Here is a 57,671-nt window from a genome sequence, read left to right on the forward strand (position 1 = left end):
AATAATGGCAATGGCGCCCAGCTTCGTGCTTCCCACCCGGCGACCAAGACACTATCCCCGGGCGGTAAAGAAAAAGCCGAAACGCTATGCGTTCCGGCATGTCTGAGGCTTAACTGACGAGCATTACGCCATTTATGGTGACCGATTTATCCCGTCCTTTACCAGAAATGCTACCAAGAGCGCATCGCGTTCGCCACTGATTGCCGGCAGCGGCGCCGCATCACTGACAGAATCGCCCTGTTGCAGCCGCTCATTCTCGATACGCACAATGCCATCCAACACGCTTATCCACGTCGAAAATCCGGCGCGCTGCGGCGTTACCACCTTCACACCACGCTGAAGTTTAAGATCATAGACATACACCGCCTGGCGCAGCCTTAACGGCGCATCACTTTCTGCTGGCCCTGCCAGTAGCGTCCAGCTATTTACCGCACTTTCCGCATCGCGCGTAAAGCTATTAACCTGCGGTTCGCCGCCTAGCTCAGTAGGTTGAATGTAAGCTTGCAGCATTTCAGTGGCGACAAAAGGCGCAGACTCCGCATAGCGTAATCCTTCACCCGCGCTGATGCTCATCACGCGCCGCGCATTGAGTGCCTGCTGCTCACCATTTTCGCGAGTATGCAGCAACGATCCTCGCCAAACGTAGTTGAAAATTTCACAATTTTGCCGCGTCTGCTGTGGAATGCTGGCATCCACTTGTAATGACATTTGGTCGATAATAGCCAGTGGACCAAACGCTTCACCCGGACGCTGACGACGAATGCTAAAGGGGCCATATTCAAACACCTGGTCACGATCGGCACGCAGAATGTTCATCATGAAAGTCCTCAATAATGTTTCGATAGCAACCATCATAAAGGCGTAAAAGTGTGTGAACAGAGTGGTAATCTGTTCGCTTAAATCAGTTTTTTTGAATGATGATTAAATAACGTAATAATCAGTACGCGTTAGGGGAATTTTTGCGTAAAATATCCTCTTTGTCCTGTGAGCTAAATAATATGAATCGAAGTGAACAAATACTTGCCGCCGCCGAACAATGCATGCGACTAAAAGGTTTCCATCAGACTTCGGTTCAAAACATCGCTCAGCAGGCCGATGTCAGCATTGGTTTGATTTATAAATATTACAAAAATAAAGAAGCGATCATTGAAGCGTTGGTGACCAATGTGGTTCAACGCATGATTACGCTGTTAAATGCTGACTTTGAGCGCATTGCGCATATGGACGTTCACTACCATCAAGCCGAAGACATTGTGCCCGTCGAAGTAGAAAGCAGCATTATTCTGCTTATGGAAGTGTCATCGGAAGCCACGCGTAACCAACGTATTCAGCAAATCATGAAGGATGCGTGGCAAGAATTAAAAAATAACTTTATTACGCAAGAACAACAACGTCATCCTGAACAAGATGCCAACGCGATTCACACCCGTTTATATGTGATGTCGCTGATTATCGATGGCATCATTATTCGTCGCTGCATGAAACAAGCAGATATTTCACCCGACTTTATGCCTTTTTTTAATGCGATGGTTAATGATGTTTACCCACATGCACCAGCATAAAATTATCCAAAAAGATGCTGACTAAGAATACGGTTTACGCGCTGTAATTCCTGCTGTTCAAGATCGTTATCAGCAAAAGCACGACAGGCTACGCCATCGACTAATAGCAATAAAAATTGGATGCGATTGCTGCGTTGCGTAGCGCTGCTGGCTGGCGATTTTATGGCAAATGCCTGATCCAGCTCTTCACGCAGTAATTGTTCTTGCTGTGCCAGAATTTCACGCACTTGTTGATCGCGTGCAGCCTCCGAATAGGTTTCCAGTAATAGCCGTCGATCCTGAATCGGCCAATGCTGCCAAAAAACCGAATCCGCATCGATAATATCTTGGGTTGATATTTGCAACGGTAAATGTTCTAACAAAAATAGACGCCAATTCTGCGCAATACTTTTAATGGTTTCAGTGACGATTTGCTCTTTACTGCTGAAATAACGGTATATCTGCCCTGCTCCCAAGGCTGATTCCCGGCTAATGTCGGCCATGCTGGCACCATGAAAACCAGAGCGGCTAAAACACATTTTTGCTGCCGATATGATTAACTGCTGGCGCTGATGAATAAATTCATCCTGCTCGGTCTGGCTCACATTAGCTCCGAAATAAACAATGATGTCCCACTATTTTTATATCAACATCATACGTGATGAGCTACGCGCATAACACTCTGACTGTGTTTCGAATATTTACCACCATCATCGGCCGCTGTAAGGTCGCCATTAATGGCGACCCATGATGATTACTCTGCTTTAATATCCGACTCCTGCAACGCGGTACCGCCGCCCATCACCTTATAGAACGTGATCAAATTCAGGTAATAGGCTTGCTGCGTACTCACCAAACTGGTTCTGGCGCTATACAACGTACGCTGGGCAGTTAGGGCATTGAGATAAGTATCGACGCCGTTGCGATAGCGCAGATCCGCCAGACGATAATAGGTTTGCGATGCCGCGACATTACTGCGTTGGCTGCTGAGTTGGTCATTGATGGTGCCACGTCGTGCCAACGCATCCGCCACTTCCCGGAAGGCAGTTTGTACCGCCTTCTCATACGCCGCCACGTAATACTCTTTCTGCGCTTTGGTGTATTTCAGGTAGGCAACGTTATAGCCACCTTTGAAAATCGGCAGCGAAATGCTCGGCGCAAATGACCAAATTCCAGCACCATTCTTGAATAGCGTCGATAAATCGGCGCTGCCCACGCCGCCGCTGGCAGTGAGCGAAATGCTGGGGAAGAAATTGGCGCGCGCCGCACCAATACTGGCGTTAGCAGATTTAAGATTGTGCTCGGCTCGCAACACATCAGGACGATTCAGCAACGCATCCGACGATACACCGGCAGGCACCTCGTGCAGCGCGTTGCCAATCGATTCGATGCGGGTCGGCAGCAGATTATCCGGCACGCTGCGCCCCACCACTAAATCCAGCGCGTTTTTATCTTGCGCCACCAGCGTGGTGTAGCTAGCAACGTCGGCCTGCGCAGATTGATAGGTGGTTTCCGCCGACGAGACATCCACCATCGAAGCGATGCCATTTTCCATCTGCTTGCGCGTCACTTGCCACGAATCTTGCGCGCTGGCAGCGGTCTCCTGGGCAATGGCTAAATTGCTGCGATCGGCGGCCAGTTGCAGCCAGTAATTCACCGTGTTGTACAGCACCGTAAGGCGCGTGCTGCGTGCGCCCTCCAGGGTGCCGAGATAGGTTTCATACTGTTCGCGCGTCAGGCTCTGATTTTTGCCAAACAGATCAAGTTCAAACGAGCTGACGCTGCCCTCCGCCGAGTAGCTGTTGATGATGGCCGTTTGGTTGCCTGTGCCGGTTAACGCGCGTGAACGGCTACCGCTGACGCCCGCGCTAACAGTTGGCAACAGATTGGCTCGCTCCTCGCCGTATTGCGCATGGGCAGATTTCACACTCGCTACCGCTTCCCGCAAATCGCGGCTGCTATCCAGCGCCATCGCCACTACCTGACGCAGTTGCGCGTCCAGCACATAATTCTGCCAGCTCAGGTCGCGATAGTTCGCCGCTTGGGAATTTTGTAGTGGTTTTAAGGCTTCCACGCTCACCGCACCTTGCGGGCGCTCATAATGCGGATCGAGTGAAACACAGCCCGCCAGCAGCGCGGGGATAAAGATCATTAAAAGTTTGGCAGACATGTTATTCCCCCGCCTGAACGTCAGAACGCGCTTCGTCATGCGGTATCGCCGGGAACATGCGGCGCACCAGAATAAAGAACAGCGGTACAAAGAAGATGGCCAGCAAAGTGGCAGTTAGCGTGCCGCCGATGATGCCGGTACCAATCGCGATACGGCTATTGGCACCCGCGCCGGTGGAGATCGCTAGCGGCAGTACACCGGCGGTAAACGCCAGCGAGGTCATAATGATCGGACGCAAACGCATCGACGCTGCGTGTGTCGCCGCCTTGACCAGATTTTCCCCTTTGCGGTAATTCTCTTCAGCGAACTCGACGATCAGAATGGCGTTCTTCGCCGCCAAACCAATAATCGTCAGCAAAGCCACCTGGAAGTAAACGTCGTTTTCCAGCCCGCGCAGGCTGATCGCCAGCAACGAACCAATCACGCCCAGCGGCACCACCATCATCACCGAGAACGGGACTGACCAGCTTTCATACAGCGCGGCGAGGCACAGGAACACCACAATCAGCGAGATGCCATACAGCGACATCGCCTGGTTGCCGGAGAGTTTTTCCTGATACGACAAGCCGCTCCACGCGAACGTGGTGCCGGCTGGCAGTTTGGCGGCGAGCTTTTCCATCGCACTTATCGCGTCGCCCGAGCTCTTACCTGCGGCAGCCGAACCTTGAATTTCGTAGGAAGCCAGGCCGTTATAGCGCGACAACACATCCGGGCCGTACGCCCATTCAGACGAAGCAAACGAGGAGAACGGCACCATGGTGGTGTTGCTGCTGCTATCGGTGCCGCGCACAAACCATTGATCAATATCATCCGGTTTGCTGCGGAACTGTTGATCGCCCTGCATATAGACCTTTTTCACGCGACCACGATCGGTGAAGTCATTGATGTAGCTGCCGCCGATAGCGGCACTCAAGGTGTCGTTAATGTCGCTGATGGTCAGGCCGAGTGATTGGGCTTTTTCATCGTCGATATTGACCTGCAACTGCGGCAGATCCGGCAAGGTGTTGGCACGTACCGCGATTAAAACCGGATCCTGGTTGGCTGCAGCAATCAGCTGATTACGCATTTGCAGCAGCTGATCGCGGCTGGTGGCGCCGCGCCCTTGCAACTCAAAGGTAAAGCCATTCGATTGCCCCAAGCCAGAAACTGACGGCGGCGACAACACGAAAATCTGCGCATCACGAATGCTGGCGAGATTGGCCATTGCACGCCCGGCAATCGCATCGGCACTGTTTTCGCTGCCTTTACGCTCGCTCCAGTTCTTCAGCGAGATGAAGCCAATCCCGGCGTTTTGGCCACTACCGGCAAAGCTGAAGCCGTTAACCAGCATGCTGACATTAACGTTGGCTTTCTCTTTGGTGGCGAAATATTCCTGCACCTGGCGACGCACTTCGCTGGTGCGGTTTTCCGTGGCGCCCGGTGCCAGCTGATATTGCACCATGATGTAACCCTGATCTTCAGTCGGCAGAAAGCCGGTGGGCAAACGCAGATACATCACCGCGCAGCCCGCTAGCAACACCGCATACAGCAGCAGATAACGCACCGAACTGTGCACCACATGACCGACACCGTTGTGATAACGCGCCTGCACGCGCTGATAACTGCGGTTGAACCAGCCGAAGAAACCTTGGTTGCCGCTGTCGGCGTTATGCGGTTTAAGCAACGTGGCACACAGCGCGGGCGTGAGCGTTAATGCCACGATCACTGACAACACCATCGATGAAACAATGGTTATAGAGAATTGACGGTAGATAACGCCGGTCGAGCCGCTAAAGAAGGTCATCGGCAGGAACACCGCCGACAGCACCAACGCGATGCCAATCAGCGCGCCAGTGATCTCTTTCATCGATTTCTCGGTGGCTGCGCGCGGCGGCAAATGCTCTTCGCGCATCACACGCTCTACGTTCTCCACCACCACAATCGCATCATCCACCAGCAAACCGATGGCGAGTACCATGCCGAACATGGTCAAGGTATTGATCGAGTAACCAAACAGCGACAGCACGCCAAAGGTACCCAACAGTACCACCGGCACGGCAATCGCCGGGATCAGCGTGGTTCGGATGTTTTGCAAGAACACAAACATCACGATCACCACCAAAATCACCGCTTCGATCAGCGTTTTCACCACCTCTTCAATCGATATTTTGACGAAATCGGTGCTATCGAGTGGATAGGCAATTTCATAGCCCGCGGGCATGCTGCTGCGGAACTCATCAATAGTCGATTTGATCTGTTCTGCGGTAGAGAGCGCATTGGCACCAGACGCCAACTGCACCGCGATACCGGAAGCCGGATGTCCGTTCGCTAGCACGTTGGCGCTGTAATCCTCATCGCCCATCTCGACGCGCGCCACATCGCTAAGATGCACCACCGAACCGTCGGTTTGGCTTTTCAGTACGATATTGCGGAACTGTTCTGGCGTTTGCAGGCGCGAGCGTGAGCGTACCGTCGCCACTAATTGCTGCTCTTTGCTGGCCGGTTGCGCGCCTAATTGCCCGGACGAGACCTGGGTGTTTTGACTCTCTAGCGCGGTGGTGACATCAGATGGCATCAATGAATAGGAGGCCAATTTGGTCGGATCGAGCCAAATGCGCATCGCGTATTCCGCACCAAACACCTGCACGCTACCCACGCCCGGCACGCGCGCCAGCGTATCTTCCATGTTGCTGACCATGTAATCGGCGACATCGGCAGACGTGCTTTTGTTGGTTTTGTCGTACAGCGCGAGGATCAGCAGGAAGTCACTTTGCGCCTTCTCAACCGTGACACCTTGCGAGGTCACCGAAGTCGGCAAGCGGCTCTCCGCCTGTTGCACTTTGTTCTGCACCTGCACCTGGGCAATGTCGGGATCGGTGCCTTGCTGGAAGGTGACGTTAATCTTCACCTGGCCGGTTGAGGCGGTGCTGGTGGAGTCGAAATAAAGTAAACCGTCTAAGCCGGTGAGTTGCTGCTCAATCACCTGCGTGACGCTGCTCTCCAGCGTTTCGGCAGATGCACCGGTGTAAGTCGCCTGAATGCTGATTTGCGGCGGCGCGACATCGGGATATTGCGCGATTGGCAGGCTATTAATGCTGAGGATGCCAAACATCATAATGCAGATGGCGATTACCCAAGCAAACACCGGACGGCGTATAAAGAACTGAGCCAACATGGTTATTCGCCTCCGCTGTTTGCGGTGACTTCAACGGCTTTCACTGCCATGCCCGCCTGCACTTTGGCTGTCCCTTCGACAATCAGTTTGTCGCCGCTGCTCAAGCCGTTGGTGATCAGCCAACTGCTGCCGATGACCCGATCGGCAGTAACCGTGCGACTGGCAACTTTGCCGTCTTTATCCACCACCAAGGCGTTGGCATTGCCTTTGACATCACGCGTAATGCCTTGCTGAGGTGCCAGAATCGCATCAGCCTTCACACCGTTGGTGACGCTGGCGCGCACGTACATGCCCGGCAGCAATTGGTGTTGCGGATTGGGGAAGATAGCCCGCAAGGTCACGGTGCCGGTGGCTTCATCAACCGCCACTTCAGTCAGCTCCAGTTTGCCGGGCTGATCGTAAGTGCTGCCGTCCCCCAGTTTCACCGTCACGGGCACTTCGCTGTTTTGCTGCAACGAGGCTTGCTGTCGCTTGAGTTTCAGCAACTGCACGCTGGATTGAGTGAGATCGACGTAAATCGGATCGAGCGCGCGAATGGTGGCTAACGCGGTGGTTTGCGCCGAAGTGACTAGAGCGCCCGGCGTCACCGAGGAGATGCCAATGCGACCCGCAATCGGCGCTTTGATTTTGGTGTAATTGAGATTGATGCGCGCGCTTTCGACCGCGGCGCGATATTGGTCCACCGAGGCGACGTTCTGTTGATAAGTCGCCAGTGCATCATCGGCATCCTGGCGTGATACGCCGTTTTCTTTCACCAGCGCACTGTAACGCTGCGATTTCAGTTGGCTGCTTTTGACCAAGGCCTGCGCGTTTTTCAGCTGCGCCAGCGCTTGATCGTAACTGGCTTGGTAGCTCGCCGGATCGATTTGATACAGCACTTGTCCGGCGCTGACTTCATCACCTTCAGTGAACAAGCGCTTTTGGATGATGCCGTCAACTTGCGGACGCACTTCAGACACCATACTGCCCACCACGCGGCCAGAAAGCTGGCTATCAAGCGTGACGGATTGCGTGTGCAGCGTTTTCACGCCGACTTCGTTAGGCATAGTGCTGGCTGGCTGAGTGCTGTTTTGGTCGCAGGCGGCAATCAACATCACCACGCTGGCGATAACGCTGCGTTGAAAATTCTTCATGAATAACCTTGTAGTGAACGTTCATTCTCAGCGCAAAAGTCTATCAAACCGTCGATGGGCACGTATGTCAGGAAAATGAAAAGATGGATCGGCGAGGTTTATTCGTTTGCCCATCAACACACAGCACGATTTTGTAGGGTCGCCATTCATGGTGACCTGCAGTTTCAGATGCACGTTCATTGGTCACCATAAATGGCAACCCTACGAATGATTGGCCAGCCTGTTGATGATTGCGCGTTGCTGTAAGGTCGCCATTTAGGGTGCCCCTTGTGACTCCTGCACAGAAAAAATTGGCGCTGACTGCCCTTTTGTACTGCAATTGGAAACATGAAATTTATTAATGCAGAGAATGAAAGATCATCAGGTTACATTTTTACCGCAGATATCGTTGCCTTAGCTTGAAATTACAACATTAATAAAAGCTAATTTGCGTTATGCAGCCATTTAACCCTACAATTAATTCTGAAAACTTTGGGAAAGATGATTTTCAATAAATAACCTACAGGAAAGATTACCCAAGGTATTTTACCTACCATTGATCATTACCAGTGGCTATATTCCTGCGCGACACCTTCTTCCAGCCATAACTATTCCCTATATTAAAAATTTATTATTCCCGTAAAGAGAAAGAAATATATTCAACTCCACTTTACGCCAGGCCAATTAATCCGCGGCATCTGCATAAATCATCTCAAACCATTCCCCTTTCACAAAAATGTCATAATATCGTTAAGGAATCGTTTAGGATGTTTCTTATCTTCACAGGGTCCAGTAAATATTATAAAAATGCTCACGTTATAAAAATTTATCCCACATCAGGTTCGCCAATATCCGCTGATATTCGCGCGCCACGGCTTTTTATTGCCGAATGAATATAGGCAGCAAAAATTAAAAAAAATTGCTGCCCGTGCGGTAGCTATGCCGAAATAAAAACAAAGGGCAATTATGGATCGTGTCGTCGTTGCGCATTCACCTCTGACTGAAACGCTATTTTTCAAGAGCATGACCGGTCATGAGGCGTTGTCATGTTGCTATCAATACAACATAGAATTAACCAGCAAAGACAACAGCATAGCGTTACCTGACTTACTGGGAAAACCCTTAACATTGGTGCTGCAACCGCGTCCCGGCGTCATTCGCTACCTGAGCGGCATCATCACCCGCATGGCGTTTCTCGGCCATGAGAAACACCGTGAAGAATATTATACTTATCGTGCGGAGGTCAGACCTGAATTATGGTATCTGACGCAAAACCACGGTTTTCGTATTTGGCAAAATAAAACTGTTACTCAGATCATAGAAATGGTCCTGAATGAGAATGGCATTCTTTTCGAAAACAAACTCACCGGCACATATCGTAATTGGGAATATTGCGTCCAATATCAGGAGAGCAGTTACGATTTCATTCAGCGCATGATGGAACATGAAGGTATCTATTTTTATTTCACTCATGAAATGGATAAACAGACGCTGATTTTAGCTGACGCCCCTTCTGCCCATCAGCCCTTCCCCGGTTATGATTGCATTGAATATCACCAGGCGGCCGCAGGCGGATATGTCAATGACGAGAGCATTAATATCTGGCAATCGACAGCCGCCATTTCCCCCAGTCTTTATCAACATGACGATTACAATTATCTGGAAAGCAACGCTGATCTTTCCGCAAATGGTCAAGTTGCCGAATCCCACGCCGAAAAAACCGCCACGCAACGCGAATGGCCGGGACAATATCAACAACAAGGCGACGGCCAAAGCTACGTCACGGTACGCCAGCAAGAATTAGCCGCCCGCCAGTTAGCGTCTGACGGCGTGGGTGATGCGTTTGGATTAGCGCCAGGCTACCAATTCACGCTGAATAAAGCGCCACGCGACGCCGATGAAGGCCAGTCATTTCTGGTTACCGCGGTCGATTATCAGTTGGTGGAAAACAGCTACGTCAGTAACGACGAAGATTTCACCCGCCACCGCTTCTGCTTCCAGGTTATCCCCGCCACCGTCAACTGGCGTCCACCGCGCGCTACCCGTTGGCCACGCACCAGCGGACCGCAAACCGCCGTGGTGATTAACGCACCCGACGCCAGCAAAGGCGACAAAAGCGTGGTGGCGACCGACGATCATGGCCGCGTGCGCGTTAAATTCCTGTGGTTCAAGCCCGATAATGAACAGGATCTCTACTCTTGCTGGTTGCGCGTCGCCAGCGGTTGGGCCGGCAGCCAGCAAGGTTATTATCAAATCCCGCGCGTTGGCGAAGAAGTGGTGGTCGATTTCATCAACGGCGATCCGCACATGCCGGTGATCACCGGCCGGGTATTTAACAACCTGCAAACCCAGCCGGTTGGCGAGAGTTTGCTGACCATTGGCAGCGAAAGCGATGTGGCCGACAGCGACACCATCACCGCTGAAGTGGCCGAAGCATGGTCGTGGTCGAAAAGTGGTTTCTGGTCACGTTCCGTCGGCAACAGCGATGCCAGCAACGGCAACTTCATCTCGTTTGAAGATTTGGCTGACGAGGAGTCGCTGGATATTCACGCGCAGAAAGATCTCAATATTTCCGCCAATAACGCCATCAAAATTTATGCCGGTAAAGATGGCGATGGCGCACTAAAAATCTGGGCGCCGGGCAAAGTGACGTTGCACAGCAACGACACCGTTTCCACCAGCGCGCCCACCACCTATCACACCTCGCGCGGCAGCTATTACACCGTGACGGGCGCCAACTTCACCACCACTGGCATCGGTTTAACCATCAACGGCGTCAACGGCACGGTCAATGCGGTCAGTAACGTCGCCGCCAGCAGCACCGACTTTGCCGTTAAAGGCATCAGCATGGATTACACCTACCTCAAACGCAGTAAAACGCAGGTGGAGTACAAAGCCGATTTGCAACGCTTCGAGCAGGTGCCGTTTTACAACCTGCGCATCGGTTTGATGTCGATTCAGAGTGGCGCGACCGGCGTGACTGGCGATAACAGCGGCATCAAACAGAAGATTCAGGATCTCAAAGATGAGATGAACACCCGCAAGGAAATCAAAGACGAAGCCGACGCCAAGAAGAAAACCGAGTGGGAAGAGAAACAAGGCGAGAAAAACACCGCCAAACGCGACGCGCGCAATAACGAAAACAATCAGCAAGATCAAAACCCGGCCAATAACCAGAACCAACAGCAAGATGCACCGAATCAAAACCAGAACGACAATCCGCTGGATGACAGCGAACTCACGCATAACCCGTGGGCGGATTCATAATGCAGATCATCAAACCGACCCGGCTCAGCCTGCTGTCGCGACCTTACCGCTGGCAGCAGCAAAACCAATTGGGCGTAGCGGCGATGACGCTGCTGGATATGTCCGACACGCCCGTGCTGCATGATGAGCAGTTGCTGTGGCAGCGCGTACGCGAAGAGGTGCAATCACCGGACGGCATCTTTGACCTGGCGTTGCCGAAAGCCTGCGCCGAGTTTCTCGCCAGCGGTTTCGGCTACCGAAAATATCTAACCGATGAACACGGCTGCGCACTGTCGATTCAGGTTGGCGAGTTACGCAAACAACAGCGTCTGGAAATTGCGCCGCACAACAACGCACAACCCGCCGCGTTCCATGCGCTGGATTTTAATCATGCCGATCGCCAGGCGTTGATGGGTAAAAATTACGACGACAACTGGCTGAAAAACGATTATCCCGGCTTCGCGCGCGACACCGACTGGCGCGTGTTCAACCAGGCTCCCGCCGATCAATGGTGGCCGCAACGCGATGCGATGCCTGCGGGCGCGATGTGGCGCATTGAGCATATGCATCCCGAGCATGCGCTGCTGCAAGGCAAGTTACCCAAGTGGCAAGTACGTGCCTTTATCACTCGCCAGCGCCACCATGAGACGTTATTTGAAGAGATAGCGATGCGCGCCACCACCGTGCACTTTTTGCCGCATTGCCAGCAGATGCTACTGATTTGGCACGGCAATATCGCCATCAATGAAGATGACGCTAGCGATGTGTTGTCGCTGCTGGCAGCGCTGGAAGTGGCGGGTCAGCCGCAGACGCTGGCACATTATCAGCATATCCAGCAATTGCGCACGGAAGGACCCGACGCGAGTTTGCGTGCGTTGCGCGACGACGATTTGATTGCCGCAGCAATCCTTGCGCATGCACCGAACAATAATCCGCCCGCCGCTCGCCAGCCGCTGGTGGAAAATCTCGCGCGCTGGGAGCAGCAGCAACGCCAGCAGTTCGATCGCCCGGCGTTGCAAAAAGGTGCCCCGCTGCCCGCGGCTAACGGCCTCGATGATTTCCAGATTGAACACGATGTAGCCGCGCAGTTTGCGCGTCACGAAGTGGCAGCAGAAAAGAATTATCAGCAGATGATGGCGCGTTATCGTCAGGAGCAACAGCGCAATGCCACAGACGAGCTGGATCGCACTGACGGCGCGACGCATTACCAGCAGCAGCGCGCCGAGTTACAGGCCAATCCGCATCTGCATGCCACGAACGATGCCAGCCTGGCGCGCAGTGAGCAGGCGCTATTAGATGGCTATCGCCAGACGGCGCAGCACCTACACGCGCCGCGCCGCCTCAGTCTCGAGGAATCCGCGCGCCAGCGTCAGCAGCTGTTGGCCTGCATGGCTGGCGACAAAGATGCGCGCGGATTGGACTTCACCGCCGCTGATTTGTCGGGCCTCGATTTGCGCGGCATCGACTTGGAAAATGCCCTGCTCGACAGCACCGATTTCAGCCATTGCCAGTTGGATGGTGCCGATCTGCGCGGCGCGGTGCTGGTCCGTGCTGAATTCCACCACAGCAGCCTCACGCATTGCCTGTTCGATGGCGCGAATTTAGCACTGGCGCAAGGCTGGCACAGCGATTTCAGCGACAGCAGCTTCGATGAAGTGGAATGCGAAAACATCCAGCTGGAGCATTGTCGCTTTCAGCGCGCGCTGCTGAGCAATCTGTTTATCCAGCAGGCGAGCATTCAGCATTGCGACTTCAGCCACGCACAGCTTGAACGCTGTGACTGGATGGATCTCGCGCTCTCGGCACTGGAGTTCACCCAGGCGCACATCGCCAACTGCAACCTGATTCGCTGCCAACTCAAACAGGTCAATTTCAGCCAGATTCGCGCTCAAGGGTTGTCGTTGGTGACCTGCGAAGCGGCAGCAATCAATTTTGACGATGCCCAGCTCAAGCAGTGCATGTTCGTTTCCGACACACAGCTGGCGCACGCCCGCTTCCGCCGCGCCGCGCTGACCGAATGCAATTTGCGTGATGCGCAGCTGCAACACGCCTGCTTCGACCAGGCGCAGCTGGAAAACAGCGATTTCAGCGCGGCCGATTGCCGCCACGCCAGCCTGCAAGGCATGCGCACCCGCGATAGCCGCTTTGTGCGCACTCGCTTTGACGGCGCGCAACTCAACGGCAGCTTGCTGCTGGGTGCCGACCTGCAAAAGAGCCAGCTGATTGGTTGCGATCTCAGCGACTGCAATCTATTCCGCGCCGATATGTCGCAAACCCTGCACGATAGCAGCACTTGCTTTGATGGCGCGCTCACCGACGGCATGAAAACTTTGCCGCAGCGTCAGGAGCCGCGCGTATGACGCCGCAACAAATGCAACACGCCATCAAACATGGCGAGATTTTGCAGGGATTCGTCGCGGAAGATCGCGACTTCAGCGGCCTGGATCTGTCCGGCGGCAGTTTTATCGCCATGGATTTGGTCGGCGCGGATTTTCGCGGCTGCAACCTGCATGAAACCCAATTCAACGAATGCCTGCTGGTCGGTGCGCAGTTTGCCGACGCGCAGTTGCAGGAAACGCTGTTCAACCAATCAAACATGACCGGCGTGCAGTTCCATGGCTGCACCCTCACCGATTGCCTGTTTAACGCCTGCCAACTGGCGGAAAGTGATTTCAGCGAAACGGTGCAGATTAACAGCCAATTCAATCAGGGCGATCTCAGTGACAGCGCGTTTCTGCTGGCCTCGCTCCACCAATGCGGTTTTCTCGCGGTGATGCTCGATCAGGCGTTGCTGCGCCATATCAGCGCCGAACAATGCACATGGATGAATGTTGATCTGCGCCGTTGCGATCTGCACAGCAGCCGCTTCTCGCTCAGTACGTTTTACCAGTGCGATCTGCGCGGTGGCGATTATCGCGAGCAGTGTTTTGAGCGCTGCCAGTTCACTGAAAGTCAGCTGGAGCAAGCCAGCTTCCAGCGCGCCAATCTGCAACAGAGCAACTTTAGCCAGCTCAGTCTGCGCGGCGTGGATTTTCGTGGCGCGCGGCTCACTCAGGCGCTATTTAGCGGCAGCGATCTCAGCGATTGTCGTTGCCAGCAGGCGCAATTTAATCAGGCGATGTTCCCTCATGCCACGCTGGATCAGGTGGATTTCACTCAGTGCCAATTGCAGCGCAGCGTGCTGCATCACGCCAGCGCGCGTGGCGCGATTTTCCAGCAGGCGGCGTTGCATTACGCCGATTTTTCCTGGGCCATGCTGGATGAGGCCGATTTACGCGACGCACAGTTTTGCGCCACCCGCCTGCATCGCGCCAGTCAGCACCATACGCAGTTCAGCCAGCGCGATGGCCTCATCGAACAGGATGATGCGCTGTTTGCCGCCGAAGCCTGGCAGCCGCAACCCCGCTCAACACCGCAAGAGGATCACCATGAATCACGCTGAAAAAACCGTGGCGCTGCCGCTGGAATTGCCGCTTCAAGCCGAAGGTCAGGTGGTTGGGCTGGAGCCAGATGGCTCGGTGCAGGTGGTCAGCCACGGTCGCCGCTGGCACTGCCCGCGCGCCGCTAGCTGTTTACTGACGCCGCAGCTACACGACCAGGTTTTGCTGTGTCGCGCCACCGATCAAATGTGGCTGCTGGCGATATTGGTGCGCGCCGAACCGCAGCAGGCGGCGCAATTGCATTGCGAGGGCGATCTCACCATCAGCGCCAGCCGCAACCTTAATCTGCACAGTCCGACTTTGCAGCTCAACGCCGAACGCGGTGACTGCGACATCAAACAGCTGAACTATCGCGGTGAATCCGCCTCGGTATGGATCTCGCTGAGCCGCCTGTTTGGCAAACGCTGCGAAAGCGTATGGGAGAGCGTCAGCCAAATCAGCCAACGCCTGTTGCGCCGTACGCACGATATCGAGCAGGTGCGCGCCGGGCAGTTAGATATCAAAACCAGCCAGCTTACCCGTTTGCATGCGCCGACCACTTTTATCAGCAGCAAAACGCTGACGCGCATCGACGGCAAACAGATTCACATGGGTTAAGGAGCAGCAGCATGTTTGCAAATTGTCAGTGTGGCGGCAGCGATCAGGCGATTGCCGATGTGTGCAAAACCCCGGCTCCGGTGACATTCGTCAATCTGGCGCTCGGCAATACCGCGCTGCCCACCGCCAGCACCATTCTGTTTGCTGGCATGCCGGCGCACAACCTCGCCACCATCACGCCGATCACTCAGGGCGATGAAGCGGGCGTGCTGGGCGGCGTGGTTTCCAACACCTTTATGGGCATGTCGCGTCATCTCACCGGCTGCAACTCGCTGCTATTGCAAGGTATGCCCGCCACGCGCATGACCAGCGTGACGCAACAAAATGTGGCGAATGCGCCGGGCGTGCGCATTACGCCAAGTCAAACCCTGATTTCGCTGCTGGCAATCTAACTTTCTGGAATGATTGAGAAAAAATGAAAAACACTAACAAACTGATCTCTCTCGCCATGTTATTTGCATTGGGGATCACCGCCGGTTGCCATCAGGCACCGATTATCACCGCCGACACGCTGGAAACCAGTGAAGTCAACGGTGTGAAGCTGGTGCATATGCACATCATTCAGCCGCCGCAAAGTTTCACCGCCGTCAACCAATCCTATCGCGCGCTCTACCCGGTTTCTCTGATTAACCGTCCTGATTACGGTGGCATGCGTATGGGCACCTTAACCGCCGGTCAACCGTTGCAGGTGCTGGGCGCAGTCGAAAATAACTGGCTGGCGGTGGCGACCGAAGATGACGGCAAACTTAGCGGTTATATCCCGTTGAGTTCCGCCGTGCCGGAAGATCGTTACGACGCGACGTTGAAAGCGCAAGCCGCGCAACCGCGCCGCGCCCAGCAGCAATGTATTGGTCTCGGCGCAGGCGACAAAGCCTGCCGCAAAGGCCGTTCCTCAACCTGGATTATTCAGTGATGCGCCGCCAGCTGCTGTGCGCCGGGTTGGCGTTGATGCTCGCGGGCTGCGCATCCTCGCCGCCGCAACCGGCCAGTTGGCAATTGGCGTTGAACAGCACGCCAGACGCCAACAACGGCGCGCCGCTCAAGGTGCGGGTGTTTGTGCTGCGCTCGGATGCCAATTTCATGTCGTCAGATTTCTACTCGCTGCAAAACAACGCTTCAGCGGTATTGGGCAGCGATGTGATCGACAGCCAGCAACGCTTTCTCACGCCGCAGCAGCCGCAGCAAATGCTGAATGGTTCGCCGAATCCTGAAGCCCGTTACCTCGGCGTGGTGGCGGAATATGCCGCCATCAATGGCAAAAGCTGGCGCGTTTCGGTGCCACTCCCTGCGCCGAGCGCAACGCATTTCTATCAGTTCTGGCGATCGGGGCCCGATGCGCTTAACGGGCGCATCAGCGTCACGGCCACCGGGCTGCATCCCGCAGCGAATAACGATTAAACAGTTGAGGAAGGCGCTATGCACACCGCAGACAAAGTGATTTGGAGCGAAGGGATGTTTTTGCGTCCGCACCATTTCCAACAATCGGAACGTTGGCTGGAAGCTTACAGCCGCAGCTGGGGCAAGTTGCAATGTGCGTGGCACTGGGGATTTATGACGCTGGCGTTTGATCAGGGCTTATTGCGTCAGGGCAAACTGGCGATTGCCAGCGCCAGCGGTATGTTCCCCGACGGCACGCCGTTCACCATCAGCGGTGCCAGCAATGCCCCGCCGCCGCTGGAATTACACGATGTACAGGAGCCGATCACCGTGGTGCTGGCATTGCCGGAACAGCGTCAGGGGCAAACCGAAGTGATTTTTAGCGACAGCAACGATTCGCTGGCGCGCTACCTCAGTGAAGATCGCGAAGTGGACGATCTCAACGCCTCTTCAGTGGGCCGTGCGCCGATGCAGTTTGGTCGCCTGCGTTTATGCCTGATGCCGCAGTCAGAATTGAATGCCGAATGGACCGCAATCGGCGTGGCGCGCATCAAAGGCAGCGGCAACGATCGCGCGCTGCAACTCGACAGCGATTACATTCCGCCGCTGCTAAACGGTCACGTTTCACCGGTCATCAGCGCCTTTCTCAACGATATGCACGGTTTGCTGCAACAGCGCAGCGAGCAGATGGGCGCGCGCTTGCAACAGGCCGGTCGCGGCGGCAATAGCGAGATGATCGATTTCATGCTGCTGACGTTGATTAACCGCCACATCGGCCAGGTGGCGCACAGCCGCCGTTTGCCGCAGCTGCATCCCGAGCGCTTATTTAGCGAATGGTTACAGTTCGCCACCGAACTGGCGAGCTGGTCGCCGTCGCGCCGCCCCAACGATCAACTGCCGGTGTATGACCACGACAATCTCTATCTCAGTTTCAGCCGTTTGATGATTCAACTGCGCCAAAGCCTGTCGCTGGTGATGGAGGAGAACGCGCTGCAACTGACCTTAACCGAACGTTCGCACGGGCTGTATGTCGCCACGGTGTCAGATGTCAGTTTAATCCGCGATTACGGCTTTGTGCTGGCGGTGCGCGCCGATCTGCCGAGCGAAGTGTTGCTAACTCACTTCCCGGCGCAGATGAAAATCGCGCCGGTGACGCGCATCCGCGATTTGGTGCAACTGCAACTGCCCGGCATCGGTTTACGTGTGATGCCCGCCGCGCCGCGCCAGATTCCGTGGCACGCCAACTATGTCTATTTCGAGCTGGAGCGCAGTGGCGAGCTATGGCAGCAGATGGCGAAAGCCGAAGCCTTTGCGCTGCATCTGGCCGGGGAATTTCCGGGGCTCGACCTGCAACTTTGGGCACTGCGCCACGCGCGCAGCTAATCACGGAGAGCGTCCAACATGATGCAGCCGCAATCGCTACCTGCCGAACTGATCGCCACCACCGAATATGAAAATCCATTGGTGGCACGCGCCAATCCGCTGATCAACGCCATCGCGCAACTGCGCCATTCGGTAGCGCATGACAATCCCGAAGGGCTGCGTCAGCAGTTGATCGATCTGGTGCGCCATTTTGAAGTGGCTTGCCAGCAAGCGCAGTTGCCGTATGAAACCATCGTCGGCGCACGCTATTGCCTGTGCACCTCGCTGGATGAAGCGGCGGCCTTAACGCCGTGGGGCAACCGCCATGTTTGGCCGCGCAGCGGCTTGCTGGTGACCTTTCATAACGAAACCTGGGGCGGCGAGAAGTTTTTTCAGCTGCTGGCGCGACTGTCGCAGCATCCGCAGCAAAACATCCTGTTGCTGGAGTTGATGAACGCCTGCCTGCTGCTGGGGTTTGAAGGCCGCTATCGCATCATGGAAAACGGGCGTAGCCAATTGGAGACGCTGAAGTTGCGCCTGTTGCAGATGATCCGTTCGGTGCGCGGTGCCTATCCTGCCCCGCTGTCGCCGCAACCGCTGGATGAGCCAGTGCAACAAACATTGTGGCGACCGCTGATTCCGCTGTGGAGTTTTGCCGCATTGCTGGCACTGCTGGGCTGCGCGGTGTTTATCGCGCTCAATTGGCGACTGAATCATTTCACCGCGCCGGTGCTCTCCGCCATCTATCAAACCGAGGTGCCGAAAGTTGATATCGCACGCCCGGCGGCACCCGCCGCACCGGCGCTCGATCTGCGTCACTTCCTCGCACCTGAAATCGCCGAAGGGTTGGTGACGGTGCGCGATGAAGCCACCCGCAGCGTGGTGTTGCTGCGCGGCGACGGTTTATTTGATTCCGCCGCCACCACCATTCACGAACGTTATCGCCCGGTAATTCGTCGCATTGCGCAGGCGATGGACAACGTTAACGGCCAGATTCGCGTTAGCGGCTACACCGACAACCTGCCAATCCGCAGCGCGCGCTTTAGCTCCAACTACGCCTTGTCGCTGGCGCGTGCGCAATCGGTGCAGACGATGCTGGCGCAGGATCTGCAACAGCCGCAACGCATTTTGGTGGAAGGTCGCGGCGAGAGTAATCCGCTGGCCCCGAACGATTCAGATGCCAATCGTGCGCGCAATCGTCGGGTGGAGATCACCCTGTTGGTGGCGCCGAAACAGACGCAAGCCGAACTCAACAGCGTGCATTGAGCCGTAAGCAAAAGGAACCGCCATGATTCGCACCGTTTTCTCGTTCGCGACCAGCCGCCTGATGTGGAGCGGCCTCGGCATCACCGCGTTGTGTTTGTTGATTTGGACCGTTGGCCCGTTAGTGGCGATTGGAGATTATCGCCCGCTGGAGTCGGCGCTATATCGCTACATCGCCATCGGCGTGCTGTATGCGCTATGGATCAGTTATCGCCTGGTGCCGCGCCTGTGGCGGCGCTGGCAGAACCGGCGCATGGTGCAGAAACTGGCACCGCAGCCAGAACCTGACCAAGAGATGCCGCAGGAACATCCGCTGGCGGAACGCTTCAACGAAGCGGTTCACCTGCTGCGCCAGGCGCGTTTCAACCGCCCGGAAAGCCGCCGCTGGCCGCGCTGGATGCAGCGCTTCAGCCGCCAATATCTCTATCAACTGCCGTGGTACATGCTGATTGGCGCGCCGGGTGCTGGCAAAACCACCGCGCTGGCGAATTCCGGTCTGCACTTCCCGCTGGCAGCGCAGTTTGGTCAAACCGCGCTGCGCGGCATTGGCGGCACGCGTCACTGCGATTGGTGGTTTACCGATGAGGCGATTCTGCTGGATACCGCCGGGCGCTATACCACGCAAGAGAGCGATCGTCAGCAGGACGCGCAAGAGTGGCGCAGCTTTATGGCGCTGCTGAAAAAGTTTCGCCCGCGTCAGCCGGTGAATGGCGCAATCATCACCATCAGCATTGGCGATTTGCTCAGCGAATCGGAACAAGCGCGCCACCAGCAAGCCAGCGCGCTGCGTAAACGTTTATTAGAGTTGCGCGATCAACTGGCGATCCCGTTCCCGGTCTACGTGTTAGTCACCAAAGCCGATCTGCTTAAAGGCTTCACCACCAGCTTTGGCGCGATGAGTAAGGCGGAGCGCGATCAAATCTGGGGCTTCACCTGGCCGTGGAGCGATCAGCAATTGGCGGTCAACAGCGAGTTTGATCGCCAGTTTGATCGCCTGCATCAGCGCCTCGATGCCGGTTTGGCTGATTTGATGATCAACGAGCACGACAGCGTCAAGCGCGCGGAAATGTATCTGTTTCCGCAAGAGTTCCAGGCCATCAAGCCGCTGCTGCAACACTATCTGGATGTGCTGTTTGCCACCTCGGGCTATGAAGAGAAGTTGATTCCGCGCGGCGTCTACTTCACCAGCGGCACCCAGGAAGGTTTACCGTTTGATCGCGTGATGGGCCAGATGAGCCGTGCTTTGGGTTTACCCGCGCTCAGCGCCAACCAGGACGCCGCCGGTAAAGGACAGAGTTTCTTCTTGCAGCAAATGCTCACCGAGGTGGTGTTTAAAGAAGCGGGCTTAGCGGGCATCAATCGCTGGTGGGCCTATCGCAACCGTCTGGTGCATCTGGTTGCCTATGGCGTGCTGGCCTTGCTGCTGCTGGTGGCGCTGATCGCCGCGTTCACCAGCTATTACCACAATCGCGACTATCTGGCTGAAGTGCAGCAGCGCGTGCCCGCGGTGGAAAAACAGAGCAAAGCGTTGTCGCCGCTTAATGGCGAAAACCTGTTTGCCCAGTTGCCGTTCCTCAACAATTTGGCTGGTTTACCCAATAGCGACGCGTTGCCGGATTTACAACACCCGCCGCTGAGCTGGCGCGCGGGCATGTATCGCGGTGAAGAGGTTTCTACCGCCTCAGATTCCCTTTATCAGCGGGCGTTAGAGCAAATGTTGTTGCCGGTGATTGCGCGCAACATTACTGATTGGCTGCGCAGCGACAACGGCAGCGACGTCGATTACAGCTATGAAGCGCTGAAAGCCTATCAAATGCTCTACCTGCCGCAGCACTACGACGGCAAATTCCTGCATGCCTGGGTGATGCTGAATGTGCAGCGGACCCAAGGTGCCAACTCGCCACAGGCACAGTTGAAAGCGCTGGATTATCACCTCGGCCAGTTGCTGGATAACAAAATCAATGCATCGCCATTCGAACGTGATGAACCCTTGGTGGTACGCCAGATTGAGATGGTCAACCGCTCGCCGCTGTCAACGCGCGTGTACGGTCGTCTGAAACGTCTGCTGATCCCGCGCGTTAATCCCGGCGTCAGTTTGATCTCGCTCAGTGGCCCGCAAACCGAGTTGGTGTTTAGCCGCAAAAGTGGCGTACCGCTCACCACCGCCATTCCCGGCTTCTTTACCCCCGCCGGATATTGGGGGCCGTTCAATCACAACATCAAAAATGTCGCCGACAGCTTGTTGCAGGAAGACCGCTGGGTGCTGACGCGCCGCGAAAGTGCCGACGAACAAAATACGCTGGTCGATACCGTGCGCCGCCTGTATCTCGACGACTACATTCGTCAATGGAATGGCTTGTTGCAGGACATTCAACTGGTGCCGATTGGCAGTCTGGATGCGCGCATCAGCACCGCGCGCCTGCTGTCGGGCCGTACTTCACCGCTGCGCCAGTTGATGATCAATATCGGCCGCAATCTGACGCTGACGCCGCCGGAAGAGGAGAAGAAAAAGGATCAACCTTCCCTGCTCGAGCGCAGCACCCATTACGTCAACAACAATGCTACTGCCACCTTGCAGGCGCTGTTCCGTGCGCGCAAAGCGGCGGAAAGCGGCAACATTGAAGCGCCAGAGCAGCGCGTGATGGCCGAATTCGCCAACATCATCGAGCAGTCGCAAACTGCCGACAAGAACGACAACGGCATTCCGTTCGATGCGCAGTTGAAAGATATCGACGATCTCTACAGCTATTTGACTGCGGTACAAGATGCCAGCAACAGCGGCATGCAGCCGCCGGATGCCAGCATCATTTCACGCATGCAGGCCGATGCCGGACGCCAGCCGGAGCCGTTCCGTACCCTGTTGCAGGAGCTGGCGGTCGGTGCCAGCAGCGACACGCAAAAGCGCGATATGAGCAACATGCAAAAACGCGCCAGCGTCGAAGTCGGCAGCTTTTGTCGCAGCGCGATTGCCGGGCGTTATCCGCTGAATCGCGCCTCTGGCACCGACATCACGCCCGACGATCTGGCGCGCATGTATGCGCCGGGCAGCGGCCTGATGGACAGCTTCTTCCGCGACAATCTCGCCAGCAAAGTCGATACCACCCACAGCAGTTGGCGCTATGCGCCGGGCGTCGATGGCAAAACCTTGCCCGGTGGCACACAACTGCTGCGCCCGTTCCAGCAGGCGCAAAGCATCCGTGAAGCGCTATTTGCTAACGGATCGTCAACCCCCGCTTACCGCCTGACGCTGACGCCAGTCAGCATGGATAACAGCATTCTGACGCTGACGCTGGATGTCGATGGGCAGCTGCTGCGTTACAGCCACGGCCCGCAAACTCCGCAGGTGGTGAACTGGCCGGGCAGCGGCAATACCCAGCAAGTGCGCATGCAAATTGGTTTGACCGACGGCACCAGCAACACGCTGAACACCAGCGGCCCGTGGGCGCTGAATCGTCTGTTCGACAAAGCCCGTTTGAGTCCAGGTAGCGGCCAAAGCCAGCGCGCCACCTTCTCGCTCGGCGGTCATCAGGTGGTGCTGGCGTACACACCGAACAGCGTGCGCAACCCGTTACAACTGCCGAATGTGAGTTGCCCATGAATAATCACGCGCCATTGGGCTGGTACGGAAAATTGCCCGGCAGCGGCGATTTCATGCGGCGTCGTTTACCGACGCTGGTGGTGGATAACTGGGCGCGCTGGTTTCACCACAGCTTGCCACGCCTGGCGCAACAAACGCCTGCCGGACGCGCGCCGGTGTGGAATTTCATCATTCCCGCCACGCTCGGCGTGCCGCAGATTCAGATGGGCTGCTTGTTGCCAACACGCGATCGCGTCGGTCGTCAATATCCATTGTGCGCCATGCAACTGTTTGCCCCGGCGCAATGGCACGCCATGCAGCTGCACACCGCGGGCGATTGGTATTACCAACTGGGTAAAACGCTGACGCTGGCGGTGCAAAACCGTTACAGCGGCGATCAGTTTGATCACGCGCTTAACGCCTTGCCGGCGCAAGCAGCGCGCCCGCCACAGTCGGATGTGTTTGATGTGATTGGCTATCAGGACACGCCGTGCAATCTCAACTGGCCGCAGGTGGTGAACTACTTCGACCCCGCGCAATACAGCAGTTTCTGGTGGAGCAACCAGAGCGACGGCAGCGCCTTCTACAGCCATTCGCACAGCGGCAACTTCACCACGCAGTTGTTCCTGCGTTTGTTTAATCCGCCCCACGCCAGCCGCGGCGAACCGCCGTTGTTTGGTCAGCCTTGATGGTGAATCGATGAATCTTGAGAGCTTACTCGAACCGCTGCGCGAGGATGCGCCGTGCGGCGACGATCTGGAGTATGACGCGGCATTTATGGCGCTGGAACAGGCGCGCGGCGGCAAAGCCGAGCAGCAGTTTGGCAACACCATCATTCCCGCCGAGCCGCCAGATTGGCAGCAGGTGGCGCAGCAGGCGCAGCAATTGCTGAGCCGTACGCGTGACATCCGTTTGCTGGTGATTCTCAGTGAAGCCTGGACACACACCCAGGGATTAACCGGCTGCGCCGCCGGTTTGACCTTGCTGAGCGAATCACTCACCCGCTACTGGTCAACGCTGCATCCGGCGCTGGAGTTTGATGGCGAACCGGATCTGTTGATGCGCGTCAGCGCGCTGGCGGCGCTTGGTCCGCAATCCGGCTTGATGCGTGCCCTACGCCAAAGCTGGTTGCTGAAAAGTGCGCTGGGTGAAATCAACCTGCGCGATGCGCTGGCGCTGCTGGATGGCAGCAAAAGCGAAGTGGCGGATTTTCCCGGCGGCGTGGCGCGCTTGCGTGAAGTGTTGCAGCAGCCCGATCTCCCTGCCGCGCAGGCACTGCGCTCGCTGGCTGAACAGTTAACCGCGCTGCGCCTGTGTCTGACGCAGCATCTCGATAGTGCGGACATGCCGGATCTCGCCGCCAGCGAGAAACCGCTGCTGATGCTGGTGGCGCTGCTGCCGCAACAGCGGGAATCAGCGCCCGCCAGCGTGGCCGACGAACTTCCCGCGGTCGAAACCCGCGTGAGCCCCGCCTCGCCCGCGGTGCCGGACTGGCAGCGCGTGTCGTTGCAGTCCCGCGCCGACGCCGAACTGATGCTGGAGAAAGTGCGGCTCTATTTTCAGCAGCATGAACCGAGCCATCCGGCCCCGATCATGCTGGAGCGGGTGCAGCGCCTGATTCAACTCGATTTCCTCGACATTATTCGTGATCTGGCGCCCGACGCCGTCACGCAGCTGCAGGGCCTGTTTGGCCGTGCGGGCGAATAAAACGCCTGAACTCAGGCCCATAACTGACGGAGAACACTATGGCTAATTATCCCACCATCAAACGCGCCCGTAGCGGACAGAAGTTCATTTCGCGCAACCGTGCGCCGCGCGTGCAGATTGAATATGACGTTGAAGTCTACGGTGCCGATCGCAAAGTGCAGTTGCCCTTCGTAATGGGCGTGATGGCCGATTTGGTCGGTCAGCCAGTGGAAGATCAGCCGGAAATCGCCGAGCGCAAATTCCTTGAAGTGGATATCGATAACTTCGATGAGCGCATGAAAGCGCTGAAGCCGCACCTCGCCTATCACGTCGATAACACCTTAACCGGCGAAGGCAAAGTCGGCGTCGATCTGACCTTTAACAGTATGGATGACTTCCTGCCAGACGCGATTGTGCGTCGCGTTGAGCCACTGAATGAGCTGCTGGAAGCGCGCACCCAGCTTTCCAACCTGCTCTCTTACATGGACGGTAAAAACGGCGCTGAAGCGTTGATCGCCGAAATTCTGAAAAACCCAACCCTGCTGCAATCGCTGGCCGCTACTGCCAAACCTGCCAACGCTGACCGCGACACGGAGAATCACGATGAGTAATGCTGCTTCCCAGACTGAACGCTTAGTGGCGGAATCCGTCACGCACAGCGACTTTAGCGCGCTGCTGAACAAAGAGTTTCGCCCGAACAACGATCAGGCGCGTGACGCGATTTCTCAAGCGGTGCAAACCCTCGCCGCGCAGGCGCTGGAGAACACCTTGCCGGTGTCTGACGACGCCTATCGCACCATTCAGGCACTGATCGCAGAAATCGACAGCAAGCTGTCGCAGCAGGTCAACGCCATCATGCACCACGACAGTTTTCAGCAGCTAGAAGGTGCGTGGCGCGGCCTGCATTATCTGGTGAACAACACCGAAACCGACGAGATGCTGAAGATCCGCGTGATCAATATCAGCAAAAAAGAGCTGAGCCGCACGCTGAAACGCTACAAAGGCGTGGGCTGGGATCAAAGCCCGCTGTTCAAGAAGATCTACGAAGAAGAGTACGGCCAGTTTGGTGGCGAACCGTACGGTTGCCTGGTTGGCGATTACTATTTCGATCACAGCCCGCCGGATGTCGAGCTGCTGGGTGAGCTGGCGAAAATCGGTGCCGCCGCGCACTGTCCGGTGATCACCGGTGCAGCGCCGAGCGCGTTGCAAATGGAATCGTGGCAGGAACTGGCTAATCCGCGCGATATCACCAAAATCTTCACCAACACCGAATACGCCGCCTGGCGCACGCTGCGTGAAAGCGAAGATACCCGCTATCTCGGTTTGGTGATGCCGCGTTTCCTCGCCCGCTTGCCGTATGGCGTGCGCACTAATCCCGTCGATAGCTTTGATTTCACCGAAGACACCGAAGGCGCCACCCACAAGAATTACACCTGGGCCAACGCCGCCTACGCGATGGCCGCCAACATCAACCGCTCCTTTAAGCAGTTTGGCTGGAGCACCTCGATTCGCGGCGTGGAATCTGGCGGCTCAGTGGAAAATCTGCCGTGCCATGTGTTCCCGACCGATGACGGCGGCGTTGATATGAAATGCCCGACCGAAATCGCCATCAGCGATCGCCGTGAAGCCGAGCTGGCAAAAAACGGCTTTATCCCGCTGGTGCACCGCAAGAACTCCGACTTTGCCGCCTTTATCGGCGCGCAATCGCTGCAAAAACCTGAAGATTATTACGATGCCGATGCGGCTGCCAACGCACAGCTGGCGGCGCGTCTGCCTTATCTGTTCGCCTGCTGCCGCTTCGCCCATTACCTGAAGTGCATCGTGCGCGACAAAATCGGCTCCTTCCAGGAACGCGCCGACATGGAGCGCTGGCTCAACTCGTGGATCATCCGCTACGTCGATGGCGATCCGGTTAACTCCACACAAGAGACCAAAGCGCGCAAACCGCTGGCCGATGCGCGCGTCACGGTGGAAGAACAGGAAGACAATCCGGGCTATTACGCAGCCAAATTCTTCCTGCGTCCGCACTACCAGCTTGAAGGCCTGACGGTGTCACTGCGTCTGGTCTCTAAATTGCCTTCGCTGAAACAGCAGCAAGGGTAAGTCACCTCTGGGCGTTGATTGGCGCCCATTTTTTAAATGATGAAAGGAGCGTTACCCGCATGACTATTGCAATGTATTTGAAGCCTGAAGGTGTTGAAGGTGAATCCAAAGATTCGGCGCATACCGGCTGGATCGACATTCTCTCCTTTAACTGGGGCGCTAATCAGCCGAACAACATGAGCGTGGGCGGCGGCGGCGGCGCTGGTAAAGTCAATTATCAGGACTTGCACGTCCATGCCCGCATCGACAAAGCCACCCCAACGCTGATGTTGTTCTGCTCCAACGGTAAACACATTCCGACGCTGGAATTCCACGTCTGCAAAGCCGGTGGATCGCAGATTATCTATAACAAAATCAATCTGACCGAAGTGCTGGTGACCAGCGTGCAGTTCACTGGTTCACGCGATGATGACACCGTGGGCATCGAGTATTCGTTCCAGGCGGCGCAGGTGGAAGAGATCTACACCCAGCAGTCCGACGACGGTGCTGCCGGTGCCGACAGCACCTTTGGCTGGAACATCAAAACCAACACGGCTTCCTGATCCCACAGCGAAGACAAGCCAGTTTCCTTGGGGCGGCCGCCTGGCCGCCTCTGTTTCCGCAGCAACGCGCAATCCTGGCAGGTAAAGCTTATGCGATTCACTCTGGTTGAAAGTAAAAACGGCGTGCAGCCGCCGCTGACGCGCGTCGATTTCTATCCGCCCGGCGGCACGATTGGCCGTAGCGAAGACAACAACTTCATTTTGCCCGACGACAGCCGCACCATTTCGCGTCTGCAACTGCTGGTGCACACCTCGGCAGAAGGCGACTGCCGCATTACCAATCGCGGTAACGTGATCAACGTCGAATTCAATGGCATTCCATTGGAACACGGTCGCCAGGTGGAGTTGCAAGATGGCGATCTGCTTGGCATCGGCGATTACACGCTGGTGGTCAGCGAGATTGATGGACAACAGCCACCTGAAACGCCGCGCCAGCCGGTAGTGCAGAGCCAGGCCGCGCCAAAACCGGCGGGCTCAGCGATTCCCGGCGAAATCTGGGAAAGCCTGTCGCGTGATTTCGTCGCGCCGCAAGTGGCTCCCGCTCAGCCCGATGCGCAACATCCGCTGACGCTGCCCGATGAGAAACCGTTGAATCCGATTGATCCGCTGGCGCTGGAACAGCACGCGCCGCTGGAGCAGTTAAGCCAACGCGAGAGCGATCCTACGCGCTTGTTTGACGACAACGATCTGTTCCAACAGCCGACCATTTTGCAGGACACCACGCCAACCACGCTGCGTGAACAGCCGCACGCGGTGCAGGCGGCACCGGCCACTGAGCTCGATCCGCTGGCGCTGTTTGCCACCAATGGCACGCCGCAGGAGCAACAAGACGATCCGTTTGGCCTGCTCTCCTCCAGCGCCCAACCGCTGACGCCGCCGGATGTGTTCCAGCCCGAAGCCGCAGTGCCACCGCCCGCGCCGCAAGTCACTCCACCACCGCCGCCAGAAACGCCGCTGCCAACGCCGCGCGTGCAGCCGAGCCGTCCGGAACCGGCCAATCAGCATCGCGCCAGCGGGCGCATGAGCATCGACCCGGTGAGCTATAAATCAGCCGCGCAGCGCCGTGCCGCCAACACGCCAGGTGTGGATGCCGAGTTGCTGCAAGCATTTCTCGATGGTGCCGATCTGGCGGATATCGATGTGAAACCGCATCTCGATCAGTCGCAAATGCACTTGCTCGGCCAATTACTCAGCATGTTCTCGCAAGGCACGGTGGCGCTGTTGTCGTCGCGCACCATGCTGAAACGCGGAGTGAATGCGGAAATGACCATGATTCTCGAGCAGGCCAACAATCCGTTCAAACTGTTGCCATCGGGCAAAAGCGTGCTGGTGCAGATGCTGGGTAGCCAGATGCCGGGCTTTATGGAGCCGGAAAAAGCAGTGCGTGATGCCTTGGTGGATTTACAGGCGCATCAGCTCGGCATGATCGCCGGGATCCGCGCCATCATTACCGCCATGTTGCAGTCGTTTAATCCCGACACCTTGCATGCCCAGGCGCAGCAGGAAGGCGACAGCGGCCGCCATCTGTTCTCCGCCACGCGCAAAGCGGCGCGCTGGGACTATTTCGTGAAGCGTTATCAGGCGATTGCCAGTGAAATTGACGACGATTTTCACACGCTGTTTGGTGAGGCGTTCCTGCACGCCTACGACGTGGAAGTGAACCATTACAAAGACCTGCAAACGCAAAAAACGGAATCATGATGAATATTACGTTCGCATCCATTAGCCATCAGGGCAAACGCAGCAGTAATCAGGACCGCCTCGCCAATGCGCTGGGCGCGCGCGCCGCCTGTTTCGTGATGTGTGACGGCATTGCCGGCGAGCAAGGCGGCGACACCGCAGCCCGTCTGGCGTGCGACACCATCGTCACCCATTTCGATGGCGCACATCATCTGGATGCACAGCGTATTCGCGGCTACATCGCCGCCGCCAATCAGGCGATAAAACAGCAGCAGCACCAGGACCAAGCGCTGAAAAACATGGGCACCACATTGGTGAGTTTATTTATCGATCGCGATTATCAACTGGCCTATTGGGCGCACGCCGGCGACAGTCGTCTGTACCACTTTCGTCGCGGCTATTTGCTGGAGATGACGCGCGATCACAGCCTGGCGCAGCGCATGCAGGACGCTGGACATCAAACCGATGCCATCAATCATAACTTGCTCTATTTCGCGCTGGGGATGAAAGAGGATCGCGAAGCCAGCTACAGCGATGTGCTGGCGCTGGAAGACGGCGATGTGTTTTTACTCTGCACCGACGGTTTCTGGCATGAGATGGACGTCAACAATCTGGAGCAAACCCTGCGCATGGTCAGCAATCCGCAAGAGTGGCTGGCGCTGCTGCAACGCATGATGCCCGAGGATAACGGCGATAACTTTAGCGCCATGGCGGTGTGGATGGGCGATCCGCAAGAGTCCACCTTGCTGAGTTCGCTCAGCGACACGCAGCGAATTTTGCTGTCGCAGAGGTAATCGCCATGAGAACCCCACTGGCATTGTTACTGTCGCTGCTGCTGTTGCCGATCTACAGCGAAGCGAAAAGCGTGCGTATCGTTTGGTCGCCCACGCTGCGCCTCAGCGCCTGGCTGGATAACGTGGTGGATGGACGCGTAAAAAGCTGGTGCGACGACAGCGTGGCGCTGCATATCGAACCGCAGGGCGAACTGAAAGACGACGCGCTGGAGAGCTTCTTGCCACAGGTTGGCGCGCTGTTAAAACGCCAGTGTCGCCCGCTGACGACGTTGCACTGGACGCTGATCGATCACAGCGGTAAAGCGTTGCGCGAAGGTAGCGCACAGGCCGCTGACAACTGGCGCATTCCCGCGCCGCCGGTGAAGCCCAAAATTGAACTGGCAGACACCACGCCGTGGCAACGTTTCAACATCACGCCCGACTGCGCGCTGCGCACCTACTGGCCAACCGGCTCGGATAATGATGCACGTTTTGCCCTCGCCTCGTCGTCGCCAGACTGCGACAGCGCAGGCTGGGTAACAGGCGACGCGACGCTGCATCAAGCCAACAACGCGCCCACCGCGCTGTGGTTTGTCCACGGTTATCCGCTGATCAACTTACCGGTTGGCGCACGCGATGCGCAGGTGATTGCCGCCAATAATCAACGGCTGATTCTGGCAAGCGACAGTGATGCACGCAGCTGGCTGTTATTGCCGTGGGATAAACAACATCTGGCATGGCGTTTTGACGGCGATGTGTTGCTAAAAGCCGACAGCGACAAAAATGACGACAACACGCGTGCAGTACAGATGGCGGATGCGTTGCATACGTGGCAAATCGGCGACAGTGCCAGTCAGTTGCATTGGCATGCGATCGCCGAGTTGAATCCGCAGCAGCGTGATCCGACGGAGAATCCTCAGTGAAAAACCATCCCGCTAGCTTCAACGGTTGGCAGGCGCGCAACCATCAACGCGTAATGCCGCAGGATGAGATGCGCCCCAGCCTGCTCGATCGCTTAACCGACGATCAGCCCGATCAACAAAAAATCGAAACCGGCCGTCAGGCGCTCAGCCATCAACAACTGCGTACTCAGGTGCTGCGTGATTTGCAGTGGCTGTTCAACTGCATCAACAACGAAAGCCAGCACAACCTCAAACCGTGTCCTGACGCGCGCTTATCGGTGATCAATTTTGGCCTCACACCGCTAGCCGGTAAGCGCATGTCGGAGATTGAGTGGGACGATGTGCGTGGCTCGTTACAGCGTGCCATGTTGCAGTTTGAACCGCGCATTATCCCGCAGGATTTGCAGATTCGCTGCCTGAGCGATGTTAACGCGCACAACCATCACAACACCCTTTCCATCGAAATCAGCGGCAATTTGTGGTGCATCCCGTGGCCGCTGGCTTTTGTGTTTCGTACCGAACTCGATCTTGAGCACAGCCGTTTTGATCTGAAGGAGTCGAACTAATATGAATCCGCAACTGCTCGACTACTACAATCGTGAACTGAACTATTTGCGTGAAATGGGCGCGGAATTTGCCGATCGCTATCCGAAAGTGGCCGGCCGTTTGGGTATGCAAGGTATCGAAGTCGCCGATCCTTATACCGAACGCTTAATGGAGGGATTTGCCTTCCTCACCTCGCGCGTGCAGCTGAAGATGGATGCCGAATTCCCGCGCTTCACCGAACAGCTGCTGGAGATGATCTACCCCAATTACCTCGCGCCAACGCCGTCGATGGCGATTGTCGAGTTTCAGCCCGATCATATGAAAGGCAAGATCAGCAGCGGTTTTACCGTGCCGCGTGGATCGCTGATTGAGAATCAGGCGCTGAAAAGTAAAGGCATTAGCTGCAAATACCGTACCGCGCATGATGTCAATTTATTGCCGCTGCAACTGAGTGAAGTAACGCTCGGCGGCTTGCCCGCCAACCTGCCGCTTTCCGCTGCCAATCTGGCCCAGCGCGGTGCAATGCGCGCGCTGCGCATTCGGCTGAAAACCACCGGCAATATTCCGCTGCATCAGTTGGCGATGGACGATCTGCGTTTCCACCTGAGCGCGGGCGATCTACCGGCCAGTCGTCTGATGGAACTGCTGATGGCGCACTGTGTTGGTGTGTTGTATCGCAGCACGGATAACCAGCACCATCAATTACTGGAAGCCGAAGCTTTGCAAGCGCAAGGCTTTGCCGCCGATGAAGCGCTGCTGCCGGATGACCTGCGCGGTTTTAGCGGTTATCGGCTATTGCAGGAGTATTTCGCCTTTCCGGCCCGCTTTCTGTTTATGCGCACCTCGGGCCTGCAACCGCTGGTTAAACAGCTGCGCGGCGCGACTGAGATGGAGATTGTGCTGCTGCTGGATAAAGCCGATGACGATCTGGAAAATCGGGTGGATGTGTCGCATTTGGCGCTGCACTGCACGCCCGCCATCAACCTGTTTCCGCGCGTGGCGGAACGCATCCAGCTAACCGAAGCGCGCAACGATTATCATCTGGTAGTGGATAATACTCATCCGCTGGATTACGAAGTGTTCAGCATTAACCGCCTGTATGGCAGCGGGCAAACGCTGAGCGAAGAGCAAATTTTCCGCCCATTCTGGCACAGCTTTGGCCGCGACAATGGCAACTACGGTGCCTATTTTTCCCAGCGTCGCGAGCCGCGCGCGCTGTCCGATCAAGCCAAGGTGTACGGCACGCGCACCGGTTATGCCGGTTCCGAGTTATTCGTCACGCTGGTCGATGAACAGCAATCACCGTGGTCCGATGCAGTGCAGTATGTGATGGCCGATGTGCTGTGCACTAACCGCGATTTGCCGCTGATGTTGATGCAGCACGGTATGGAATCCTTCACTTTACCCACTTCCGCGCCGGTGCTGGGTATTCATCTGCGCAAAGGGCCAACCGCACCGCGTCCCGCGCTGGCGGCGGGTGCGATGGCGTGGCGCTTAATGAGCCAATTGCAACTTAACTACCTCAGCCTGATGGAGAGCGAGGGCGATCAGGGTGCGGCCTCATTGCGACAACTGTTGGCGCTGTATGCCAATACCGCCGAAGCCGCCACCGCGCGTCAAATTGAAGGCGTGCGTCACTGCGAAATGCGGCCGGTATTTCGCCGCGTGCCAGAGCCCGGGCCGATTGTCTTCGCGCGCGGCATTGCCATCACCTTAACGCTGGATGAGCAGGCGTTTGGCGGTGCCAGCCCGTGGCTGCTGGGCAGCGTGTTAGCGATTTTGTTCAGCCGCATGGTGGCGATCAATACCTTTACCGAACTAACGATTAACAGCGATCAGCGCGGCGAGATTGGTTATTGGCCACCGCAAATGGGCAAGAGGCCACTGCTGTGACGGCGCTGAATCGCCGCTGGCGCATTCACTGTCGCTTGCCAGCGGACTTTTGGCCGCAGCGGCGTGCCGCACCGTTCAAACACGACCTGTTTCAACTGCTGCGCCGTCTCGATGCGCAAGCCGGGCACGCCTGGCAACTGGGCCGTGCGCCGCTGCCGCGCGAGGAACCGTTGCGGCTGGGACAATCGCCGTCGCTGGCGTTTGCGCCCGCCACCGTGGCCGGGATTCGCCAGCGCGCCAACGATCAACTCAATGAAGTGGATATCTGGAGTTTTGGCCTGTTCGGCCCCAACGGTCCGCTGCCGCTGCATTTGACCGAGTACGCGCACGAGCGCGTTACGCATCACGGCGATCGCAGCATGGTGGCGTTTTGTAACCTGTTTCATCATCGGCTGATTTTGCTGTTTTACCGCGCGTGGGCCGATGCACAACCGGCGATTTCGCTGGATCGCCCCGATCGCCAACGCTTCAACCATTACCTTTCCTGCCTAACTGGCATCGGCCAACCGGCGTTGGAGCAGCAGCGCGGCAGCCTCAACGAACATGCGCGCTATGCGCTGGCCGGACACTTCACCCGCCAAACTCACGATGCGGAAGGACTGACGCGCAGCCTGAGTTGGTATTTGCAGGTGCCGGTGGAACTGATCAGCAATATCCCGCAATGGATGCGCATCGGCCCGCGCGAACAGGCGCAGTTACGTGCCGGAAAACACGCGCCGCGCCTCGGTGAAACCGCCTTTTTGGGGGGTACGATTCGCGATATTCAGCACAAATTCCGGCTGCGCCTCGGCCCGCTTCGCCTCAACGATTATCAACCGCTGCTGCCCCGGCGCAACCACGCACAGCAAGTGGTGGATTGGGTGCGTCATTACCTCGGCATTGAGTATCAATGGGAAGTGCAACTGGTGCTGGACCAGCGCGATGTGCACGGCGTGGCATTGGGCAGCGATCAGCCGCTGGGCTTGAGCAGTTGGTTGGGCCAGCAGCCACAGCCGCAACATCGTGATGATTTGATTTATCAGCCTTAATCAAAAGGGAAAACCATGTCAGATATCCGTCGCAACGTGTTGTTTAGCAAATTGAATCGATCACTGTTTACCACGCTGGAAAGCGCCACCACTTTCTGTAAATTGCGCGGCAATCCCTACGTCGAATTAGTGCATTGGCTGCACCAGCTGTGGCAGCAACCGAATGGCGATCTGCAACTGATCGTGCGCCGCTGTGAGCTGGATGAAGCGCAACTCAATCAGGATTTGCTGGCAGCGTTAGATCGCCTGCCGCGCGGTGCCAGCGCCGTCGCCGATCTGGCCGAACATATTGATAACGCGGTAGAACGCGCATGGATTTACTGCTCGCTCAGCGTCGGTGAAAACCAGATTCGCGGCGCACATCTGCTGCTGGCGCTGCTAAAAACCGTGGCGTTGCGTCATGTGTTGCTGGCGATCTCCAGCGAATTTGGCCGCATCAGCGCTGACCGCCTGCTGGATGAATTGCCAAACTTTATTCAGGGTAGCGATGAACAGGCGACGGCAACTCATGAAACCGCCCCGGCACCGGCTTCCAGCGAAGAGTCGGTGTTGGCGAAATATGGCCGCGATCTCACCGCCGAAGCGCGTGCTGGTAAAAGCGATCCGGTGGTCGGACGCGATGATGAAATCCGTCAAATGGTCGATATCCTGCTGCGTCGTCGGCAAAACAATCCGCTGCTGACCGGTGAAGCGGGCGTCGGCAAAACCGCGCTAGCAGAAGGCCTGGCGCAATGCATTGCCAGCGGCAACGTGCCACCGCCGTTACAAGGCGTGCAGCTGTGGCTGCTGGATATTGGGCTATTGCAAGCCGGTGCGGCGATGAAAGGTGAATTTGAAGCGCGCCTGCAAGCGGTAATCAATCAAGTGCAATCCAGCGCCCAGCCGATCATTTTGTTTATTGATGAAATCCATACGCTGGTTGGCGCGGGCGGCCAGCAAGGCACCGGCGATGCCGCCAACCTGTTGAAACCGGCGCTGGCGCGTGGGCAGTTGCGCACGGTTGGCGCCACTACCTGGACGGAATACAAGAAATACATCGAGAAAGATCCGGCGCTGACTCGCCGTTTCCAACCCGTGCAAGTGGCGGAACCCGATGAAGCCACGGCGATTTTGATGCTGCGCCATTTATCGCAGCCGCTGTCGCGCCATCACAATGTATTACTACTGGATGAGGCGTTAACCAGCGCGGTACGTTTGTCGCAACGCTATATTCCGGCGCGTCAGTTGCCGGACAAAGCCATTGCGCTGCTGGATACCGCCTGTGCGCGCGTGGCGGTGAGTCTGCACCATCAGCCGCCGGAGCTGGCCTATTGCCGTCAGCAGCTGGCGGCGTTGCAGCTGGAAATCGATATCGCCGAGCGCGAATTGCATTTGGGTATGGCCAACGCGCCAACACGTATTGCCAGCGCCAAACTGGCGTTGGCCGAGCGCCAGCAGGAAGAACATCAACTCAACGCGCGCTGGCAGCAAGTGCTGATTTTGACCCAGCAACTGACCACCTTGCGCGCCACCTTGCTGGTCGATCACAGTGCGCAACACACCGAACGCTATCTGGCGCTGCAACAGCAACTGGACGAACTGCAAGGCGACAAACCGCTGACGTTCCCGGCAGTCGATAGCAACGTGATCGCCAGCGTGGTCGCCGACTGGACCGGCATTCCGCTCGGTCGCATGTTACAAAGCGAGCGCGATGCGGTGCTCAATCTGGCCCGCACGCTGGCGCAGCGCGTCATCGGCCAGCAACCGGCTCTGGATGCCATCGCCCAGCGCATCCAAACCTCACGCGCCGGACTCGACGATCCCAGCAAACCGGTTGGCGTGTTTATGCTGTGCGGCCCGTCCGGCACCGGTAAAACCGAAACCGCGCTGGCGCTGGCCGAGACGCTGTACGGCGGCGAGCAAAATCTGATCACCATTAACATGAGCGAATTCCAGGAAGCGCACAGCGTTTCGACGCTGAAAGGTGCGCCGCCGGGCTATGTTGGCTACGGCGAAGGTGGCGTGCTGACCGAAGCGGTGCGCCGTCGTCCGTATAGCGTAGTGCTGCTGGATGAGATTGAAAAAGCCCATCCTGACGTGCATGAAATCTTCTTCCAGGTGTTCGACAAAGGCTGGATGGAGGATGGTGAAGGCCGCCGCATCGACTTCCGCAACACGGTGATCATTCTCACCTCGAATATCGGCAGCGATGAGATTGCGCAGGTTTGCGGCACGGCAGCGGATCGTCCTGATCACCAGGCGCTGAGCGCCCTGCTGCGCCAGCCGCTACGTGAGGTATTCCCCGCCGCGCTGCTGGGCCGTTTGGCGGTGATTCCGTATGTGTCGCTGAGCGATGCGATGCTGATTCGCATCATCGATCTGCGCCTGGATAAAATCCGCCAGCGCTTGCTGGAACGTCATGCCATTCACGCCGAATTTGCACCCGCAGTGGCCGAGCAAATTATGCGCCGCTGCACCGAAGGCGAATCCGGTGGTCGTATGGTCGATGCGGTGCTGTCGCAGACGCTGCTGCCGCAACTCAGTTGCCAGTTGCTGAGTGAAACTTTGCATGACGCGCCGCGTCAATTGCGGGTCGATTATCAGCAAAGCTTCCAGCTGCATTTCAGCCCGTTGGTGGAGGCCACTCATGAGTGAGGTCACGCAGAAAACCACCTCGCAGGCGCTGCCGATTGGCTACTGCTTTAACGAGTATGAAATCCAGCAGGTGATAGGCGAAGGCGGCTTTGGCATTGTTTATCGCGCCTGGGATAACGAGCTGGAACGCACCGTGGCGATTAAAGAGTTTATGCCCGCCTCAATTGCGCTGCGTGATGAACAACACCATCTGCTGCTGCGCAGCGAGCGCTTTATGCGTTTGTATCAAGCTGGATTAAATAGCTTTATTCAGGAAGCGAAAACGCTGGCGCGCTTTAATCATCCCCATCTGCTGCACGTGCTGCGCTTTTGGCAGGCCAATGATACGGCGTATATGGTGACGCAGTTTTATCATGGCGAGACGCTGAAAAATCGCTATCTGCGTGATTTCACGCCGTGCAGCGAAAGCGCGCTGCGTGCCATGTTGCCGCCGCTGCTCAGCGCATTAAAAACGCTGCACGATCATCAGTATTTGCATCGTGATATCGCCCCCGACAACATTTTGCTGCAACAGGATGATGCGCCAGTGTTGTTGGATTTTGGTTCGGCCTGCAAAACCATTGGTCATCTCACCGATAAAACCGAAATCATGCTCAAACCCGGCTACGCGCCAATTGAGCAATACAGCGAAGGCCGCGATGGCGATCAAGGGCCGTGGACCGACATCTACGCACTTGGCGCGGTGCTGCACACCTTGATCTGCGGTGAACCGCCGCCGGTCAGCGTGGTGCGTTCGCTGCATGACCATTATCAGCCACTGGCGCAACGCGATCTGCCCGGCTATTCGGCGGGTTTGTTACGTACCATCGATAGCATGCTGGCGTGTGAACCTGACCAGCGGCCCGCCTCGGTTACCGCGCTGCGCGAGTTGCTGGCGCAAAATGATCATGGGTTGCTGGCGCAGGATGAGCCGCCCGCGACCATTGCTGTGCAACTGCCCGCGTTAATTGAAGAAGTGGAGCAAGCTGAGCCAGTTACGCCAACCCGCTCACGTCGGTCTTGGTTGTTGTTCGGTGCCGCGGCGGCAGCCGTGCTGGTGGTGCAAGGATTGAAACCTGCGCCGCCCAAATTGATCGCAGAAGCGCCGCAAGCGGTTCAACCTGCGAAACAACCGGAAAACGTGACGCCGTCACCCGCTGTCGCGGCAGTGCCAGCACAAATCTACCTGCGCGCCAGCCCTGACACCGCGTTGACGCAAATCGATATCAATGGCAGACCGCACGCCGCTGAAGAAATAGACGGCATGAAAATGTTGAGTTTGTTACCGGGAGATTATCAATTGCAGGTGACGCGCCAGGATGGCGGTGCGTGGCAGCATAGCTTGCATATTGAGGCAGGAAGCGGCACCTGGCTGGTGAATGTGCCGTCTTCCTGAAGCCGCGTTATTCGCTAACGTTGCCGTTTTCACTGAACAGCACCACGTCGCCTTGCGGCTGGTGCTGGGAAACTTGCAACGTCCAGACGTGATTATCGTAATTGCCCGCACCTTGCGCCGGAGACAGCACATAGCTGTAATCGCCATTGCGGAAAATGTAGCCACGGAAATCATGCGATGGGCCGATGTTGAGGGTTGAACCTTTTAACGTCAGTTCGTGATGATTCTTTTTGTTGATCGAGTGATAAACAATGCCATCACACTCCACATCCCCTTCCAGACAGCTGCGGGTATCCAGAAATACCTGAAAACTTTTGCTGTCGAAGAAAGGCTTTGGCTTAGCAGGCGTTTGGGCAAACGCCTGCAATGAAATGCAGGCCAGCGATAAAGCGAGTAATTTTTTCATAATCTAATATAAATTCCTTTGTGATAAACATTCAGCTCGCTCTTCCTGCGATTCACTAATCCCTTCATTCGCGTGCCACGTGAATAAACAAACTGCATCCACGCCCGATCCAAATTCTCTGCTGATTCGCCATTAATCACTTTCAGCGCGGTCGAATAATATAATCCCTTATGATGTTTTGAATCTTTGGTGCCGATATTAAACGCCAGCATCACTAATGCATCAAACTCATTTTGCGTGAGTGCGACTTTAACAAAATTACGCACTGCATCAACAAAGGTTTTTAAATCCTGCGAGAACAGCGTTTCTGCTGCTTGTTCTGAAATGCCATCTTTATATTGGGCAAATTCACTTTCGCGGCTGATCCAATGTCCATAACCAATAGTGGCACCGACCGTCCAATTACTGATGGTAGCTTTGGTGTGATCGTCATAGGGTAAAGTATGCAGCTCTTCATAATCCATCATCAGCTTAAGTACCTGATAACTTGGATACATGATCATCGGATTTTTGCGAGCACCGTTGGGATTATTGCCGGTCGCACCATCGACGCGTGGCAACGCGCTGCGTTGATTTGACGTGAGTTGTGATAGCGTTTTTTTGCCCGGCGAGACTAAACCATCCGGATGCTGATAAAAGTGTTTTTGATAGGTGATAATTGCTTTAGTGGTATTATTTCCGCAGATGCCATCCACACGTAATTGTGGGAAACCATTTTTACTTAATAATTGTTGCACCAGTCTGACATCTTGCGGTCGATTAGCTCCGCGCAACCCCACGCTATCCTGTATCGTTTCCATTATTCGCCTCAAAAATCATTTCAATTAAAATCATTTTGTCGGCGTCGGAAGGTACGCCAGCGGCAATTAAGCAGTTTGGCTCACCACTATAATTCATTTATTTGCTCGGATTGTTCTTAAAGTCTTAAATGACATTTTCGTGACAACTTGAAGCACGGTAAATAATATTTTAGACGAATTGATAGGATTTGCTGGCCCGAATATTCACGGGCCAACATGGCTTTAGCGCAGGCAATGTCGCAACGCTAAATGTGGGCTGGTTAAGGGTGGCGTGGCGCAATGTGACGCCGCGGCAGTCATTGAAACTTGCGCCAACGCGACGGTTGCCGCGCCCTGCTGTTTTCCTTGCTCCACGGCTTGTGCAATCAGACGGTGATAGTCGTCATGCTTACCCGCTTTAAATGCCGCCCACGCGCCGGGAATCAATTGCACCTCAGGAAGTTGCTCAACCGGCACGCCTGGCGGACAAAACAGCGCGCGCGTGGCGGCCAACGTCGATTCTGCTGCGCACAACACCAATGCTTTGCCCGGCAACCGATGCACTTCGTCCGCCAGCAAGCGATCGCTGCGATACACCGCACAATGGTTGCCCTGCGCGGTGAAACCATCCGCCACCGGGCCCAGTGTGGAACAGGTGATGACAATGGCATCGAACCACGGCGTGAGGCTGTGCAGAAATTGTTCGAGGTTGTGCTGCTGTAATGCCGTCATGCCACCGGTTGATTCCGCTTCCGCCAACAAATGCGGCATCACGATGTGGCTCAGCTGCGTGGGCTGCATACCGAGAGATTGCGCGGCTTGATCGAAGATGGCGATGTTACTCGCAGCAGTGTGCAGGCAGGCGATGGTCATGAGGTTCCTTGGGTTTGGCGTCCTGGGAAAGGTATGAATATAGCGTAACCGGCAGATTTATCGCGGGATTTAAGTCACGTGTTAAAGGCGGTCCCCATTAATGGCGACCGAAAATATAAAAAAAGGCGCCACGTGGGCGCCTTTCATTTTATTGAACAGCAATTACTTCAAACGGAACGCCACTACGCTGTCACCCGCTTGGGTGCCGAGCGAACCGTGACCGCCTGCGGCAATCACCACGTACTGCTTACCGTCTTTGCCCATAAAGGTCGACGGCGTAGCTTGTGCACCGGCGCTTAGCTCGGTCTGCCACAGCAGTTCACCGGTGGTGCTGTCGTAAGCGCGGAAGAAGTTATCCGCGGTTGCACCGTGGAACACCAAATCACCCGCCGTCAGCAACGGACCACCGTGCGCCACCATGCCCATCGGGAAACCGATTGGGAAGCGGCCAGGCAGGAAGCTGGTTTTCAGGTTTTTTGTGACGCCCACGCGACGCAGCCACTCGGTTTTACCGGTCTTGAGATCAACACCCACCATGCGGCCCCACGGTGGCGCGATGCATGGAATGCCCAAGCCCGATGCCAACTGCTGGATGTGAATCGCATAATCACCGTGGAAGTTTTCATTCCAGTACGGCTGACCATCTTTGGTGAACATACGCTCGGTGGCGGTCTGCGCATCACGTTTGATCAGGTTGTACTTGTAAGCCAGACGCACTGGCGCGGCGATCAACATTTGACGCTGTGGATCGACGGCGACAGAACCCCAGTTGAACACCCCAATGTTGCCAGGGAAGATCAGAGAACCGCCTTCAGTTGCTGGTGTCCACGGGTTGCCATCATAACGCAGGCTACGGAAATCCATGCGGCATGACATCTGGTCAAACGGCGTGATGCCCCACATGGATTTCTCGGTCAGTGCTTCTGGGATGAAGTTCAGGCTGGAAACCGGCTGCGTCGCCGCATACTTCTCACCTTCAATACCGTCAGTAGAAACCTTCACCTGGTTCACCGGATACACCGGCTGACCGGTAAGACGGTTCAGCACAAACAGGTTGCCGGTTTTAGTCGGCAGAATCACCACCGGCTGCTTCTGGCCTTGATAATCGATGTCGACCAGCGAAGGCTGTGACGGGTTATCGCGGTCCCACAGATCGTGGTTAGAACTTTGATAACGCCATTTGAAGGCACCGGTTTGCAGATCTAACGCCACCAGCGCATCACGGAATTTCTCGGTGTTGCTGTTAGGATCGCGTTCAATACCCACTTCATCTGGCGAGGCGTTGCCAAACGGCACATAGACAATGCCATTTTTCAGGTCGGCGCTCAGCGTACCCCACGCCACTGGCGTGTCTTGCGGATAGTTTTGGCCATCAGCAATCGGTGCAGTGTTTTCCGGATGTGCGGGATCAAAGTTCCACACCAGACGACCACTTTGCACGTCATATGCACGGATCACGCCCGATGGGTTGCCGCTGTTGAAGCCGTTATCCATTACGGAACCGCCAACAATCACCAGCTTGCCCGCCACCAGCGGTGCTGCGGTTTGCATCAGCGCATGTGGACGCACTTCGCCCATGTTGGCGTGCAGATTCACGATGCCGTTCTGACCGAAATCAGCACACGGCTTGCCGGTATCGGCATCCAGCGCAATCAGCAGTGCATCGGTGGTCGCATTGAAAATACGCTTACGGCAGATGGCCGGATTAGCCGCATTATCTTGCGCCGCCGCCGGAGTTTCTTCGTAATAGCTCACGCCACGACAGGTTTGGTGCTGTTGCAGGTAAGAACGATCTTTACTCGGCGTAAACTTCCACTTCACCGTGCCGGTTTCCGGATCGAGTGCATGCACCTCGTTATGTGGCGTACAGAAGTACAGCATGCCGTTGGCTTTCAGCGGCGTCGCTTCGAAGGTGTATTCGCTGGCATCCGCATCCTGACGCAGATCGCCAGTGTGATAGGTCCATGCGACTTCGAGGTTTTTAACGTTGTCTTTGCTGATCTGATTCAACGCGGAGAAACGCAGGCCATCGGATGAACCGCCGTAAGCCGTCCAGTCATTACTTGCGCCCTGCTCGCTGTTTTGCTCGCGCGCGTTGCTGATGGTGCCAGCTTGCGGCAACGGATCGTAGAAGCACAGACCAATCACCACGACGATCATGATGATCACCGTACCGCCAAGGAAACCGTGGAATTTGCGTTCGCCGCGATACAGCGGTTTCACCACCCACGGCATCGCCAGCCACAGACCAATCACGCCGAACAAGTCACCGCGTGGGATCCACTGCCATTTATCAAAGCCCACTTCCCAGATAATCCAGGCCAGCGTAATCCACATCAGAATGGCGTACAGCGCCAGCGCGCTGCGTTGGTTTCTGAACAGTAAAATCGCGGTAATCAGTAAGCCTACCGCCATCAGTGCATAGAAGGCGCTGCCGCCCAGCATCAGTAGCTTGCCGCCCATGTACAGCAAGGCAATCGCCACGATCGCGAGCACAATGCTGGTTAATTTGTTAACCATGCTAATCCCTCAACGTTTCTCATCAATAAAACCCTCAAAATAACACCACATAGAATCAACAAAATTTTAACTTACGTTATCGTTTAGTAAAAACCCGTTGCTATGTGTGTCGTTAGCTCCGCTAATGAATGTAGTTCGGCTAATGCCAGCAACCATCCGCTTCGCTCATTGTGTGATTGAAATCACATTTCACATTTGAGTGACAGAATTAATCATTAGTAAGGATAATTCGCATTTTTTGATAACGGCCGATCACGATTTAGCGCGGTTTCAACGCATTTGCGTTGTGCGCATAACCTTGCGTGGATTTGTTACTACGCCCGCTGTAGCAGAAAACTTACGCTGTTTTCTTTTTCACCGGGAAACGTTATGAAAATCACTTTATTAGCCAGCTCATTATTATTGCTCTCCTTAACCACCCACGCTGCCAGCAGCGAATTGATCGTCGGCGATCAAAAAGGCAACGCCCGCGCGGTGATGTCTGCCGCTGGCGAATTGAAAAATGTGCCTTATGAGATCAAATGGTACGAATTCCCTAACGCCGCGCCGTTGCTCGAATCGCTGAATTCACAACATCTTGATGCCGGATTAGTCGGCGATGGGCCATTGTCATTTGCTGTGGCAGCGGGCGCGCAGATCCGCGCCATTCAGGCTTCGCAATATCTTGGCAATGCCATCGTGGTTAAAAAGGACAGCGCACTGCATACCATCGCTGACCTCAAAGGCAAAAAAGTGGCGACGGTTAAAGGATCATCAGGACAGAACATGGTGTTGAATGCGCTGCATCAAGCCGGTTTAGCGGATGACAGCGTGACCTTTGTGTTCACCACGCCGTCGGAAGCCACCCTGGCGCTGGATAATGGCGCAGTGGATGCGGTGGCAACGTGGGAACCCTATGTTTCCTACGCGGTGGCGCAATCTGGCGATCGCATCGCCATTGATGGCAAAGACTCGCCAGTGTCGAATTATTTGGTGGCGACCGACAGCGCGATTGCCGCGAAACGCGCGCAGCTCAGCGATTTCCGCCAGCGTCTGATCCGTGCGCGGGCTTGGGGCGTGGCGCATCCGCAGGAATATGCCAGCGAGTTGGCGCAGCTGCTGCGCCTGCCGGATGCGGTGGCACTCAGCAAAGTACAGCGCGAGAACAATGCGCCGGTGGAAGATTACGCCACGGTGGAACAACGCCAGCAGTTGGCAATTGATACCTTCACCCGCAGCGGTTTGATACAACCGGGTTTGCAGGCGGATAAGCTGGTGGATGCGTCCTTCTTTGGGGCGAAGCCATGATGAACCTGGCGCTTTACCTCGATTCCGGCATTCATCAGGGCGGCTGGCGTCATCCTGATTCCGCCGCGACCGGCGGCAGCAACTGGCCGTTGTACCGCAAAATCGCGCAACGTGCCGAAGCGGCCAAACTGGATATGGTGTTCGTGGCCGATAAGTTGGCCATTGATGATGTGTATGGCGGGCATTTGGCGCAAACCGTGCAGCATCGTCAGGTCGGTTGGTCGGAACCCTTGACGCTATTAGCAGCGCTGGCGGCGGTCACCGATCACATTGGTCTCGGTGGTACGGTGTCATCCTCCTATTCGGTGCCCTACACCACAGCGCGTCAGTTGGCGAATATCGACCACATCAGCGGCGGCCGCGCGGCGTGGAATGTGGTGACATCACTGAGTCACGCCGAAGCGCGTAATTTTGGTCGCAGCGAACATTTCAGCCATGAAGCACGTTACCGCCGCGCCGCTGAATTCATTGATGTGATGAAAGCGCTGTGGGATAGCTTTGAAGAGGACGCGCTGATTCTGGATAAAGCGCAGGCGCGCTTTGCCGATCCCGCGCGTTTTCATCGGCTCGATCATCAAGGGGAATCCTTTGATGTGCAGGGACCACTTAATCTGCCCCGCCCGCCGCAGGGCCATCCGCTGGTGATTCAAGCTGGCGTGTCAGAGGCGTTTGTGGATTTGGCGGCGCAACACGCCGAGATGCTGTTTGTGGTGCAGCCGAACCGTGAACGCGCGCAGCAGTTTTATCAGACGCTGAAACAACGGGCGCTGCACTATCAGCGCCAGCCGCATGAACTGCGGATTCTGCCCGGCATGGTACCCATCGTTGGCAATACGCAGCGTGATGCCGATGAACGTGCCGAGTACTTAAAATCGCTGATTACGGTGGAATCGGGGCTGAGTTTTGTCTCGGCCAGCATGAATATCGATTTGTCGCAGTATCCGATTGATGGTCCGGTACCGGATTTGCGTGAAAAAATCACCGGCAGCAAAGGCCGTTTCCAGTATGTGATTGCCAGTGCGATTGAGCAGAATCTGACATTGGGGGAAATGGCGAAACGCTATGCCGAGAGCCTGTCATTCCCGGCGCCGACCGGCACTGCCGATACCATCGCGCAGCAGATGATTGATTGGTATCAGCATCAAGCCTGCGACGGGTTTGTGATTTTGCCGACCTACATCGACGAAAATGAAGATCGTTTCCTGGAACAGGTGGTACCGCGTTTGCAACAGGCGGGTGTATTCCGTCGCGAATATGAAGCCGGTACGCTGCGCGAACGTTTGGGCTTAGCGAAACCGGCAAATCGTTTCCATAATAATAAGGTGAAATAATTTAATTAATCACGTTTCTGCCTCTGCGATTATTCCTGGCAATCCATATCGCAGAGGCGTTTATTAAGCGTTTAACATTGTATAAGATTGTCATTACAATTTATCAGCGCTTATTTATAGGCTTTGTATTATTTCGCCTGCTTATTTTTGAGATTTCCCTCACGCTAATAACCGTTTCTAACTGTGATATAAGTCACATCACTACTTTGGGAACCACCAATTATAAATAGAAGGTTATTATGCTGAATGCAGATTTCTTATATCGTAAATTACGTTTTCCTTTTAAGTTGACGCACGCAGCGGTTAAATTCCCGATTGCTAATGCGCATGCACGCCAATATCAGGTGATGTCGCCGGAAAAAACCATTGACCTATTGCTCGATAATTCTCAACTCTCGCTGAGCCGCTACGGCGATGGGGAACTGGAGATGACGTTGTTTAAAAACATTGGTTTTCAATCTTTCGATGAACGTCTCTCCATTCGCCTAAAAGAGATTTTACGTCGCGGCAGCCAGGAGAGTAATCGTTGTTTGTTGTGTTTGCCCGACGCGTTTCGCGGCACGCAGAATATGCGATTTGGTTCGGCCCTATTTTGGTTCTTTCATAAGGCCTTTTATTTCCGCCATTATGAGCCGCTATTAAAACGCGGCTATTTTTACGGAAATACCTCAGTCACCCGGCCCTATCATGATTATAAAGACAAACAACAAGCGCAGCGTATTTTTAATAAATTCAAACAACTGTTCCACGATAAAAAGCTATTAATTGTTGAGGGCAGTGGTACGCGTCTTGGCATCGGTAACGACTTATTGGCCGGTGCACGTGAGATTAAACGCATCACCACGCTTAATCGCAATGCGTTCTCAGTTTATAACGATCTCTACAGCTCGGTGCTGGCGCACGCACGCGACTACGATATGGTGCTGATGTCGCTGGGTCCAACCGCCACGGTGTTGGCTTACGATCTTAGCCAGCACGGTATTCGCTGCATCGATACCGGCCACATTGATATTGAGTACGAGTGGATGCGCAGTTCAGCGCGTGACAAGGTGCAAGTGGCGGGCAAAAACGTCAATGAAGTTGGCGTGTTACTCAGTGAAAATCCGCGCGATAACGACGATCACTATCGTGAACAGGTGCTGCTGCATGTCGGATTGCCGCAGCAGGCAGTGTTGTCCCCCCTCATCACCCCGCCGGGTTTGGTGTAATCTTCATCGCAAGCAATCGCAAAATCACCTATTTTTGCGATTGCTTGCGATCAGTTTAATCGCTTTTGCGTTTTTTTAACCACTCTTGCAGCTTACGCAGCGAGACGGGGGCCTGATAAACCGTGCCCTTGCCCTCTTTCAACGGACGCAATAACCCTTTATCCGCAAGACTTTTTAAGCGCGTACGCGCGGTGTTATCGGCAATCCCCAAACGCGATTTAATGCCCGCTGAACTTAGCAAGGTTCCCGGCGCATTGAGCGCAATCGCCATTATGTCGAGTTCACCTTTGCCCAGTTCCCGATGCTCTTCAACCCATTTTACCAGCCGCGCACGCTCCTGATGCAGCGTAGCAATCTGCTCACTAAACGCCTGCACCGCACGCATCACGATTTCACATTGAAATTGGACAAAATAGGTCAGATCCATCTCATCGGTTTCTGTATAGAGATACGAGATGCCGTACTTGATCGCCGCCGCTTTCAATAATTTGCTGATGGAGATGTAACGGAAAGCGCTGTAACCGTGGCGAATCAAATGATGGTAGAACAATCCACGCGCAGTACGTCCGTTGCCATCATTGAAAGGATGAATGTAGCCAATAGCGAAGTGCATTACACAAGCCACCAGCAGCGGATGAGTTCCCTGTTGTTCCAGCCAGGCCACTTCGGCGCATAACGCATCAAGCAGGCTATTGAGCTTTTGATGGTCTGGTGGCCGATGAATGATTTCGCCATCCCGCCCGGCAACAAAGACCTCGTTGTTATCGCGAACAGCGCCGGGACGGTATTTTTCATCATTGATACCCGCGCAGGCGATATGATGAATTTCCAGAATATCCGAATGTGTCAGCGGCGCATCGCCCATGGTGGCAATGTGCTGCATCAACCGCCAGTTACCCATGATCATGCTTTCATCTTCGGTGCGCGGTGCGCGTCCAACCGCCAACAACTCCATCGCAACGCGTGATGTGGTAGCCGCACCTTCCAACTGACTGGATGATATCGCTTCTTCCATGATCAGTTGCGACATCAAGTACGAGGCCGCGTCTTCATCCGTCGGTTCACCGTTGCGGGCGAAGGTCATGCGGTCCACCATTGACATCGCCGCAGTGATTTTTGTGGTGAAGTTGCAGGTGACAGTTTGGTCAGCAACAACAAAGTGATGGGCCGTGCTGCGACGTTTAAATTTCAACGCGCTCCACAGTTTATCCCGCGTATCAGCGTCACGCACCCGACGATAAAGCTCATCATAATGCAGATAGCGTTCGTCCCACTCGGCATAGCTGGCGAGCAGTGAATTGATCTCACGGATATTCAGTGAATCAACAAGTTGAGCAGGAGGACGGCGCAGTTTCATCTCAAGCAATCTCAAAAACAGGGTATTTTGAGTTTACTTGAGATTAAGGAGAACAACAAACTGCGCGCCTTGGGAAATTAAACCGCGTGGCGCTGACAAAATGCTGTCAGATCTTCCGACTGGAAATCAGCCAGATTCGCCATTAGCTTGTCCAGCGGCCAATTCCACCAAGCGATGGCTTGCAACTGCGCGGCAATCTGCGCATCAAAACGCGGGCGAATCATTTTCGCCGGGACACCGCCGACGATGGTGTACGGCGCAACATCTTTGGTGACAACCGCTCCCGCCGCCAGCACCGCGCCATCACCGACGGTGACGCCCGGCAGTACGATCACGCCATGACCAATCCACACATCATTGCCAATAATCACCCGGTCAGCGCGGCGATCGGCAAAGAAACCCGCATCGCGCTCGGCTTGAGGATCATAATATTCCGGGCAGTAGGTGAAACGGTGCTGCGAGGCGCGATCCATCGGATGATTCGGTGCGCCAATGCGCACGTTGTTGGCAATAGCGGTAAAGCGGCCAATTTGTGTATCCGCCACACAGCAGTGTTCACCCAGGTAAGAGAAATCACCCAACTCGCTGTATTCGATATAGCTTTCCGCCAGAATTTCACATTGCTGCCCAATGTGCGTTTCGCGCATACGTACGCTGGGATCGATAACGGTTTTTTGCAGTTTTGCCGGTTGCACAGCAGCGAGTGACATAGTGGATGCTCCAAAAGTGGTCAGAGGTCTGGATAACAGGTTGCCGCTGGGCAACCGCCAGCCACAACACTACAGCGTGAAGATGACAGAAATGCTATGGTTCACCGCTATTACAGGCATGTGAGGAAATGGAATGAGAATCAGCTTGTCGTTGTTAACCCTACTTTTATCAAGCGGATCGGCGTTCGCTGCGCTGCCCATCGATATTCACGCTGGCGCGATTGTGCAAGTGCCCTTGAGTGAGTTGCATCCTACTCAAGCGACGTTGGGATATCGCCAGCTTGATTACAAATTGCATCGCTATCAGGCCGAACCCAAGAAGCTGTTTGATGATTATTGCGAAAGCATGGGTCAGAAAGGCGTAAAAGATTTTAGTGCGCAGTCGAAAATCACCCAACCCAGCAGCTTCAGCTGTAAAGCGCCCGTTGGCAGCGAACCTGGGCCGATGAAAACCGCGGTGATCGCGCCGGATAATCAGCTTTACCTCACTGATGGTCACCACACGTTCAGCAATTTTGTCGACGTAGCTGGCTTAACCGTGCCGGTTCAGGTACGTATTACGGATGATTTCCGCTCTCTAAAAACCATGTCCGAGTTCTGGCAAAAGATGGAAGCCGCAAATTTGGTATGGCTGGATACGCCAAACGGCAAAATCAAGCCAGATGCGCTGCCGAAAGAGCTGGGCCGTCAATATATGCATAATGAGGAATACCGTTCGCTGGTCTACTTTGTGCGCGATATCGGCTTTGATAAAGAGCAGAATCCGCCGCCGTTCCTCGAGTTTTACTGGGGGAAATGGCTGGAAACCCAACTGCCGGTGAGCAACTTTAATCTCGGCGATCGCTACGGTTACGCCAAAGCCGTGGCCGCTATCGCTGAGAAGATGACCAGCGTGCCGAAAGATACGGTGATCGCCAACAGTGATAGCGGCACCTTGACGGCGCAGCAGTTGGGCGCGCGCGACAAGGTCAACAAGAAAAAACTGGCTAAGCTAAGCGAAAATGACGGGAAACTAACCTGGGCTTTTGCACACTAATATCATTCAGGCGGAGCTAGTTTCCGCCTTTTTTCACCAGATTGGAGGCCTATCGTGACAACTGAAATCCATACGCTGAATTCTACAGAGATCTATCGCAACCGCTGGATGACGCTGAAGGAAGATAAAATTCAACGTGCCGATGGCAGTGAAGGCATCTATTCGGTGGTTGAGAAAGATGATTTTGTGGTGATCGTTCCGGTTGAAGATGACTCGATTTACGTGGTTGAGCAATTCCGCTATCCGATTGGTGAGCGCACCATTGAGCTGCCGCAGGGAAGCTGGGAATTGTCGCCAGATGCTTCTCCGAAAGATCTTGCAGCTGGCGAACTGCGTGAAGAAACCGGTTTGGTGGCTGGGAAATTGAGCTATGTTGGCTATCAGAAATTAGCGCAAGGCTATTCATCGCAGGGTTACCACATTTATCTGGCAAGCGATCTGACGTATCAGGGGCAAAATCTCGATGCGGAAGAAGTAGGCTTGACTGCGCGCAAGATGAAAAGCGCTGAGTTTTTAGCGCTGATTCTGGCGGGAAAAGTCACTGATGCAACGTCGGTGACGGCATTTCTGCTGGCGAAGGCGAAGCAGTTGATTGATTAGCGTGTATGCTGCAAATCGGTCACCATGAATGACGACCTTACGGAAATCGGTGCGCTTTTATGCGCACCGAATACGCATTCTTAACCTTTGGCGATACGCGCTAGCACCGCTTCGGCGTTCGCTTTATCTACCTGAACGCCATCAATAAACAGCTGGCGCTGTTCTCCGACCGGCAAGGTGATATTTAACGTCTGCCATGCAGGCTGGAAATTACCTTCACGCGTGAAGTTAAGATGAATCGCCTGCGCATCGCTGCGCATTTCCCATTTCAGCCACAGCGCATTGCCCTGCTGATAGCCCCAGGATTCGCCATCATCTTCAAACAGCAAGCCGCTGGTGATGCCTTTGCCTTTGACGGGGAATAGCTGCAAGCTGCGACGATCGTCAGCCTTCTCATCAACATGGCGCAAGCGATCGCTGAGGGGTAAACCCGCACCGGCACGCACCAGCATTGGCTGCGTTTCGAGTGGCGCATCCAGCGTGATCCACTGACCGCCGCTATACCATTGCCGCGTGGCAAAGTCGTACCAGCCGGTTTCATTGTCTGGCAACCACAAGCTGCGCTCGCGCTGGCCTGGTTCCACCACGCTCGCCACCAGCAAATCGCGTCCCAGCAAGAATTCGTCGCACTCAGCAAATGTCTGCGCATCGTGCTCATGATCGAGGAAGGTCGGACGCAGCATCGGTTCGTCATCAGCATGCGCTTGCCACAACAGCGTGTAGAGGTATGGCATCAAACGATAACGCAGTTCAATGGCGGCACGAATGGCTGGCGTCGCTGACGGATACATCCAAGGTTCATTGACAGTGTGATCGTCATTCCATGAGTGAATAGTGAAACGCGGATGCATCACGCCATTCTGTACCCAACGCACAAACAGTTCTGCATCTGGTTTGTCGCCAGAGAAGCCACCAACATCATGGCCGACGTTATACAAACCGGACAGGCTCATGCCCAATCCCATGCGGATGTTGTAACGCAGCGTCGTCCAGTTGGTACGGTTATCGCCGCTCCAGGTTTGCACATAACGTTGCATGCCCGCGCAGCCTGATCGTGAAATCAGGAACGGACGTTTTTCCGGTGCAAACTGCTGCTGTGCTTCCATCGAGGCGCGCATCATTAACAACGGCATCACCGGACGAATGTGCTTGATAGCGATTGGCGTACCAAAGCCATGACAGCGCGCTTCGCCATCCCACACTTCGTATTCGTTGTTGTCGTTCCAGGTAGAATCAATGCCCTTTTCCAGCAGCTGTTTGGTGACGTTTTCCTGCCACCATGCCACCGCTTTGGGATGGGTAAAATCAAGGTGCGAACCTTCATCATCCCAGAACACCGAGCGCTCGGGCGCATCCTGCTCCGAATCGCGGATGAACAGCCCTTGCGCCGCCACTTCTTCATAGCGTGGGTGATCCTGCAACAGACAAGGCTTGATGTTGGCCGCCAGACGCAAACCGGCATCGTGGAATGCCTGGCTCATCACTTCTGGCTGCGGCACTTTGTCGTAGTTCCAGTTGAACACGTAGCGCTTGTCGTTGATTGAGGTATAGCCGGATGACAGCTGGAATGAGTCGCACGGAATTTCATGCTCTTCACACAGACGAATAAAGTTCATCAGCTGATTTTGCGCATCCGGTGCATCGGTGTAATGCATGGTTGAGCCGCTGTAACCGAGGCTCCATTTTGGCCCAAACAGGGTTTTACCAGTCAGGCGCACAAAGGCTTTGGTGACATCCAGCACCTTTTCACCAACAAACAAGTAGTAATCGATGTCACCACTTTCGGCCTGCCAACGGCGATACGGTTTATGGTAGTTATCCAGCTCATTACCGAGATCAAACCAGCTGCTGCTGAGGTTGTCGTAATAAAGACCAAAGCTGACATCATCACGGCGCGTAATGGTGAACGGCACATGTTTGTACAGTGGATCGGTTGATGACGCGTTGTAGCCCATCGCATCGAGGTTGCGCATCTCATAGCGCTGGCCGTTACGCTGCAAATCACCGCTTTTCTCGCCAAGACCGTAATAACGATCATCGTTCATGCGACGTTGGTAGTGCGCCACACCGTCGCCGTGCGCGTTAATCTGGTAGGCGCTGGTTGGGCGGTCGCAGGTCAGCAGTTGCCACACGCCTGCGCTATCGCAATATTGCCATTCGAGCGCCAGCGGCTGATGGACAATGACACGCAGTTTGTCCGTGGCGACCACCAACGTGTCGCCCTCTTCTTCCAGCGTGAAATTGGGCAGCGAGAAACCTGCCAGACTGTCACGTTGACGTCCTTCCCACGGCACATCACTTTCTGGTGCGATGCTCCAGGTTCTGTCGAGGCTGTAGGCGCCTTGACGTTTAATCGCCACACGGAACATGCCGGATTCAAGCACGTACAGGTTCAGCGTGTGTTTCCCATCGACGGTGAGCGCGACATGGTGCGCATCAGAACCGGTTAATGACCAATTTTTTAACGTTTTCATCGTTATCTACTCTTTTCAGGCGCGCTGTGCGCGACGTTCAGCAATAAAAGCAATCAGGAAGATCGCACCAATCAGGTCGAAGAAGCCCATGGCGATAAACAGAGGATTGAATCCAATGGTGTCGGCGGTAACGCCAATCAGCAGCGAGAACAGGAAGCTGGAGATCCAGGCAAACGAACCGCGCATACCGTTCACGGTCGCCATTTGGCCTTTATCAAATTTCTCCACCACCAGCGCGCTCAACATGCAGGAGATGATCTGGTGTCCGAAGCCACCAATCGAAATCAGGGCAATCGCCACATACGGATCTTTGGTCACCGCCACCGCAGCCAGCGACAGCATCAGGAAGGCACCGGTTACCGAGCTCGCAACCACCGAGTTAACCTGGGTGAAACCGAAAATTTTGGTGTACAGACGGGTCAGATAGCCGCTGGCCGCGCTGCCGAGATCGGCGGCGAGGAATGGCAGCCAGGCGAACATCACGATCTGTTTCAGGTCCATGCCGAGCTCTTTTGCCAGATACAGCGGCACCCAGAAACTCAACACACCCCAAGCCGGTTCAGCCATAAAGGCCGGAATGGCAATGCCGTAAAAACGCTTGTTCTTCGAGACGCTTTTAAGCGCAGTGAAGAAAGGCATTTTCACCGCTGGTGGTTCGTTGTCCTGACGAATGAATTCCAGTTCATCTTTCGACAAATTAGGATGCTGATCAGGATCGCGGTACAGCAACCACCACAGCACCACCCAACCCAACGCCAGTGCGCCAGTGAACAGGAATGCGCCCTGCCAGCCACCAAATGCGGCATGGGCGAAGTAGATGATTGGCGGTGCCAACATTGCGCCAATGGAGAAGCCCACGCCAGCCCAACCGGCTGCAATCGGACGCTCTTTTTTCGGGAACCATTCGCCAATCACTTTGGCATTCGCTGGTGTGGCTGCCGCTTCTGCGCCACCCATCACGAAACGCAAGATGGCTAGATGCACCCAACTACCCGCTCCAGCATGGAATAAACAGGCCACCGCCCAGATGGCGGCGCAGATCAGGAAGCCCACTTTGAGGCCGATAACATCAATCAACCAGCCACAAATCGGCTGGAAGAAGGTATAGGCCAATTGGAACGCACCAACGATATAGGAATATTGTTCGGTGGAGATGTTAAGACTGTCTTTCAATTCGGGGGCCAGCAGGCCCAATGAATTACGCGTGATGTAATTGACCGTAACGCCGGCTAAGAACAGCACCAGCACCCACCAGCGCATATGGCGGAAAGTGCGTTTGGCGCCGGCGGCGGTAATCCCTGGATTTAAACTGCGGTTCATCTGGTTCTCCATTCTTTATTGACATCATGAGTTAACAAGTCCCGCAGTTAACTGAGGCTGGTTCGCGTAAATACCCTGGTAACACCGCTCACCGCACAGGATTTGTCATGTCTTGCTGAGGAGTGACTTCACTAAGTCATCTCTAACCATCCGCCAGGAGTGAAACACAGTTGCGAAAAGTGGTCGCCAACCAGGTGCTGCATTTGTGATCTGGTTAACCAAAATCATTTGTCAGGTTGACATCCGACGGCAAAGAGTTGAATTTTAGCGGGTGAAAGCGTGGTTCCTATTAAGGAGATCGCGTTAAGGGATAAAATAGGTCAACCAATTACTGACCACTCAAAGACCATTGATGAGGTAATAACATGAAGCAGACCTGGCGCTGGTATGGCCCGAACGATCCTGTCTCTCTTGCTGATGCGCGCCAGGCTGGCGCGACCGGCATCGTCACGGCTCTGCATCACATTCCCAACGGCGAAGTGTGGACGGTGGAAGAGATCATGCAGCGTAAGGCGCTGGTTGAAGCCGCAGGACTAGAGTGGGCAGTGGTCGAAAGCGTGCCGATTCATGAAGAGATCAAAACCGGCAGCGGCCGTTGCCAGCATTGGATCGCCAATTATCAGCAATCGCTGCGCAACCTGGCGCAGTGCGGCATCAAGACCGTGTGCTACAACTTCATGCCGATCCTCGATTGGACACGTACCGACCTCGAATATCTGCTGCCAGATGGTTCGAGAGCGCTGCGTTTTGATCAGATTGAATTCGCGGTGTTCGAACTGCACATACTGCAACGTCCGGGTGCCGAGCAAGATTATACCGCGGAAGAGATTGCCCAAGCCGCCGAGCGTTTCGCCCAAATGAGCGAAGAGAGCCGCACGCGCCTGATGCGCAATATCATCGCCGGTTTGCCGGGTGCGGAAGAAGGTTACACGCTGGACCAATTCCGCGCGCAGCTTGCGCGTTATGAAGGCATTGGCAAAGCACAATTGCGTGAAAACTTCGCCACCTTCCTGCGCGCCATTATCGCGGTGGCAGAAGAAGTTGGCGTACGCATGGCGGTGCATCCCGACGATCCGCCGCGCCCGATTCTTGGCTTGCCGCGCATTGTTTCGAATGCCGATGATTTGCAGTGGATGATCGATACCGTTAGCAGCCCAGCCAACGGCTTTACCATGTGCACCGGTTCCTATGGCGTGCTGGCAGAGAATGATTTGGCGGGCATGGTTAAACGCTTCGGACCACGCATTTACTTCGCGCATCTGCGTTCCACCAAGCGTGAAGAGAATCCACGTACCTTCCATGAAGCGGCGCATTTAGGCGGTGACGTCGATATGTTTGCGGTGATCAAAGCGATTGCTGAAGAGGAACATCGCCGTAAAGCCGCCGGGCGAGAAGATCTGATCCCGATGCGTCCCGATCACGGCCACCAAATGCTGGATGATCTGAAGAAGAAAACCAATCCGGGCTATTCGGCGATTGGTCGTCTGAAAGGTTTGGCTGAAATTCGCGGCGTCGAGCTGGCGATCCATCGCGCCTATTTCTAAGCGGAGCATTCATGGAAAATACCGCCAAACTTAAGGTCGCCCTGCCCGCGTGGCAGCAAGACCGCCTGGTGCCGCGCATGGTGCATCTTGGCTGCGGCGCGTTTCATCGCGCGCATCAAGCGCTGTATTTGCATCATTTATTGGAAGTCAGCAACTGCGATTGGGGCATCTGCGAGGTCAATCTGATGTCCGCCAGCGGGCAAGCGTTGGTTGAAAAACTGCGTCAACAAAACTTGCTGTATAGCGTCACCGAGAAAGGTGCCGAAAGCAGCGAAGTCAAAATCATCGGCGTGGTAAAAGAAGCGCTGCATCCGGGATTAGAAGGCAGCGCCAGCATTCTCAATGCACTGACGCGTCCTGAAACCGCGATTGTTTCCCTCACCATCACCGAAAAAGGCTATTGCACCACTGGCGCGAGCGGTGAACTGGATAGCGAAAATACCTTGGTTCAACACGATCTCGCGCATCCAACCACGCCAAAATCAGCGCTGGGTTACATCGTCGAAGCACTGCGACTGCGCCGCGAGCAAGGTTTGCCGCCTTTTACCGTGTTGTCGTGCGATAACCTGCGTGACAACGGACATGTGGCGCGCGCAGCCGTATTGGGTTTGGCGCAACTGCGCGATCCTGCTTTAGCGGCGTGGATTGACGCCAACGTGACGTTCCCGTCTACCATGGTTGACCGCATCGTTCCGGCGGTCACGCCTGAAACCGAGCAAGAGATTGCTGAGCTGTTAGGCGTGGAAGATCCGTGCGGCGTGGCCTGCGAACCGTTCCGCCAATGGGTGATTGAAGACAACTTTGTCAATGGCCGCCCGGATTGGGATCGCGTCGGTGCGCAGTTTGTCACTGACGTTGCGCCGTTCGAAATGATGAAGCTGCGCATGCTGAATGGCAGCCACTCTTTCCTTGCCTATCTCGGCTATCTCGGCGGTTTCGCGACCATCGCTGACACTATGCAGCATCCGGCTTATCGTCAGGCGGCGCAGACATTGATGATGGCTGAGCAAGCGCCCACCTTGTCAATGCCGGATGATATTGATTTGCAGCGTTATGCCGAGCAATTGATCGAACGCTTTAGTAATCCGTCGCTGCGTCATCGCACCGGACAAATCGCCATGGATGGCAGCCAAAAACTGCCGCAGCGCATGCTCGATTCAGTGCGCCAGCATCTGCGCGCCGGTAGCGATTACCGCCATTTGGCGTTGGGCATCGCAGGTTGGATGCGTTATGTGCTGGGCGAAGATGAACAAGGCCAACGTTATGAGGTGGTTGACCCATTATCAACCACACTGGAAGCGATTAATCAGCAATATCCCGCAGGCGAAGCGCGAGTTCTGGCGCTGCTCAACATCAAGGCCATTTTTGCTGATGATTTGCCGGCTAATGCGGCGTTTGTCGCCACCGTTCAGCGCGCTTACGCCCTGCTGTGCCAGGCTGGCGCGCGTGCCGCTGTTGAATCTCTCACACAGGAATCAAACTAATGCGTTTTATGGATGAGGATTTCCTGCTGCAAAGCGATATCGCGCGTCGTTTGTACCACGACTTCGCCGCAGACATGCCGATCTACGATTATCACTGCCACCTTAATCCGCAGGAGATCGCGGAAGATCGTCAATTCGCCAACCTCGGCCAGATTTGGCTGGAAGGCGATCACTACAAATGGCGTGCGCTGCGTGCGGCGGGTGTGGATGAATCGCTGATCACTGGTAACCGCACCAGCGATTACGACAAGTATTTGGCTTGGGCGAATACCGTGCCGAAGACACTGGGCAACCCGCTCTATCACTGGACGCACCTTGAACTGCGTCGCCCGTTTGGCATCACCGATACGCTGTTTGGACCGGATACCGCAGAAGATATTTGGCATAGTTGCGCCGAAAAGCTGGCAACACCGGAATTTTCTGCACGCGGCATTATGCGTCAGATGAATGTGCGCATGGTCGGCACCACTGACGATCCGATTGATTCACTGTGCTATCACCGCCAAATTGCCGATGACAGCAGCTTTGATATTGATGTCGCGCCAAGCTGGCGTCCGGACAAAGTGTTCAAAATCGAACTCGACGGTTTTGTCGATTATCTCGCGAAGTTAGAAGCTGCCGCTGATGTCGCCATCGACAGTTTCGATGCGCTGCGTCGTGCGTTGCTGCGCCGCCTCGATCATTTCTCTGCGCATGGCTGCCGCGCTTCCGATCACGGCATCGAAACCCTGCGTTTTGCGC

45 protein-coding genes (1 of these 45 running past the window's edge) are annotated in these 57,671 nt (G+C 55.4%); 32 read left to right on the plus strand and 13 right to left on the minus strand.

What is annotated here, in order from left to right; genetic code table 11:
- Positions 1-132 precede the first annotated feature (132 nt).
- Positions 133-819: a pirin family protein gene (locus ABDW13_RS11830; protein WP_343552749.1), complete on the minus strand. Its 687-nt coding sequence runs from the start codon at positions 817-819 to the stop codon at positions 133-135.
- 179 nt (positions 820-998) lie between these two features.
- Between ABDW13_RS11830 and ABDW13_RS11835 the strand changes: the two genes are divergently transcribed.
- Complete coding sequence (locus ABDW13_RS11835) at positions 999-1,562, plus strand: TetR/AcrR family transcriptional regulator (RefSeq protein WP_343552750.1); 564 nt, start codon at positions 999-1,001, stop codon at positions 1,560-1,562.
- Between the two features lie 2 nt (positions 1,563-1,564).
- On the opposite strand, the gene ABDW13_RS11840 is transcribed toward ABDW13_RS11835, so the two are convergent.
- From ABDW13_RS11840 to ABDW13_RS11855, 4 genes are all read right to left on the minus strand, one after another.
- On the minus strand, positions 1,565-2,146 hold the full coding sequence (locus tag ABDW13_RS11840) for a TetR/AcrR family transcriptional regulator (RefSeq protein ID WP_343552751.1): 582 nt from the start codon (positions 2,144-2,146) through the stop codon (positions 1,565-1,567).
- Between the two features lie 149 nt (positions 2,147-2,295).
- Positions 2,296-3,711, minus strand: a complete 1,416-nt coding sequence (locus tag ABDW13_RS11845) for a TolC family protein (RefSeq protein WP_343552752.1) — start codon at positions 3,709-3,711, stop codon at positions 2,296-2,298.
- 1 nt (position 3,712) lies between these two features.
- The gene (locus ABDW13_RS11850; protein WP_343552753.1) at positions 3,713-6,865 is read right to left on the minus strand and encodes an efflux RND transporter permease subunit; all 3,153 of its coding nucleotides are present in this window, start codon (positions 6,863-6,865) and stop codon (positions 3,713-3,715) included.
- Between the two features lie 2 nt (positions 6,866-6,867).
- Positions 6,868-7,998, minus strand: coding sequence for an efflux RND transporter periplasmic adaptor subunit (locus tag ABDW13_RS11855; protein ID WP_343552754.1), 1,131 nt, complete (start codon positions 7,996-7,998; stop codon positions 6,868-6,870).
- Positions 7,999-8,943: 945 nt separating this feature from the next.
- On the opposite strand from ABDW13_RS11855, the gene tssI reads away from it, so the two are divergent.
- The 23 genes from tssI (at position 8,944) to ABDW13_RS11970 (ending at position 38,001) form a co-directional block, all read left to right on the plus strand.
- Complete coding sequence (gene tssI / locus ABDW13_RS11860; RefSeq protein ID WP_343552755.1) at positions 8,944-11,244, plus strand: type VI secretion system tip protein TssI/VgrG; 2,301 nt, start codon at positions 8,944-8,946, stop codon at positions 11,242-11,244.
- Positions 11,244-13,583: a pentapeptide repeat-containing protein gene (locus ABDW13_RS11865; RefSeq protein ID WP_343552756.1), complete on the plus strand. Its 2,340-nt coding sequence runs from the start codon at positions 11,244-11,246 to the stop codon at positions 13,581-13,583. The genes tssI and ABDW13_RS11865 overlap by 1 nt, the downstream gene beginning before the upstream one ends.
- On the plus strand, positions 13,580-14,665 hold the full coding sequence (locus tag ABDW13_RS11870) for a pentapeptide repeat-containing protein (RefSeq protein WP_343552757.1): 1,086 nt from the start codon (positions 13,580-13,582) through the stop codon (positions 14,663-14,665). The genes ABDW13_RS11865 and ABDW13_RS11870 overlap by 4 nt, the downstream gene beginning before the upstream one ends.
- Complete coding sequence (locus tag ABDW13_RS11875) at positions 14,652-15,260, plus strand: DUF3540 domain-containing protein (protein ID WP_343552758.1); 609 nt, start codon at positions 14,652-14,654, stop codon at positions 15,258-15,260. Before ABDW13_RS11870 ends, ABDW13_RS11875 begins: the two co-directional genes overlap by 14 nt.
- Positions 15,261-15,271: 11 nt before the next feature.
- Entirely contained in the window at positions 15,272-15,652 is a 381-nt protein-coding gene (locus ABDW13_RS11880) for a DUF4150 domain-containing protein (protein WP_343552759.1), read from the plus strand.
- Positions 15,653-15,675: 23 nt separating this feature from the next.
- Positions 15,676-16,173: an SH3 domain-containing protein gene (locus ABDW13_RS11885; RefSeq protein ID WP_343552760.1), complete on the plus strand. Its 498-nt coding sequence runs from the start codon at positions 15,676-15,678 to the stop codon at positions 16,171-16,173.
- The gene (gene tssJ / locus ABDW13_RS11890; protein ID WP_343552811.1) at positions 16,173-16,658 is read left to right on the plus strand and encodes a type VI secretion system lipoprotein TssJ; all 486 of its coding nucleotides are present in this window, start codon (positions 16,173-16,175) and stop codon (positions 16,656-16,658) included. Before ABDW13_RS11885 ends, tssJ begins: the two co-directional genes overlap by 1 nt.
- Before the next feature lie 18 nt (positions 16,659-16,676).
- Positions 16,677-18,020 carry a type VI secretion system baseplate subunit TssK gene (gene tssK / locus ABDW13_RS11895; RefSeq protein WP_343552761.1) on the plus strand — a complete coding sequence of 448 codons (1,344 nt, stop codon included), beginning with the start codon at positions 16,677-16,679 and terminating at the stop codon, positions 18,018-18,020.
- 21 nt (positions 18,021-18,041) lie between these two features.
- Positions 18,042-19,265, plus strand: a complete 1,224-nt coding sequence (locus ABDW13_RS11900) for a DotU family type VI secretion system protein (RefSeq protein ID WP_343552812.1) — start codon at positions 18,042-18,044, stop codon at positions 19,263-19,265.
- Between the two features lie 22 nt (positions 19,266-19,287).
- The gene (gene tssM / locus ABDW13_RS11905) at positions 19,288-22,860 is read left to right on the plus strand and encodes a type VI secretion system membrane subunit TssM (RefSeq protein WP_343552762.1); all 3,573 of its coding nucleotides are present in this window, start codon (positions 19,288-19,290) and stop codon (positions 22,858-22,860) included.
- Positions 22,857-23,528, plus strand: a complete 672-nt coding sequence (tagF, locus tag ABDW13_RS11910; RefSeq protein WP_343552763.1) for a type VI secretion system-associated protein TagF — start codon at positions 22,857-22,859, stop codon at positions 23,526-23,528. The genes tssM and tagF overlap by 4 nt, the downstream gene beginning before the upstream one ends.
- 10 nt (positions 23,529-23,538) lie before the next feature.
- Complete coding sequence (tssA, locus tag ABDW13_RS11915; RefSeq protein ID WP_343552764.1) at positions 23,539-24,546, plus strand: type VI secretion system protein TssA; 1,008 nt, start codon at positions 23,539-23,541, stop codon at positions 24,544-24,546.
- A gap of 56 nt (positions 24,547-24,602) precedes the next feature.
- Positions 24,603-25,136: a type VI secretion system contractile sheath small subunit gene (gene tssB, locus ABDW13_RS11920; RefSeq protein WP_343552813.1), complete on the plus strand. Its 534-nt coding sequence runs from the start codon at positions 24,603-24,605 to the stop codon at positions 25,134-25,136.
- On the plus strand, positions 25,129-26,628 hold the full coding sequence (tssC, locus tag ABDW13_RS11925; RefSeq protein WP_343552765.1) for a type VI secretion system contractile sheath large subunit: 1,500 nt from the start codon (positions 25,129-25,131) through the stop codon (positions 26,626-26,628). The genes tssB and tssC overlap by 8 nt, the downstream gene beginning before the upstream one ends.
- Before the next feature lie 59 nt (positions 26,629-26,687).
- Positions 26,688-27,170 (plus strand): type VI secretion system tube protein Hcp, encoded by a 483-nt coding sequence (locus tag ABDW13_RS11930; protein WP_343552766.1) that lies wholly within the window; start codon positions 26,688-26,690, stop codon positions 27,168-27,170.
- Between the two features lie 90 nt (positions 27,171-27,260).
- Entirely contained in the window at positions 27,261-28,871 is a 1,611-nt protein-coding gene (gene tagH / locus ABDW13_RS11935; RefSeq protein WP_343552767.1) for a type VI secretion system-associated FHA domain protein TagH, read from the plus strand.
- Complete coding sequence (locus tag ABDW13_RS11940; protein ID WP_343552768.1) at positions 28,871-29,644, plus strand: protein phosphatase 2C domain-containing protein; 774 nt, start codon at positions 28,871-28,873, stop codon at positions 29,642-29,644. Before tagH ends, ABDW13_RS11940 begins: the two co-directional genes overlap by 1 nt.
- Before the next feature lie 5 nt (positions 29,645-29,649).
- Complete coding sequence (locus tag ABDW13_RS11945) at positions 29,650-30,546, plus strand: hypothetical protein (RefSeq protein WP_343552769.1); 897 nt, start codon at positions 29,650-29,652, stop codon at positions 30,544-30,546.
- A gap of 53 nt (positions 30,547-30,599) precedes the next feature.
- Positions 30,600-31,091 (plus strand): type VI secretion system baseplate subunit TssE, encoded by a 492-nt coding sequence (gene tssE / locus ABDW13_RS11950; protein ID WP_343552814.1) that lies wholly within the window; start codon positions 30,600-30,602, stop codon positions 31,089-31,091.
- A gap of 1 nt (position 31,092) precedes the next feature.
- A complete protein-coding gene (tssF, locus tag ABDW13_RS11955; RefSeq protein ID WP_343552770.1) occupies positions 31,093-32,964 on the plus strand; it encodes a type VI secretion system baseplate subunit TssF in 1,872 nt (623 codons plus the stop codon).
- Positions 32,961-33,992: a type VI secretion system baseplate subunit TssG gene (gene tssG / locus ABDW13_RS11960; protein ID WP_343552771.1), complete on the plus strand. Its 1,032-nt coding sequence runs from the start codon at positions 32,961-32,963 to the stop codon at positions 33,990-33,992. Before tssF ends, tssG begins: the two co-directional genes overlap by 4 nt.
- 15 nt (positions 33,993-34,007) lie before the next feature.
- A complete protein-coding gene (gene tssH / locus ABDW13_RS11965) occupies positions 34,008-36,626 on the plus strand; it encodes a type VI secretion system ATPase TssH (RefSeq protein ID WP_343552772.1) in 2,619 nt (872 codons plus the stop codon).
- Positions 36,619-38,001, plus strand: coding sequence for a serine/threonine-protein kinase (locus ABDW13_RS11970; RefSeq protein WP_343552773.1), 1,383 nt, complete (start codon positions 36,619-36,621; stop codon positions 37,999-38,001). Before tssH ends, ABDW13_RS11970 begins: the two co-directional genes overlap by 8 nt.
- A gap of 7 nt (positions 38,002-38,008) precedes the next feature.
- On the opposite strand, the gene ABDW13_RS11975 is transcribed toward ABDW13_RS11970, so the two are convergent.
- The 4 genes from ABDW13_RS11975 to ABDW13_RS11990 all read right to left on the minus strand — a co-directional run bounded on the left by ABDW13_RS11975 (position 38,009) and on the right by ABDW13_RS11990 (position 42,579).
- Positions 38,009-38,407 (minus strand): hypothetical protein, encoded by a 399-nt coding sequence (locus ABDW13_RS11975; RefSeq protein WP_343552774.1) that lies wholly within the window; start codon positions 38,405-38,407, stop codon positions 38,009-38,011.
- Positions 38,404-39,207 carry a glycoside hydrolase family protein gene (locus ABDW13_RS11980; protein ID WP_343552775.1) on the minus strand — a complete coding sequence of 268 codons (804 nt, stop codon included), beginning with the start codon at positions 39,205-39,207 and terminating at the stop codon, positions 38,404-38,406. Before ABDW13_RS11980 ends, ABDW13_RS11975 begins: the two co-directional genes overlap by 4 nt.
- A gap of 222 nt (positions 39,208-39,429) precedes the next feature.
- Entirely contained in the window at positions 39,430-40,059 is a 630-nt protein-coding gene (locus ABDW13_RS11985) for a glutamate racemase (protein ID WP_343552776.1), read from the minus strand.
- Positions 40,060-40,221: 162 nt separating this feature from the next.
- A complete protein-coding gene (locus ABDW13_RS11990) occupies positions 40,222-42,579 on the minus strand; it encodes a membrane-bound PQQ-dependent dehydrogenase, glucose/quinate/shikimate family (RefSeq protein WP_343552777.1) in 2,358 nt (785 codons plus the stop codon).
- A gap of 369 nt (positions 42,580-42,948) precedes the next feature.
- Between ABDW13_RS11990 and ABDW13_RS11995 the strand changes: the two genes are divergently transcribed.
- From ABDW13_RS11995 to ABDW13_RS12005, 3 genes are all read left to right on the plus strand, one after another.
- The gene (locus tag ABDW13_RS11995) at positions 42,949-43,866 is read left to right on the plus strand and encodes an ABC transporter substrate-binding protein (protein ID WP_343552778.1); all 918 of its coding nucleotides are present in this window, start codon (positions 42,949-42,951) and stop codon (positions 43,864-43,866) included.
- Positions 43,863-45,197: an NtaA/DmoA family FMN-dependent monooxygenase gene (locus ABDW13_RS12000; protein WP_343552779.1), complete on the plus strand. Its 1,335-nt coding sequence runs from the start codon at positions 43,863-43,865 to the stop codon at positions 45,195-45,197. Before ABDW13_RS11995 ends, ABDW13_RS12000 begins: the two co-directional genes overlap by 4 nt.
- 239 nt (positions 45,198-45,436) lie before the next feature.
- Positions 45,437-46,405, plus strand: coding sequence for a GT-D fold domain-containing glycosyltransferase (locus ABDW13_RS12005; protein ID WP_343552780.1), 969 nt, complete (start codon positions 45,437-45,439; stop codon positions 46,403-46,405).
- A gap of 55 nt (positions 46,406-46,460) precedes the next feature.
- On the opposite strand, the gene ABDW13_RS12010 is transcribed toward ABDW13_RS12005, so the two are convergent.
- Together ABDW13_RS12010 and ABDW13_RS12015 are read right to left on the minus strand one after the other, a co-directional pair.
- Positions 46,461-47,762 (minus strand): Fic family protein, encoded by a 1,302-nt coding sequence (locus ABDW13_RS12010; RefSeq protein ID WP_343552781.1) that lies wholly within the window; start codon positions 47,760-47,762, stop codon positions 46,461-46,463.
- 77 nt (positions 47,763-47,839) lie between these two features.
- Positions 47,840-48,472 carry a DapH/DapD/GlmU-related protein gene (locus ABDW13_RS12015; protein ID WP_343552782.1) on the minus strand — a complete coding sequence of 211 codons (633 nt, stop codon included), beginning with the start codon at positions 48,470-48,472 and terminating at the stop codon, positions 47,840-47,842.
- Between the two features lie 133 nt (positions 48,473-48,605).
- On the opposite strand from ABDW13_RS12015, the gene ABDW13_RS12020 reads away from it, so the two are divergent.
- Together ABDW13_RS12020 and ABDW13_RS12025 are read left to right on the plus strand one after the other, a co-directional pair.
- Positions 48,606-49,508: a ParB/Srx family N-terminal domain-containing protein gene (locus ABDW13_RS12020; RefSeq protein ID WP_343552783.1), complete on the plus strand. Its 903-nt coding sequence runs from the start codon at positions 48,606-48,608 to the stop codon at positions 49,506-49,508.
- A 54-nt stretch (positions 49,509-49,562) separates the two neighbouring features.
- Positions 49,563-50,108, plus strand: coding sequence for an NUDIX hydrolase (locus ABDW13_RS12025; protein ID WP_343552784.1), 546 nt, complete (start codon positions 49,563-49,565; stop codon positions 50,106-50,108).
- A gap of 80 nt (positions 50,109-50,188) precedes the next feature.
- Here the strand turns inward: ABDW13_RS12025 and ABDW13_RS12030 are convergent, their stop codons facing one another.
- Positions 50,189-52,582 carry a glycoside hydrolase family 31 protein gene (locus tag ABDW13_RS12030; protein ID WP_343552785.1) on the minus strand — a complete coding sequence of 798 codons (2,394 nt, stop codon included), beginning with the start codon at positions 52,580-52,582 and terminating at the stop codon, positions 50,189-50,191.
- A gap of 15 nt (positions 52,583-52,597) precedes the next feature.
- Positions 52,598-53,902, minus strand: a complete 1,305-nt coding sequence (locus ABDW13_RS12035; protein ID WP_343552786.1) for an MFS transporter — start codon at positions 53,900-53,902, stop codon at positions 52,598-52,600.
- Positions 53,903-54,267: 365 nt separating this feature from the next.
- Between ABDW13_RS12035 and uxuA the strand changes: the two genes are divergently transcribed.
- The 3 genes in view from uxuA to uxaC are tightly spaced (at most 11 nt apart) and all read left to right on the plus strand, a layout consistent with a single transcriptional unit that may run on beyond the window.
- Positions 54,268-55,446: a mannonate dehydratase gene (uxuA, locus tag ABDW13_RS12040; protein ID WP_343552787.1), complete on the plus strand. Its 1,179-nt coding sequence runs from the start codon at positions 54,268-54,270 to the stop codon at positions 55,444-55,446.
- A gap of 11 nt (positions 55,447-55,457) precedes the next feature.
- Positions 55,458-56,930: a fructuronate reductase gene (locus ABDW13_RS12045; RefSeq protein ID WP_343552788.1), complete on the plus strand. Its 1,473-nt coding sequence runs from the start codon at positions 55,458-55,460 to the stop codon at positions 56,928-56,930.
- On the plus strand, positions 56,930-57,671 hold the 5' portion of the coding sequence (gene uxaC, locus ABDW13_RS12050) for a glucuronate isomerase (protein ID WP_343552789.1). Its footprint extends 674 nt past the window's final position; 742 of the gene's 1,416 nt are visible here — the first part of the coding sequence; the start codon lies at positions 56,930-56,932; the stop codon falls past the right edge of the window. The genes ABDW13_RS12045 and uxaC overlap by 1 nt, the downstream gene beginning before the upstream one ends.

This window comes from Pantoea sp., assembly GCF_039594315.1.
In the GTDB taxonomy this organism is placed as follows: domain Bacteria; phylum Pseudomonadota; class Gammaproteobacteria; order Enterobacterales; family Enterobacteriaceae; genus Pantoea.

Coding starts and splice junctions, on each gene's coding strand:
- ABDW13_RS11875 (WP_343552758.1), top strand. CDS start 14,652: ATGAATCACGCTGAAAAAACCGTGGCGCTGCCGCTGGAATTGCCGCTT.
- ABDW13_RS11855 (WP_343552754.1), bottom strand. CDS start 7,998: ATGAAGAATTTTCAACGCAGCGTTATCGCCAGCGTGGTGATGTTGATT.
- ABDW13_RS12000 (WP_343552779.1), top strand. CDS start 43,863: ATGATGAACCTGGCGCTTTACCTCGATTCCGGCATTCATCAGGGCGGC.
- ABDW13_RS11835 (WP_343552750.1), top strand. CDS start 999: ATGAATCGAAGTGAACAAATACTTGCCGCCGCCGAACAATGCATGCGA.
- ABDW13_RS11885 (WP_343552760.1), top strand. CDS start 15,676: ATGAAAAACACTAACAAACTGATCTCTCTCGCCATGTTATTTGCATTG.
- tssA (WP_343552764.1), top strand. CDS start 23,539: ATGAATCTTGAGAGCTTACTCGAACCGCTGCGCGAGGATGCGCCGTGC.
- ABDW13_RS11865 (WP_343552756.1), top strand. CDS start 11,244: ATGCAGATCATCAAACCGACCCGGCTCAGCCTGCTGTCGCGACCTTAC.
- ABDW13_RS11870 (WP_343552757.1), top strand. CDS start 13,580: ATGACGCCGCAACAAATGCAACACGCCATCAAACATGGCGAGATTTTG.
- tssE (WP_343552814.1), top strand. CDS start 30,600: ATGCCGCAGGATGAGATGCGCCCCAGCCTGCTCGATCGCTTAACCGAC.
- ABDW13_RS11830 (WP_343552749.1), bottom strand. CDS start 819: ATGATGAACATTCTGCGTGCCGATCGTGACCAGGTGTTTGAATATGGC.
- ABDW13_RS11985 (WP_343552776.1), bottom strand. CDS start 40,059: ATGACCATCGCCTGCCTGCACACTGCTGCGAGTAACATCGCCATCTTC.
- tssM (WP_343552762.1), top strand. CDS start 19,288: ATGATTCGCACCGTTTTCTCGTTCGCGACCAGCCGCCTGATGTGGAGC.
- tssK (WP_343552761.1), top strand. CDS start 16,677: ATGCACACCGCAGACAAAGTGATTTGGAGCGAAGGGATGTTTTTGCGT.
- ABDW13_RS11930 (WP_343552766.1), top strand. CDS start 26,688: ATGACTATTGCAATGTATTTGAAGCCTGAAGGTGTTGAAGGTGAATCC.
- ABDW13_RS11850 (WP_343552753.1), bottom strand. CDS start 6,865: ATGTTGGCTCAGTTCTTTATACGCCGTCCGGTGTTTGCTTGGGTAATC.
- ABDW13_RS12035 (WP_343552786.1), bottom strand. CDS start 53,902: ATGAACCGCAGTTTAAATCCAGGGATTACCGCCGCCGGCGCCAAACGC.
- ABDW13_RS12020 (WP_343552783.1), top strand. CDS start 48,606: ATGAGAATCAGCTTGTCGTTGTTAACCCTACTTTTATCAAGCGGATCG.
- ABDW13_RS11880 (WP_343552759.1), top strand. CDS start 15,272: ATGTTTGCAAATTGTCAGTGTGGCGGCAGCGATCAGGCGATTGCCGAT.
- tagF (WP_343552763.1), top strand. CDS start 22,857: ATGAATAATCACGCGCCATTGGGCTGGTACGGAAAATTGCCCGGCAGC.
- ABDW13_RS12010 (WP_343552781.1), bottom strand. CDS start 47,762: ATGAAACTGCGCCGTCCTCCTGCTCAACTTGTTGATTCACTGAATATC.
- ABDW13_RS11975 (WP_343552774.1), bottom strand. CDS start 38,407: ATGAAAAAATTACTCGCTTTATCGCTGGCCTGCATTTCATTGCAGGCG.
- ABDW13_RS11945 (WP_343552769.1), top strand. CDS start 29,650: ATGAGAACCCCACTGGCATTGTTACTGTCGCTGCTGCTGTTGCCGATC.
- ABDW13_RS11970 (WP_343552773.1), top strand. CDS start 36,619: ATGAGTGAGGTCACGCAGAAAACCACCTCGCAGGCGCTGCCGATTGGC.
- ABDW13_RS11980 (WP_343552775.1), bottom strand. CDS start 39,207: ATGGAAACGATACAGGATAGCGTGGGGTTGCGCGGAGCTAATCGACCG.
- tagH (WP_343552767.1), top strand. CDS start 27,261: ATGCGATTCACTCTGGTTGAAAGTAAAAACGGCGTGCAGCCGCCGCTG.
- ABDW13_RS12005 (WP_343552780.1), top strand. CDS start 45,437: ATGCTGAATGCAGATTTCTTATATCGTAAATTACGTTTTCCTTTTAAG.
- tssH (WP_343552772.1), top strand. CDS start 34,008: ATGTCAGATATCCGTCGCAACGTGTTGTTTAGCAAATTGAATCGATCA.
- tssJ (WP_343552811.1), top strand. CDS start 16,173: ATGCGCCGCCAGCTGCTGTGCGCCGGGTTGGCGTTGATGCTCGCGGGC.
- tssI (WP_343552755.1), top strand. CDS start 8,944: ATGGATCGTGTCGTCGTTGCGCATTCACCTCTGACTGAAACGCTATTT.
- ABDW13_RS11995 (WP_343552778.1), top strand. CDS start 42,949: ATGAAAATCACTTTATTAGCCAGCTCATTATTATTGCTCTCCTTAACC.
- ABDW13_RS12045 (WP_343552788.1), top strand. CDS start 55,458: ATGGAAAATACCGCCAAACTTAAGGTCGCCCTGCCCGCGTGGCAGCAA.
- ABDW13_RS11940 (WP_343552768.1), top strand. CDS start 28,871: ATGAATATTACGTTCGCATCCATTAGCCATCAGGGCAAACGCAGCAGT.
- tssF (WP_343552770.1), top strand. CDS start 31,093: ATGAATCCGCAACTGCTCGACTACTACAATCGTGAACTGAACTATTTG.
- ABDW13_RS12030 (WP_343552785.1), bottom strand. CDS start 52,582: ATGAAAACGTTAAAAAATTGGTCATTAACCGGTTCTGATGCGCACCAT.
- ABDW13_RS11990 (WP_343552777.1), bottom strand. CDS start 42,579: ATGGTTAACAAATTAACCAGCATTGTGCTCGCGATCGTGGCGATTGCC.
- ABDW13_RS12015 (WP_343552782.1), bottom strand. CDS start 48,472: ATGTCACTCGCTGCTGTGCAACCGGCAAAACTGCAAAAAACCGTTATC.
- uxuA (WP_343552787.1), top strand. CDS start 54,268: ATGAAGCAGACCTGGCGCTGGTATGGCCCGAACGATCCTGTCTCTCTT.
- ABDW13_RS11845 (WP_343552752.1), bottom strand. CDS start 3,711: ATGTCTGCCAAACTTTTAATGATCTTTATCCCCGCGCTGCTGGCGGGC.
- tssC (WP_343552765.1), top strand. CDS start 25,129: ATGAGTAATGCTGCTTCCCAGACTGAACGCTTAGTGGCGGAATCCGTC.
- ABDW13_RS11900 (WP_343552812.1), top strand. CDS start 18,042: ATGCAGCCGCAATCGCTACCTGCCGAACTGATCGCCACCACCGAATAT.